General features: G+C 65.4%; 51 protein-coding genes and 1 tRNA gene (2 of these 52 running past the window's edge). 27 read left to right on the top strand and 25 right to left on the bottom strand.

Translation table 11 applies throughout. The features are described 5' to 3' along the window. From ACQR1E_RS04655 to ACQR1E_RS04640, 4 genes are all read right to left on the bottom strand, one after another. Nucleotides 1-979: the 5' portion of a beta-ketoacyl-ACP synthase gene (locus ACQR1E_RS04655; protein WP_315827375.1), read on the bottom strand. Its footprint begins 227 nt before the window's first position; the window shows 979 of its 1,206 coding nt (coding positions 1-979); the start codon lies at nt 977-979; the stop codon falls past the left edge of the window. Beyond that, nucleotides 976-1,446 carry a 3-hydroxyacyl-ACP dehydratase FabZ family protein gene (locus ACQR1E_RS04650; RefSeq protein ID WP_315714490.1) on the bottom strand — a complete coding sequence of 157 codons (471 nt, stop codon included), beginning with the start codon at nt 1,444-1,446 and terminating at the stop codon, nt 976-978. Before ACQR1E_RS04650 ends, ACQR1E_RS04655 begins: the two co-directional genes overlap by 4 nt. A gap of 9 nt (nt 1,447-1,455) precedes the next feature. Next, a complete protein-coding gene (locus ACQR1E_RS04645) occupies nt 1,456-1,737 on the bottom strand; it encodes an acyl carrier protein (protein WP_006609130.1) in 282 nt (93 codons plus the stop codon). Between the two features lie 217 nt (nt 1,738-1,954). Next, nucleotides 1,955-2,305, bottom strand: a complete 351-nt coding sequence (locus ACQR1E_RS04640) for a hypothetical protein (protein ID WP_315714489.1) — start codon at nt 2,303-2,305, stop codon at nt 1,955-1,957. A gap of 237 nt (nt 2,306-2,542) precedes the next feature. Here ACQR1E_RS04640 and ACQR1E_RS04635 point away from each other — a divergent pair, with 237 nt between their 5' ends. Then, a complete protein-coding gene (locus tag ACQR1E_RS04635; protein WP_315827376.1) occupies nt 2,543-3,169 on the top strand; it encodes a ParB-like protein in 627 nt (208 codons plus the stop codon). 5 nt (nt 3,170-3,174) lie between these two features. Here the strand turns inward: ACQR1E_RS04635 and ACQR1E_RS04630 are convergent, their stop codons facing one another. After that, nucleotides 3,175-3,759, bottom strand: a complete 585-nt coding sequence (locus ACQR1E_RS04630; protein WP_316173957.1) for a peroxidase-related enzyme — start codon at nt 3,757-3,759, stop codon at nt 3,175-3,177. A gap of 159 nt (nt 3,760-3,918) precedes the next feature. Further along, a complete protein-coding gene (locus ACQR1E_RS04625; RefSeq protein WP_316164589.1) occupies nt 3,919-5,673 on the bottom strand; it encodes an ATP-binding protein in 1,755 nt (584 codons plus the stop codon). Nucleotides 5,674-6,154: 481 nt separating this feature from the next. On the opposite strand from ACQR1E_RS04625, the gene ACQR1E_RS04620 reads away from it, so the two are divergent. The 3 genes from ACQR1E_RS04620 (at nt 6,155) to ACQR1E_RS04610 (ending at nt 8,450) form a co-directional block, all read left to right on the top strand. Continuing rightward, the gene (locus ACQR1E_RS04620) at nt 6,155-6,676 is read left to right on the top strand and encodes an Hsp20/alpha crystallin family protein (RefSeq protein WP_315714485.1); all 522 of its coding nucleotides are present in this window, start codon (nt 6,155-6,157) and stop codon (nt 6,674-6,676) included. A gap of 169 nt (nt 6,677-6,845) precedes the next feature. Further along, nucleotides 6,846-7,763, top strand: a complete 918-nt coding sequence (hpaD, locus tag ACQR1E_RS04615) for a 3,4-dihydroxyphenylacetate 2,3-dioxygenase (RefSeq protein WP_315827378.1) — start codon at nt 6,846-6,848, stop codon at nt 7,761-7,763. A 168-nt stretch (nt 7,764-7,931) separates the two neighbouring features. Beyond that, entirely contained in the window at nt 7,932-8,450 is a 519-nt protein-coding gene (locus ACQR1E_RS04610) for a hypothetical protein (RefSeq protein WP_316203788.1), read from the top strand. 72 nt (nt 8,451-8,522) lie between these two features. On the opposite strand, the gene ACQR1E_RS04605 is transcribed toward ACQR1E_RS04610, so the two are convergent. From ACQR1E_RS04605 to ACQR1E_RS04590, 4 genes are all read right to left on the bottom strand, one after another. Beyond that, nucleotides 8,523-8,681 (bottom strand): hypothetical protein, encoded by a 159-nt coding sequence (locus tag ACQR1E_RS04605; RefSeq protein WP_315714481.1) that lies wholly within the window; start codon nt 8,679-8,681, stop codon nt 8,523-8,525. A 227-nt stretch (nt 8,682-8,908) separates the two neighbouring features. Continuing rightward, nucleotides 8,909-11,137: a tetratricopeptide repeat protein gene (locus ACQR1E_RS04600; protein ID WP_316203789.1), complete on the bottom strand. Its 2,229-nt coding sequence runs from the start codon at nt 11,135-11,137 to the stop codon at nt 8,909-8,911. Between the two features lie 230 nt (nt 11,138-11,367). Then, nucleotides 11,368-11,441, bottom strand: a tRNA-Gln gene (locus ACQR1E_RS04595). Nucleotides 11,442-11,621: 180 nt separating this feature from the next. Beyond that, nucleotides 11,622-12,329: a TetR/AcrR family transcriptional regulator gene (locus ACQR1E_RS04590; RefSeq protein ID WP_434896731.1), complete on the bottom strand. Its 708-nt coding sequence runs from the start codon at nt 12,327-12,329 to the stop codon at nt 11,622-11,624. A 167-nt stretch (nt 12,330-12,496) separates the two neighbouring features. On the opposite strand from ACQR1E_RS04590, the gene ACQR1E_RS04585 reads away from it, so the two are divergent. Beyond that, a complete protein-coding gene (locus ACQR1E_RS04585) occupies nt 12,497-14,776 on the top strand; it encodes a sulfatase-like hydrolase/transferase (RefSeq protein WP_434896730.1) in 2,280 nt (759 codons plus the stop codon). A gap of 18 nt (nt 14,777-14,794) precedes the next feature. On the opposite strand, the gene ACQR1E_RS04580 is transcribed toward ACQR1E_RS04585, so the two are convergent. Next, entirely contained in the window at nt 14,795-17,935 is a 3,141-nt protein-coding gene (locus ACQR1E_RS04580; protein ID WP_316191186.1) for a multidrug efflux RND transporter permease subunit, read from the bottom strand. Next, on the bottom strand, nt 17,932-19,101 hold the full coding sequence (locus ACQR1E_RS04575) for an efflux RND transporter periplasmic adaptor subunit (protein ID WP_315714473.1): 1,170 nt from the start codon (nt 19,099-19,101) through the stop codon (nt 17,932-17,934). Before ACQR1E_RS04575 ends, ACQR1E_RS04580 begins: the two co-directional genes overlap by 4 nt. A gap of 158 nt (nt 19,102-19,259) precedes the next feature. Between ACQR1E_RS04575 and ACQR1E_RS04570 the strand changes: the two genes are divergently transcribed. The 7 genes from ACQR1E_RS04570 (at nt 19,260) to ACQR1E_RS04540 (ending at nt 25,960) form a co-directional block, all read left to right on the top strand. After that, nucleotides 19,260-19,721 (top strand): MarR family winged helix-turn-helix transcriptional regulator, encoded by a 462-nt coding sequence (locus ACQR1E_RS04570; protein ID WP_315749714.1) that lies wholly within the window; start codon nt 19,260-19,262, stop codon nt 19,719-19,721. Between the two features lie 377 nt (nt 19,722-20,098). After that, the gene (locus ACQR1E_RS04565; protein ID WP_315749715.1) at nt 20,099-20,359 is read left to right on the top strand and encodes a hypothetical protein; all 261 of its coding nucleotides are present in this window, start codon (nt 20,099-20,101) and stop codon (nt 20,357-20,359) included. Nucleotides 20,360-20,618: 259 nt separating this feature from the next. Beyond that, entirely contained in the window at nt 20,619-23,039 is a 2,421-nt protein-coding gene (locus ACQR1E_RS04560) for a TonB-dependent receptor (protein ID WP_434896729.1), read from the top strand. A gap of 2 nt (nt 23,040-23,041) precedes the next feature. Then, the gene (locus ACQR1E_RS04555; protein ID WP_434896728.1) at nt 23,042-23,731 is read left to right on the top strand and encodes a Fe2+-dependent dioxygenase; all 690 of its coding nucleotides are present in this window, start codon (nt 23,042-23,044) and stop codon (nt 23,729-23,731) included. An 11-nt stretch (nt 23,732-23,742) separates the two neighbouring features. Further along, nucleotides 23,743-24,681 carry a tonB-system energizer ExbB gene (gene exbB, locus ACQR1E_RS04550; RefSeq protein ID WP_315749722.1) on the top strand — a complete coding sequence of 313 codons (939 nt, stop codon included), beginning with the start codon at nt 23,743-23,745 and terminating at the stop codon, nt 24,679-24,681. A 6-nt stretch (nt 24,682-24,687) separates the two neighbouring features. Next, nucleotides 24,688-25,155, top strand: a complete 468-nt coding sequence (gene exbD / locus ACQR1E_RS04545; protein ID WP_315714467.1) for a TonB system transport protein ExbD — start codon at nt 24,688-24,690, stop codon at nt 25,153-25,155. Nucleotides 25,156-25,171: 16 nt separating this feature from the next. Then, the gene (locus ACQR1E_RS04540; RefSeq protein WP_315714466.1) at nt 25,172-25,960 is read left to right on the top strand and encodes a cell envelope integrity protein TolA; all 789 of its coding nucleotides are present in this window, start codon (nt 25,172-25,174) and stop codon (nt 25,958-25,960) included. Between the two features lie 21 nt (nt 25,961-25,981). Here ACQR1E_RS04540 and ACQR1E_RS04535 read toward each other — a convergent pair whose 3' ends face one another. From ACQR1E_RS04535 to ACQR1E_RS04505, 7 genes are all read right to left on the bottom strand, one after another. Then, nucleotides 25,982-26,383, bottom strand: coding sequence for a hypothetical protein (locus ACQR1E_RS04535; RefSeq protein ID WP_315714962.1), 402 nt, complete (start codon nt 26,381-26,383; stop codon nt 25,982-25,984). A 61-nt stretch (nt 26,384-26,444) separates the two neighbouring features. Beyond that, nucleotides 26,445-27,125, bottom strand: a complete 681-nt coding sequence (locus tag ACQR1E_RS04530) for a site-2 protease family protein (RefSeq protein ID WP_315714465.1) — start codon at nt 27,123-27,125, stop codon at nt 26,445-26,447. Between the two features lie 55 nt (nt 27,126-27,180). Further along, complete coding sequence (locus tag ACQR1E_RS04525) at nt 27,181-27,570, bottom strand: GFA family protein (protein WP_315714464.1); 390 nt, start codon at nt 27,568-27,570, stop codon at nt 27,181-27,183. A 201-nt stretch (nt 27,571-27,771) separates the two neighbouring features. Beyond that, the gene (locus ACQR1E_RS04520; RefSeq protein ID WP_315714463.1) at nt 27,772-28,518 is read right to left on the bottom strand and encodes an SDR family NAD(P)-dependent oxidoreductase; all 747 of its coding nucleotides are present in this window, start codon (nt 28,516-28,518) and stop codon (nt 27,772-27,774) included. Nucleotides 28,519-28,633: 115 nt separating this feature from the next. Beyond that, nucleotides 28,634-29,368: an SDR family oxidoreductase gene (locus ACQR1E_RS04515; RefSeq protein ID WP_315749728.1), complete on the bottom strand. Its 735-nt coding sequence runs from the start codon at nt 29,366-29,368 to the stop codon at nt 28,634-28,636. A 142-nt stretch (nt 29,369-29,510) separates the two neighbouring features. Beyond that, nucleotides 29,511-31,334: an IlvD/Edd family dehydratase gene (locus tag ACQR1E_RS04510; protein WP_315714460.1), complete on the bottom strand. Its 1,824-nt coding sequence runs from the start codon at nt 31,332-31,334 to the stop codon at nt 29,511-29,513. Nucleotides 31,335-31,472: 138 nt separating this feature from the next. Next, complete coding sequence (locus ACQR1E_RS04505; RefSeq protein ID WP_315749730.1) at nt 31,473-32,552, bottom strand: LacI family DNA-binding transcriptional regulator; 1,080 nt, start codon at nt 32,550-32,552, stop codon at nt 31,473-31,475. 300 nt (nt 32,553-32,852) lie between these two features. Between ACQR1E_RS04505 and ACQR1E_RS04500 the strand changes: the two genes are divergently transcribed. The 7 genes from ACQR1E_RS04500 to ACQR1E_RS04470 all read left to right on the top strand — a co-directional run bounded on the left by ACQR1E_RS04500 (nt 32,853) and on the right by ACQR1E_RS04470 (nt 40,631). Continuing rightward, nucleotides 32,853-33,914 carry an ABC transporter ATP-binding protein gene (locus ACQR1E_RS04500; protein ID WP_315714458.1) on the top strand — a complete coding sequence of 354 codons (1,062 nt, stop codon included), beginning with the start codon at nt 32,853-32,855 and terminating at the stop codon, nt 33,912-33,914. 67 nt (nt 33,915-33,981) lie between these two features. After that, entirely contained in the window at nt 33,982-35,304 is a 1,323-nt protein-coding gene (locus ACQR1E_RS04495; RefSeq protein WP_434843376.1) for an ABC transporter substrate-binding protein, read from the top strand. 264 nt (nt 35,305-35,568) lie between these two features. Then, the gene (locus ACQR1E_RS04490) at nt 35,569-36,522 is read left to right on the top strand and encodes a carbohydrate ABC transporter permease (RefSeq protein ID WP_315749734.1); all 954 of its coding nucleotides are present in this window, start codon (nt 35,569-35,571) and stop codon (nt 36,520-36,522) included. After that, nucleotides 36,519-37,427 (top strand): carbohydrate ABC transporter permease, encoded by a 909-nt coding sequence (locus tag ACQR1E_RS04485; RefSeq protein WP_316164601.1) that lies wholly within the window; start codon nt 36,519-36,521, stop codon nt 37,425-37,427. The genes ACQR1E_RS04490 and ACQR1E_RS04485 overlap by 4 nt, the downstream gene beginning before the upstream one ends. 220 nt (nt 37,428-37,647) lie before the next feature. Next, complete coding sequence (denD, locus tag ACQR1E_RS04480; RefSeq protein ID WP_315749735.1) at nt 37,648-38,631, top strand: D-erythronate dehydrogenase; 984 nt, start codon at nt 37,648-37,650, stop codon at nt 38,629-38,631. A gap of 75 nt (nt 38,632-38,706) precedes the next feature. Next, nucleotides 38,707-39,876 (top strand): acetyl-CoA acetyltransferase, encoded by a 1,170-nt coding sequence (locus tag ACQR1E_RS04475; protein ID WP_316173942.1) that lies wholly within the window; start codon nt 38,707-38,709, stop codon nt 39,874-39,876. Nucleotides 39,877-40,076: 200 nt separating this feature from the next. Further along, nucleotides 40,077-40,631, top strand: a complete 555-nt coding sequence (locus ACQR1E_RS04470; protein WP_316173940.1) for a GNAT family N-acetyltransferase — start codon at nt 40,077-40,079, stop codon at nt 40,629-40,631. A gap of 214 nt (nt 40,632-40,845) precedes the next feature. Here ACQR1E_RS04470 and ACQR1E_RS04465 read toward each other — a convergent pair whose 3' ends face one another. Then, entirely contained in the window at nt 40,846-41,409 is a 564-nt protein-coding gene (locus tag ACQR1E_RS04465) for a DinB family protein (RefSeq protein ID WP_315827391.1), read from the bottom strand. Between the two features lie 678 nt (nt 41,410-42,087). Beyond that, nucleotides 42,088-42,513 (bottom strand): GFA family protein, encoded by a 426-nt coding sequence (locus ACQR1E_RS04460; RefSeq protein WP_315749742.1) that lies wholly within the window; start codon nt 42,511-42,513, stop codon nt 42,088-42,090. Between the two features lie 256 nt (nt 42,514-42,769). On the opposite strand from ACQR1E_RS04460, the gene ACQR1E_RS04455 reads away from it, so the two are divergent. The 4 genes from ACQR1E_RS04455 (at nt 42,770) to ACQR1E_RS04440 (ending at nt 46,820) form a co-directional block, all read left to right on the top strand. After that, entirely contained in the window at nt 42,770-43,975 is a 1,206-nt protein-coding gene (locus ACQR1E_RS04455; RefSeq protein WP_434843372.1) for a CaiB/BaiF CoA transferase family protein, read from the top strand. Nucleotides 43,976-43,979: 4 nt separating this feature from the next. Next, nucleotides 43,980-45,146 (top strand): acyl-CoA dehydrogenase family protein, encoded by a 1,167-nt coding sequence (locus ACQR1E_RS04450; protein WP_315749745.1) that lies wholly within the window; start codon nt 43,980-43,982, stop codon nt 45,144-45,146. A gap of 184 nt (nt 45,147-45,330) precedes the next feature. Next, nucleotides 45,331-46,467: a thiolase family protein gene (locus ACQR1E_RS04445; protein WP_315749747.1), complete on the top strand. Its 1,137-nt coding sequence runs from the start codon at nt 45,331-45,333 to the stop codon at nt 46,465-46,467. Further along, nucleotides 46,464-46,820 (top strand): Zn-ribbon domain-containing OB-fold protein, encoded by a 357-nt coding sequence (locus ACQR1E_RS04440; RefSeq protein ID WP_316164608.1) that lies wholly within the window; start codon nt 46,464-46,466, stop codon nt 46,818-46,820. Before ACQR1E_RS04445 ends, ACQR1E_RS04440 begins: the two co-directional genes overlap by 4 nt. Before the next feature lie 675 nt (nt 46,821-47,495). On the opposite strand, the gene glsA is transcribed toward ACQR1E_RS04440, so the two are convergent. Further along, nucleotides 47,496-49,355, bottom strand: a complete 1,860-nt coding sequence (gene glsA, locus ACQR1E_RS04435) for a glutaminase A (protein ID WP_316164609.1) — start codon at nt 49,353-49,355, stop codon at nt 47,496-47,498. A gap of 384 nt (nt 49,356-49,739) precedes the next feature. Between glsA and ACQR1E_RS04430 the strand changes: the two genes are divergently transcribed. Both ACQR1E_RS04430 and ACQR1E_RS04425 read left to right on the top strand, forming a co-directional pair. Further along, on the top strand, nt 49,740-50,726 hold the full coding sequence (locus tag ACQR1E_RS04430; protein ID WP_316164610.1) for an IclR family transcriptional regulator: 987 nt from the start codon (nt 49,740-49,742) through the stop codon (nt 50,724-50,726). Further along, a complete protein-coding gene (locus tag ACQR1E_RS04425; protein ID WP_315749753.1) occupies nt 50,656-52,215 on the top strand; it encodes an acyl-CoA carboxylase subunit beta in 1,560 nt (519 codons plus the stop codon). The genes ACQR1E_RS04430 and ACQR1E_RS04425 overlap by 71 nt, the downstream gene beginning before the upstream one ends. Before the next feature lie 2 nt (nt 52,216-52,217). On the opposite strand, the gene ACQR1E_RS04420 is transcribed toward ACQR1E_RS04425, so the two are convergent. The 3 genes from ACQR1E_RS04420 to ACQR1E_RS04410 all read right to left on the bottom strand — a co-directional run bounded on the left by ACQR1E_RS04420 (nt 52,218) and on the right by ACQR1E_RS04410 (nt 55,672). Further along, a complete protein-coding gene (locus ACQR1E_RS04420) occupies nt 52,218-53,501 on the bottom strand; it encodes an MFS transporter (RefSeq protein ID WP_434896727.1) in 1,284 nt (427 codons plus the stop codon). Nucleotides 53,502-53,587: 86 nt separating this feature from the next. Continuing rightward, on the bottom strand, nt 53,588-54,763 hold the full coding sequence (locus ACQR1E_RS04415; protein WP_434896726.1) for a thiolase family protein: 1,176 nt from the start codon (nt 54,761-54,763) through the stop codon (nt 53,588-53,590). A gap of 138 nt (nt 54,764-54,901) precedes the next feature. Next, nucleotides 54,902-55,672 carry an enoyl-CoA hydratase gene (locus ACQR1E_RS04410; RefSeq protein WP_315714441.1) on the bottom strand — a complete coding sequence of 257 codons (771 nt, stop codon included), beginning with the start codon at nt 55,670-55,672 and terminating at the stop codon, nt 54,902-54,904. A 154-nt stretch (nt 55,673-55,826) separates the two neighbouring features. Here ACQR1E_RS04410 and ACQR1E_RS04405 point away from each other — a divergent pair, with 154 nt between their 5' ends. Next, the gene (locus ACQR1E_RS04405) at nt 55,827-56,483 is read left to right on the top strand and encodes a TetR/AcrR family transcriptional regulator (RefSeq protein ID WP_316192704.1); all 657 of its coding nucleotides are present in this window, start codon (nt 55,827-55,829) and stop codon (nt 56,481-56,483) included. A 186-nt stretch (nt 56,484-56,669) separates the two neighbouring features. Then, nucleotides 56,670-56,809, top strand: partial view of a CoA-acylating methylmalonate-semialdehyde dehydrogenase gene (locus ACQR1E_RS04400; RefSeq protein WP_434896725.1) — the beginning only. Its footprint extends 1,357 nt past the window's final position; only the first 140 of its 1,497 coding nucleotides appear in the window; its start codon is at nt 56,670-56,672; its stop codon lies beyond the right edge, outside the window.

Raw genomic sequence — 56,809 nt, 5'->3', positions numbered from 1 at the left:
CCTTGTGATGGTCGAGGAATGCGCGCTCCTCCGACGTCACCGGCTCGGCGCCGGTCGCGCCGGTGATGATGGCGCCGGGGGCCCCGTGGACATCGAGCGCCGACCACAGACGGTCCAGCGTTCCCGTCACCGCGCCTGCCTCCTTGCGGCGGGCGCGGTCGGCGACGACCTTGCTGAGCCGGGCCAGCGGCTTGGCGCCGCGGGCCTCGGCATGCGGCCTGGATTCCAGCACCAGGAACGCGCCGGCCGATCCGAGCGCGAAGCCCGGATGGTCCTTGCGGGACCAGACCGGCTTGAATTCGTTCTTCAGATTGTAGTCGCCGAACTCGTACAGCACGAGCAGATCCTTGCGCTCGCCATTGTGCGAGCCGCCGACCAGCGCGATGTCGCTCTGGCCGCCGGCGATGCGGGCCAAAGCGATCTTGAACGCGTCGACGCCCGCAACCTCCTCGCCCATGAAGGTGCGCGAGGTGCCGCAGACGCCGTGCGAGATCGCGATGTTGCCGGCGAGCAGGTTGGACAACTGCGCCAGGAACAGGGTCGGGCGCAGGTCGCTCATCAGCCGATCGTTCAGGAAGCCGGGCGTGCAATTGCCCTGGGCTTCCGCGTTGAGGATCGCGGTGTCGACGGAGATGTCGCGCTCACCGCCGCCCGCGGCGACGATCATGTCCATCCGCGACAGGATGTCCTTGTTGCCCTTGAGGCCGGCGGAATCCAGCGCAAGCCCGGCGGCATAGGTGCCGATGCGCTGCCACGCCTCCATCTGGCGCTGCTCCTTCTTCGGGATCTGCGCTTCCAGATTCACCTTGGCCCAGGGATGCACGATGTAGGGCGCGAAACCCTGCTCATCGACGTTGATCCGGCCGGAGTTGAGGGCGTCCCAGTTCGCATCGAGTCCCTCGCCAAGCGAGGTCGCAAGACCGATACCGGTGATCCAGACTTCGACGGGTTCGGAGGTCACGGCTGTCGTCTCACTCATCGCTGCAGGACCTGTTGCGGAAAGCCGACGCGCTCGGCGACGGCGTCCATGTGCCCGCGCAGCTCCGGATTGGGGAAGGGGACGTGACTGAAAGTGATGGTCGCATTCGAACGCAGTTTGCCACCGACCTTCACGCGCGCTTCGGTCATGGCGTAACCGGAGCCCTCGTGCAGCACGTTGGCCTCGACGGTCAGCACCTCGCCCGGCGACACGAAGCCGCGCATCTTGGCCTCCTTGACTGCGGCAAGGAACGGCATCCGCTCGAACTTCATCAGCGCGAGCAGCAGCCAGCCCGATGTCTGCGCCATCGATTCGATCAGGAGAACGCCGGGCATGATCGGATAGCCCGGGAAATGTCCTTCGAAGATCGTGCTTTCGGTGGGGACCTTGGCTTCGACGGTGATGGTCTTCTCGTCCAGCCGAAGATCGAGAATGCGGTCGATGAGCAGGAAGTATTCGATCTGCATGGCGGGCGCTCACGCGCCCTTGGCGGCGACCAGCTCGTCGATGCGGGCGCACAGGTTCTTCAGCACGAAATACTGCTCGGTGCTGGCTTTGCCGTCGTTGACTTCCTGCGTCCACTTCTCGAGCGGCAGCTTGATCCCGAAGGCCTTGTCGATCGCAAATGCGATGTCGAGGAAATCGAGGCTGTCGATGCCCAGATCGTCGATGGCATGGCTATCCGGCGTGATCGTGTCGCGCGGGATGTCGCAGGTTTCAGCGATGATCGTGGCGACCTGATCGAATGTTGAGGACATCACTAAGCCTTTGATATTTTGGAGCTAATCCGGTAGGTGGCGACGGGAGGACACCGCGCCCCCGGGGCCGTCTGATGCGAGCCCTTCTACCCCCGTCGCCCGGGAGTCGTGTGCCCGTATATCGGAGCGACGCGGTGAGTTCAATGGAGCCGGACACGGCGGTTGTGGCGGGATTGTGATGCCCCGTCGGCCGCGGCAGCCGCGTCCAGCAGGGGGATCAGGGCGTGTAGGTCTCGGTGATGATGCGGGCGCAGTCGCGCCGTCCGGTCAGCAGGCAGTCCTGGGTCTTGCGCAGGTCGGCAATGCTCATCGCCAGCCAGATGCCGATCGCGGTCAACGCGACCGTGAAGGCGATGGCGGCGATGTTGGCCAGGATGCGGTGACGGAAGTCATCGGGCTCCTCGCGGGGCTGCTCATACCGGGAGAGATCGAGTGTCGGCCGCTCGCCCCGATGCAGCTGAATCGGCGGACTGCCGCCCTCGGTGACGCGCCGCACCGGACTGCTGCGCGGCCGGAACGGCACCACGCGATGCTCTTCCTCCGCTGCAATGGGGCGCTGGGACTTCATGCCTCGACTCCGATGGTCCTTTCTAGCACGCAGGCCCGACCTCTCACAAAGAAACTTTGCCATAATTGAGCTGCATCAGCAAAGCATCTCGCTCCTCGGATGCATCCAATCGGCGCCCGCTCCGCGGGTGATTGGAACCTGCCGCGGCCGGTCCGAACGGCGTCGCAGCTACGGGCAGATGCGCTGGAACGGCTCGGCAGGCGTGGCATAATGCTGATCATCCCCCGGAGCCCAGCCATGGCCAATACCCGCGAGCCGCTGCTTCATCCCGTGCCGATCCTGTCCCTGCGCCCGACGCAGATGACCGTGGGCATGCGCGAGGTGAAGGAGAAACGCGAGCGCTGGCGCGAGCACAAGTCGAAGAAGAAGCAGGCCGAGCTGCTCGGCAAGCACATGATCCCGGTGGTGCTTGGTCCCGATGAGCGGCACTACGTCGTCGACCACCATCACCTCGCCCGCGCGCTCCATGACGAGGGCGTCAAGGACGTGCTGGTCACGGTGATCGGCGACCTCTCGATGGTTGATCGCGAGGCGTTCTGGGGCGTGATGGACAACAAGCGCTGGGTCTATCCTTACGACGCCAAGGGCGTGCGGCGGCATTTCAAGGACCTGCCGAAGTCCGTCGCGAATCTGAAGGACGATCCGTTCCGCAGCCTGGCCGGCGAACTGCGCCGCGCCGGCGGCTTTGCCAAGGACACGACGCCGTTCAGCGAGTTCCTATGGGCCGACTTCCTGCGCCGCAAGGTCAAGCGCAAGACGGTCGAGACCCATTTCGCCGCCGCCATGGAGCACGCGCTGGCGGCCGCAAAGAGCCACGACGCGGTCTATCTGCCGGGCTGGTGCGGGCCGGCGTCGGACGACTGATCGTCTCACTTGGTCTTCGGCAGCCGCCCCATCAGGTAGAACTCGTCGTTGGGCCGCATGCCCGTGACATTCGCGATCCGGTTCGACAGCGCGAAGAACGCCGCGATCGCGGCGATGTCCCAGATATCGTCGTCGCCGAAGCCGTGGCCGGCCAGCGCCTTGAAATCGGCATCCCCGACCGTTTGCGCCTCGAGCGCCACCTTCATCGCGAAATCGAGCATCGCCCGCTGCCGTGGCGTGATGTCGGCCTTGCGGTAGTTGATCGCGATCTGGTCGGCGATCAGGGGATTCTTGGCGCGGATGCGCAGGATCGCGCCGTGCGCGATCACGCAATATTGGCACTGGTTGGCGCTCGAGGTCGCGACCACGATCATCTCGCGCTCGGCCTTGGTCAGCCCGCCGTCCTTCTCCATCAGCGCGTCGTGATACGCAAAGAACGCGCGGAACTCGTCCGGCCGGTGCGCAAGTGTCAGGAACACGTTGGGCACGAAGCCGCTCTTCTCCTGCACGCCGAGCAGCCGGCTGCGGATGTCGTCCGGCAGCGCATCGATTGCGGGGACGGGGAAGCGGCTGATGGCGGGCTGGGTCATGGCAACGGGTCCGGCATGCGTGGCAGGGGGCGAACCTTAGTCGATCGCGGCGCAGGCGCAACGGGCCAGCTCGGTCCATCACCCGCCAGTGGTGGAGCGCCCGCAACGCCTCCTCGGCAGCCGTCGTCGGTCGGGATTAAAGAGGGGCCGCCGCCGGCTTTAGCGCAGCGGCTTCTTCAGCAGGGAGAAGCGGTCCGGGTCGAGACCCATCGACGGCTGCAGCATTGGCGCGTCCAGCGAGGCGGACAGGCTGCCGCGATCTCCGAGGTTGCCGGCGCCGCTGTCGCCGCTCGACGCGTCCCGGCTCGAGGTCGCTCCGCGCCAGCGCTCCAGCACGGCACTGACGAAATGCATGTCATGTCCGGCATTCACCGAGCGGACGGTGGCGATCGTCGCCTCGCTGCGCGGCAATTGATGCAGCGGCACCTCCTTGAAGCGCAGCCGGGTCGGCAGCGCGACGCCTTCGCCGAACGCCAGCACCTCGCGGGTGCCGAGCGAGGGAACGAAGGAGAGCAGGTTGGCGGCGGCATCCGACACCGCCGAACGCAGCAGCGACTGGTCGCGCTCGTTGGCGAGCCGCATCGTGAACAGCGTGTTGCACTGGGAGATGATGGTGGCGTCGAGCTCGGCCGGCCGCTGGGTGATCAGGCCGAGATAGACGCCGTATTTCCGGCCTTCCTTGGCGATGCGCGAGATCGCCTTGCGGGTCGGGCCGAAGCCGATCGAGCGGTCGGCCGAGGCGTAGCGGTGCGCTTCCTCGCAGACGAACAGCAGCGGCGAGACGCCGTCGCTCCACAGGCCGAAATCGAACGCCATGCGGCACACGACCGAGACCACGGAATCGACCACCTCGGCCGGGAAGCCGGCGAGCTGCATGACCGTCATCGGCCGGCCGTTGGCCGGCAGGCGGAACAGGTGGCTGATGACCTCGGCCATGGTGTCGCCGCCGACATTGGCGTTGTCGAACATGAAGGCGTAGCGCGGGTCGTTGCGTACCGTCTCGATCCGCGAGATCAGCTTGTGATAGATGATGCGCGAGGAGCGGTTCTCGAGCTTGCCCATGCGCTCGTCGATCAGGTTGATCAGGTCGACGAGGCGGTAGGGCACCGGCGTATCGACGGTGTAGCCGACGGTCTTCGGGTCGATGCGCTTGAGCCCGATGCGGTCCGTGTTCTGGTATTGGGTGTAGATGCCCTTCGCCAGCGGGATCACTTCTGCCAGGATGTCGAGCTCTTCCGGCACGCCCGGTCGGCCGCCGAACAGGACGTCGACGATCTCCTCGAAATTGAACAGCCAGAACGGCAGCTTCAGGTTGCGCGGGTTCAGCACCAGCGCCTTTTCACCAAAGCAGCGGCCATATTCGTTGTGGACGTCGAGCAGGAAGATACGCAGGTTCGGCCGCGCCTTCAGGATCTCGTTGAGCAGCAGCGACACGCCGGTCGATTTGCCGACGCCGGTCGAACCGAGCACAGCGAAGTGCTTCGACAGCATTTCCTCGACATTGACACAGGCGCGTACGGAGGTGTCCTGCTGCAGCGCGCCGATGTCGATGTGGTCGCCGGCGGTCGGCGTGTAGATCGTGCGCAGCTCCTCGCTGGTGATCATGTCGACGGCGTCGCCGATGGTCGGGTAGTGGGTGACGCCGCGCTGGAACTTGGGCCGTTCGGCCGGCCCGAGAATCTCGCCGAGCAGGTCTACCGAAGCCGTCGCGACGTATTCGCTGGCACGCGAGAGGTCCTCGCTGGTCACCTCGGTGATGATCGCAATGATCGTGGCGCTCGGGCAGCGAATGCTGATGAAACGGCCGACTGTCGCGCGGATATCGGAGACGTTCATCTGCTGTGTCGACAGAATGCCGACGCGGGCCTGGGAGCCCCGCACCGAGATCACGCGTCCGAAGGATGTCACGGTCATGAAACCTGTGGTGAATTGTTGAGTTGACACCTTCTCTGCTGGGACTGGAAAATTTGTTAAGCGGGCAATGTTTGTGAACGCGCCGGCCGCCCAGCCCGGCGGTCGGAGGGTCCCGCGGGGCGTTGCGATCGCACCTCCTCAATCGGGCCTAAGACCTTGCACCGTAAGGCTTTCTGCATCCTTTCCTCAGGCGTCGCGCGAACCGTCCGGGTTAACGTCCGGTTCACCATCTCCAAGGCTCTTCCTGTACGGCTCTTCGGCTGTGGAGGCCGCGGCACCGAAAGAGATCTGGAGGGGCTGCCGCGCCGATCCGAACCCGTCCAGCCGCTCAGCGATTTGATCGCAATCAATCTGGAACCCGGGCGTGCCGGCTATATTTTTCTCGTCAAGCGCGAGGGAGCGGATGCCGGCCGATCAACGAAATCGGTCGCGCCCATGCCGTTGCGGACCCGATCCTCGCGTGAAGCAGGAGGATGATGTTATGGCTGAACCTACCAAGCTGCCCGTCAACACCGAGAAGGCAGGTGCGCCATCCATGCAGGGGTGGCGGCCGTTCGAGAACCTGCGCCGCGAGATCGATCGCGTGTTCGAGGACTTCCATGGCGGGATCTGGCGCACGCCGTCGTTGTTCGACCAACTGCCGGGCCTGGCCCGCGCACGGTCCTTTGCCGTGGCGCCGGCGGTCGACGTCGCCGAGCACGACAATGCCTATGAGGTCACCGCTGAGCTGCCCGGCCTCGACGAGAAGAACGTCGAGGTGAAGGTTGCGAGCGGCGTGCTCTCGATCAAGGGCGAGAAGCAGGAGGACAAGGAGGAGAAGAAGAAGGACTATTACGTCCGTGAGCGCAGCTTCGGCTCGTTCGAACGCTCCTTCCAGATCCCCGACGGCGTCGACACCGACAAGATCGAGGCCGTGTTCAAGCAGGGCGTGCTCAAGGTCACCCTGCCGAAGAAGCCCGAGGTACAGAAGGCCGCCAAGACCATCGACATCAAGGCGGCGTGACCGCATCTCGTGGCTTTCCGTCCCATGATCATGGGACAGACGATGGATCGGACGCCAAGGAAGGGCCGCGCGTGCGGCCCTTTTTTTCGCGGAGCTGCAGGGGTAATCTGCCTTTCAAGCAAAGGTCGGCGATGCCGGCCGGGGGAGCGACCGGAAGGGAGACGAGAGGATGGGCAAGCTCGCACTGGCGGCCAAGATCACGCACGTGCCGTCGATGTATCTCAGCGAGCTGGATGGTCCGGCCAAGGGCAAGCGACAGTCGGCGATCGACGGTCATATCGAGATCGGCCGGCGCTGCCGCGAGGCCGGCGTCGACACCATCGTCGTGTTCGACACCCATTGGCTGGTCAATGCCGGCTACCACATCAATTGCGCGCCGCATTTCGAGGGGCTCTACACCTCGAACGAGCTGCCGCACTTCATCGCCAACATGACCTATGAATACGACGGCAACCCGGAGCTGGGCCACATCCTCGCCGAGGGCGCCAACGCCCATGGCGTCGCCACCATGGCCCACGATGCGACGTCGCTGGCGCTGGAATACGGCACCTTGGTGCCGATGCGCTACATGAACCCCGACCGCCACTTCAAGGTCGTCTCCGTCTCGGCGCTGTGCACCTCGCACTATCTGGCCGACAGCGCCAAGCTCGGCTGGGCGTTCCGCCGCGCGGTCGAGGATCATTACGACGGCACGGTGGCCTTCTTCGCCTCGGGCTCGCTGAGCCATCGCTTTGCCCAGAACGGCACCGCCGACGAGTATCGCGACCGGATGTTCAGCCCGTTCCTGGAGCGGCTCGACCACGAGGTGATCCAGATGTGGGAGCACGGCGAGTGGCCGGATTTCTGCGACATGCTGCCGGAATATGCCAGCAAGGGACATGGCGAGGGCTTCATGCACGATACCGCCATGCTGCTGGGCGCGCTCGGCTGGAACCACTACGACCGCGGCGTCGAGGTGGTGACGCCGTTCTTCCCCTCATCGGGGACGGGCCAGATCAACGCGGTGTTTCCGGTCTCGCCGATGCCGCAGGCGCTGGACGACGTCGGCCGGCCGCGCGCCGCCGCACTCGCGGGCGGTCGGCTGTAGCGCCTCTCACCAGACCTCCGCATGCCCGAGCATCTCGATGATGTCCTCGGGATAGACTTGATCGGCGGTCGCCGTGAGCTCGGCTGGTCGCCGCCATTTGCTCGGTGTTGAACCGCGGCGTCGGCCGCGCGACCAATGCGGGACGGATCGGAGGCCGGTGACCGTTCAATGCTGACGAGAATTCTGCTGCTGACCGCAATGCTCATCGCGCCGGGCATTGCCACTGCGCAGGCGCCGCATCGCGAAGCCTGCAACGTCGAGGCCGACGTCACCGACCGCGATCCGAATGGTGCCAATGTCCGTGCCGAGCCTGGCGGCAGCATCGTCAAGGTCCTGAAAAATCCGACCGGCGATGGCTGGATCGTCGTGCATCTCGTCGCGCAGCAAGGCGACTGGTTCGAGATCGACCGGGCCATGCTGAACGACGTCGATCAGGGCAAGGAGACCGTGATCTTTCAGGGCAGGGGCTTCCTGCATCGGAGCATCGTCGGCGCCAGCGGCCTGCAGAACGGCGCGGCGATCTACCGCGATCACGCCACGTCGAGCGCGAAGCTTGACCCGCATGCGAGCGGTGACCAGGCGGTCGAGCTGCTCGGCTGCTTCGGCGACTTCGCCAAGATCCGCGTCAAGAAGGGCATCGGCTGGACCCGGCAGCTCTGCACCAACATGGTGACGACCTGCTCGTGACAGCGTGCGCTCGCCGAGCTCCGTCGCGGGCAGCCCGTTGACCACGGCTGCGTTGCAGGTCGTCGCGCCTGCTCAGGCCGCGCGCTGCTGGTGCTGCGACAGCCGCTCGCGCTCGCGCCGGCACCCGGCCGCGAATTGGCGCAGCCGCTCGATCGTCAGCGCGTCGGTGATGCTCCGCTCGAGCCGCTCGGCCCGCTCGATCTGATCGTCGAGGTCCATCAGCTTGGTCATGTCCCGTCTCCCTGGCCAGACAATTTGAAGCAAATTGCATCGTTCCGGCCGGATGAGGATCGTGGTGAATGACGGGTTAATTCCGTGATCGGGCGCACGCTGGCAGGATCGTGCCGGCGAGCCGACGATGGACCGGCGGGACTGCGTCGTCGATGCATCGCAAGCGTCGGCATGGGTCGAATGGCGCACGGGCGCGACGCTGTGCCGGCCGGACGCTGATTCAAGCGCTAGCCGGTCGTCGCTCGTGCGCAATAGTCACGCCAGAACGTCCGGTATCCCTGTTCCACATGCTGCGTGTAGAGCGCGCCGTTTCCGGCGGCTGAATTCAACACCCTGGCGGGCAGCTCGGCACGGAGCGCGGCAAGCTCGCCGGGCCGCGAGCAGAATTTCAGCGCTGTCGCGAGATAGCCTTCGTCGTCATCGGCGACCCACGCGTCGAGGCCGACTGCCTTGACGATCGCGCCGCCCGCCCGTGCCGAGGGGGTGCTGCCGAGCTTGGTGACGACAGGCACGCCCATCTGCAGTGCCTCCCACGTCGAGATGCCGCCGTTTTGCGGGAACGGATCGAGTGCGATGTCGATATCGGCGAACGTCGCAAGATGCTCCTCGCGCGACGTCTTTCCGACGCAACGGACGCGTTCCGCGGCGATGCCGTGGGCGACGAAGCGGGCGATCAAGCCGTCGCGCAGCAGGGGATCGTTCATCGCATGGTTCTTGACGACGATCATCGAGCCCGGCGTCGCAGCCATCAGCTTCGACCATAGAGCCAGAGTCGGCTCCGAAAACTTGTCGGCGCGATTGAACGAGCCGAAGGTGACGTGGCCGTTGCGAAGCATCGGCAGCGGCGACGGCGGAATTGGAGGCGGCGGTTCGATCGTGATCAGCGACGGCAGATCGTAGATCTTTTCGGCAAACAGATGCCGGACCGCGGCCGGAATCGTCACCGCATCGGCCAGCAGATAATCCATCACGGGCAATCCGGTGCCAGTGACGCTGCCGACGGCCGAGACCTGGATCGGGGCAGGCTTGCGCGCAAACAGCGTGAGCCGGTGGCCGGCGGAATGTCCCGAGAGGTCGACGAGGATGTCGATCTTGTCGGCCCGGATCTGCTCGGCGAGCTTGTCGTCGATCAACTGCCAGGCCTCGACCCAGCGATCGACCAGCGAACGGCACAGCTCGGTCTTGGCGTCCCTCGTCGGTGAACACGAATAGGCAACGATTTCGAACCTGGCCCGATCGTGATGGCGAAGGATCGGCAGGAAGCCGAGCGCCGCCGAATGCTCGCGGAAATCGGACGACACGTAGCCGACGACAAGGCGCCGGTCCGGGTCCAGATTCCGCTCGCCGAGCGGCAGACGTGGCAACCGCGCGCCGATCGCCTCCCACCAGTGTCTCCGTTCTGCCTGGAGACGTTCGACCCCGACGTCGGGCAGGAAATCCAGCGCGAAGATCTTCTTGGTGATCGCGTCCTCGTAGTCCGGGTTGATCGCGAGCGCGCGGTCGTAGTCCGCAATCGCCGTGGCGATGTCGCCTTGCATCGCGGAGCAGACCCCGAGCAGGGTCCAGGCGCTCTCCTGCTTCGGGTTCTGCGCCAGCATCTTGTCGATGAGCGAGGTCGCCAGGGCGATGTTGCCGCGGACGAGCGAAACCGTGGCCTTGCCGCGCAGGGCGTCTTCCAGCAGCGGTTCGAGGGCCAATGCCGCGTCAAAATCGGCTTCCGCCTCGTCGAACTTGCCCTGCTCCTGATAGGCTCGCCCGCGCTGGGCGAGGGCAGGGGCCGCAGTCGGATTGATCGCCAGCGCCGACGTCAGCGCGGCCACTGCAGTATCGAAGTTCCGCAGGTTCATGCTGACCAGGCCCTTGCCGAACAGGGCCGTCAGCAGCCGCGGCTGCAGCGCGAGCGCGCGATCGAAGCTCTGACCGGCGTCTTCGTACCGGCCCGTGAGCAGTAGCGCCATCCCGCGATTGGCGTGGGCGTCGGCATAGCCGGGCTTCAGCGCGATGGCGCGGTCGTGCGCTGATATCGCCTCGTCGAAACGCGACAGGCTCATCAGCGCATTGCCGAGATTGGTGAGCGCAGTCGGGAAGTTCGGCTGGAGTCCGATGGCGCGTTCGTAACGGGTGCGAGCCTCGTCGTAGCGGCCGAGCCGGAACAGCGACAGGCCGAGATCGGACTGGGCTTCGGCCGAGCGCGGGTCGACCTCGATCGCGCGTGCCAGGACGAGCACGGCTTGGTCGAAACGGCCGCAGTCCCGTTCGGACACGCCGAGCAGATGCAGAGCGCCGAAATGCTGCGGCAGGTCCTGCAGGATCTGCCGGCACAGGGCCTGAGCCTCCGGATGCCGGCCTTCGCGGTAGGCCTTGACCGCCGCCGGCAACAGCACGTCCGCCTGTTTCTTGGCCCGCTTTTGCAGCCTTGCGTTCTGGAAGGCACGGGAGCCGACGCTGCTTTGCAAGTGTTTTCCTCCACAGAACCGGTCCATTGCCCGCAATGGTTGTTCCGTTCTCGCCGATTCGCAATGAGCAGACGTTAACGCGAGGGACGCGTGCCGAAGGGGTGGTGGAGGCCGCAGCGTGTCCGCGCCTTGAAGATGGATCTCGTGCCCGAGGCAAAAACGACCCCGATGCTTCTCAGATCACGAGGATGAGGCTGTCGTGCTTCAGGCCGTCGCGGCAGTGATCAAGCTGGCTGGGGAACCTGGATTCGAACCAAGACAAACAGAGTCAGAGTCTGTTGTGCTACCGTTACACCATTCCCCAACGGAATGCCCTGCAGTTTCAAGCAATTGCCGGACTGTCTGGCACCGTTTTGCGCGCCGGCCGGCAAAGCAGGGCGGCGACGACGGGTCCTTCTACCCGCATGTCTCAGGCTTTGGCAAGCCGCTGGATGACGGATTTCCAACGTGCTCTGCCGCCCGCCGCGCCACGGGCCGGCAGGGTCTAGCGCTCGCCTCTTGCGGCCTGCGGCTTTCGCGGCGCGCCGTCCGGGCCGGCGCGCAGCAGCAGGACCAGGCAGGCGCCGAGCCGTTCCGCGATCTCGTCATCGTCGATCGACAGCGGGCCGGGATCGTTGAGAATGGCGTTCACCAGGGTGCCGAGCACGACCTGGACGCCGAACGCGACCGTCTTTCGCGCCTCCGCTGTTCGCGACCGCGTGCGCGAGGCCGCGCCGGCGCGCCGGCCCGCAGGCAGCAGGAGCAGCGCCGCGCGCTCCGACAGTGCCTGTGCCAGCTCCTTGAAGCCGCTCCAGTGGTTCGGTCCGCGCTCGCTGCGCACGAGCGCGGCGCGCAGCACGCCCTTGTGACGGCGCATCCACAGCACGGTGCCGCGCACCAGCAGGTGGCATTGCAGGTCGCCCGCGCGGACGGGATCGGACGGCGGGAGTCTCAAGAGCTGTTTCCGACCGTCCGCCAAAGTGAGCGCGAGCAGGGCGTTGAAGTAGGCCTCCTTGCTGTCGAACCGGCTGTAGAAGGCGCCGACCGTTGCCCCGATATGCGCACAGAGGTCGCTGATCGACAGCTCCGCGAGGCTGCGCGTGCGCAGCAGCTCCTCGCCGGCCATCAGCAGGGCAAGCGTCGTCTCGCGGCTGCGCTGCTGCCGCGACGGGGTCACGCCGGGCAGGTGGTCCGGCGCGATCCGCTGCGGCATGTCGCTGGCTCCATCTGGAATGATAATGATAATTATGATTATGATCCGAGGCAAGCCTGGCCGTGCCACCCAGCCCCGGGGCGTCGCGGATCCCAGAGCAATCACAACGATAAACTCGTACGGGCTGCGAGGCGCAGCCGGGACGCGAGCGAGAGGGAGGACGAGGCATGAGCGAGCCCGCATTCGGCGGTACGATCGGCAGGACCATCGCAGGCTCCAGACCCTGGTGGCCGGCGCCGCCGCAGCCGCCGAAGGGCGCGCCCAACATCCTGGTGGTGCTGTTCGACGATGTCGGCTTCTCCGATTTCGGCTGCTACGGCTCGCGGATCCGCACCCCCGCGATCGACGGGCTGGCCGCGCAGGGCCTGCGCTATTCGGGCTTCCACACCACAGCGATGTGCTCGACCACACGGGCGGCACTCCTGACCGGTCGCAACCATCATTCAGTCGGCGTCGGCTGCCTTGCCAATTTCGACTCGGGCTATCCCGGCTATCGCGGCAAGATCGCGCGCGAGGCGGGGACGCTGGCCGAGATGCTGCGCGCCCATGCCTATCGCAACTACATGGTCGGCAAATGGCACGTCACGCCCTTGACCGAGAGCGGCGCGACCGGGCCGTTCGACGGCTGGCCGCTGGGGCGCGGCTTCGACCGCTTCTATGGCTTCCTCGACGCCGAGACCGATCAATATGCGCCGGAGCTGGTGCTCGACAACACCCATGTCAGCCCGCCCGGCAGCTACGCCGACGGCTATCACCTGACTGCCGACCTGGTCGATCAGGCGATCCGCTTCATCGCCGACCACACGGCCGACCGGCCCGAGCTGCCATGGTTGACCTGGCTCGCGCTCGGCGCCTGCCACGCGCCGCATCAGGCGCCGCACGACATCATCGAGAGCTACGACGCGGTCTTCGCCCATGGCTGGGACGCCGAGCGCGCGCAGCGGCTGGCGCGGCAGAAGGCGATGGGGCTGGTGCCGGAGAGCACGGACCTGCCGCCGCGCAATGATGGCGTGAAGCCCTGGGAGGCCCATTCCGAGGATGAGCGGCGCGTCTTCACCCGGCTGCAATCGGCCTTCGCCGGTATGCTCGATCATGCCGACCTGCATCTGGCCCGGCTGCTCGCTTTTCTCGACAAGGCCGGCCAGCGCGACAATACGCTCATGATCGTCATGTCCGACAATGGCGCCAGCCAGGAGGGCGGGCCGCTCGGCTTCGTCAACGCGATGGGACCGTTCAACTTCAAACCGGAGCCGATCGCCGAGAAGCTCGCGCGGATCGACGACATCGGCGGGCCGGATACGCACTCGAACTTCCCGCATGGCTGGGCGATGGCGTCGAACACGCCGCTGCGCCGCTACAAGCAGAACACCCATGGCGGCGGCATCCGCGATCCCTTCATCGTCTCCTGGCCGCAGCGCATCGCGGCGCGCGGCGAAGTCCGCCACCAGTTCGTCCATGCCTGCGACCTCGTGCCGACCCTGCTCGACCTGATCGGCATCGATGCGCCGGCCACGATCGCGGGTGTGCCGCAGATGCCGCTCGAGGGCGTGAGCTTCGCCGCCTCGATCACCGATCCGGCGGCACCGTCGAAGCAGGTCGCGCAATATTTCGAGATGTTCGGCCATCGCGGCCTCTGGCACGACGGCTGGAAGGCGGTGGCCTTTCACCCGTCGGGCACGCCGTTCGACAACGATAGATGGGAGCTGTTTCATCTCACGCAGGATTTCTCCGAGACGCATGATCTCGCCGCCGCCGAGCCGGAGCGGCTCGCGGCACTGGTGAAGCGGTGGTGGGAGCAGGCGGAGGCGCACCAGGTGCTGCCGCTCGATGATCGCTTCGGCCCGCGCTTTGCCGAGAACGCGGCGCGTTTCCACGGCGCGCGCACGCGCTTTACGTTCCACGCCGGCATGGGCCATGTGCCGACCGACGTCGCGCCCGACGTGCGCAGTCGCGACTATCTGATCGAGGCCCACGTCGAGATCGATGCAGAGGGCGCATCCGGCGTGCTCATCGCCCATGGCGATGCGACGTCGGGCTACAGCCTCTACGTCAAGGATGGTCATCTCGTGCACGATCTCAACATCGGCGGCCGGCACGAGATCATCAGCTCGACCCGCCCGGTGCCGGCGGGATCGCATCGCCTGGGTGTCCGCGTCGAACGTCTCAGGCGGCAGACCGAGCCCGCCAAGGGCGCGCGCACCGGCATGAGCCGGTACACGTTGCTGATCGACGGCGAGGAGGCCGGCGCGCTGACGACGCAGCTCGCCTTCCACACGCTGATCTCCTGGTCTGGGCTCGACATCGGCCATGACCGCGGCAGCCCGGTGTCGGACTATGCGGCGCCGTTTGCGTTCACCGGACGGCTCTCCCACGTGACCGTGACAATGCAGGACGAACAGAGTCTGGACGGCGAGGGCGTCGCCAACGCCGAGCTGGCGCGGCAGTAGGCGACAACAAGCGGCGGACTATTCCGCCGCTTCCTTGACCGGACCTGCGGCCGCGGTCTCGGGCTCGTGGTCGATATGCGTGCGGCCCCAGCGCGCGAAGGCGTTGTTGACCTTGTCGAGATAGAGATAGACGACCGGCGTGGTGAACAGCGTCAGCATCTGGCTGACGATCAGGCCGCCGACCATCGCATAGCCGAGCGGCTGGCGGATCTCCGAGCCGGTGCCGTTGCCGAGCATCAGGGGCACGCCGCCGAGCAGGGCGGCCATCGTCGTCATCATGATCGGACGGAAGCGGAGCAGGGCGGCCTGGCGGATCGACTGCTCGGGCGGCAGATGCTGGTCACGTTCGGCGGCGATGGCGAAGTCGACCATCATGATGCCGTTCTTCTTCACGATGCCGATCAGCAGAATGACGCCGATCAGCGCAATCAGGCTGAAATCGTAGCCGAACGCCATCAGGATCGCGAGCGCGCCGACGCCGGCCGAGGGCAGCGTCGAGAGAATCGTGATCGGGTGAATGTAGCTCTCGTAGAGGATGCCGAGGATCAGATAGACCACGACGAGGGCGGCGAGGATCAAGAGCGGCACGGTCGACAGCGACTGCTGGAACGCCTGCGCAGTGCCCTGAAAGCTCGAGTTCAAGGTTGCCGGCGCGCCGAGCTCGACCATCGCGCGCTGCACCGCATCGGTGGCCTGGCCGAGCGCAACGCCCTGGGCGAGGTTGAAGCTGATCGTGATCGACGGAAACTGACCCTGGTGGCTGATCGACAGCGGCCGCACCGGCACGTTGGTCCAACTGGCGAAGGTCGAGAGCGGCACCTGGTCGCCGGTGGTCGGCGATTTCACGTAGAGCTTGTTGAGCGTGTCGATATTGCCCTGCAGCTCAGGCAGGATCTCCAGGATCACGCGGTAGGAATTGAGCTGGGTGAAGTACTGCGCGACCTGGCGCTGGCCGAACGCGTCATACAGCGTGTCGTCGATCAGCTGCGGCGAGATGCCGTACCGCGAGGCGGTGTCGCGGTTGATCGTGAGCTGCACGGTGGTGCCGTCGGCCTGCTGGTCGGTGGCGACGTCGCGCAGCTGCGGCAGCGAGCGCATCTTCTCCAGGATCTTCGGCGCCCACTCGTTGAGCTCGGCGAGATTGGAGTCCTGCAGCGTGAACTCGAACTGGGTTCGGGACGGTCGGCCGCCGAGGCGGACGTCCTGCGCGGCCTGCATGTAGAGCCGGGCTCCCTCGACCTTCTCGAGCTGCGGCCTCAGGCGTGCGATGATCTGCTGCGCCGATGCATCACGCTCGTCACGCGGCTTCAAAGTGATGAACAGATTGCCGGTATTGCCGGCGCGGCCGGAACCGCCGATCGCCATTGCGACGCTGGCTACGCCCGGATCATCCTGCACGATCTTGGCCAGCGCCTCCTGGCGCGACTGCATCGCCTTGAAGGAGATGTCCTGCGACGCCTCCGACGCGGCGGTGATCAGGCCGTTGTCCTGCTGCGGGAAGAAACCCTTGGGGATCAGCACGAACAGGTAGATCGACAGGCCGAGCGAGGCGAAGAACACCATCAGCGTGGCGAAGCGCCAGCGCAGTGCGATGTCCAATCCCTTCTCGTAGGCCCTGAGCAGCGCCTCGAAGCCGCGCTCGCTCCATTGGTAGAATTTGCCATGAGCCTGGTGGCCGCCGCGCAGGAAACGCGAGGCCATCATCGGCGTCAACGTCAGCGAGACGAACATCGAGACGAAGATCGTCATCGCCAGCACGACCGCGAATTCGCGGAACAGGCGCCCGATGATGCCGCCCATCAGCAGGAGCGGGATCAGCACGGCGACCAGCGAGATCGAGATCGAGACAATGGTGAAGCCGATCTCCTTGGCCCCCTTGTAGGCGGCTGCCATCGGGGACTCGCCTTCCTCGACATAGCGAGAGATGTTCTCGAGCATGACGATGGCGTCGTCGACGACGAAGCCGACCGCGATCGTCAGCGCCATCAGCGAGAGGTTGTCCAGCGAATAGCCGACCCCCCACATCATCGCGCAGGCGCCGAGCAGCGCGAGCGGCACGGTGATCGTCGGGATCACCGTGGCCCAGAAGCTGCGCAGGAAGATGAAGATGACCATGACCACGAGAAGGATGGTCAGGAGCAGCGTGAACTGGACGTCCTCGACCGCGGCACGGATGGTCGTCGTGCGATCCGACATCAGCTCGACCTTGATGGCCGGCGGGATCGCCGCAACAAGGCGCGGCAGCGTCGCCTTGATCTTGTCGACGGTTTCGATGACGTTGGCGCCAGGCTGCTTGAAGACCACCAGGAACACGCCGCGCTTGCCGTTGGCCCAGGCGGCCTGCTTGGCATCCTCCGGCCCGGTCACCGCCCGGCCAATGTCACGGACGCGCAACGGACCGCCATTGCGGTAGGCGATGATGACGTCGTTCCAGTCCTTCGACTCGGTGAGCTGGTCATTGGCGTAGATGGTGTAGGCCCGACGCTCGCCGTCGATGTTGCCCTTCGGGCTGTCGACCGTGGTGATCGCGATCTGGCTGCGCACGTCCTCCATCGAGAGGCCCTTGGCGACCAGCTTGGCCGGGTCAATCTGGATACGGATCGACGGCTTCTGCTGGCCGCCGATGATCACCTGGGCAACACCCGAGATCTGGCTGATCTGCTGCGCGAGCTGCGCATCGACGGAGTCGGAGACCGTCGTCAGCGGCAGCGTCTCGGACGTGGCGGACAAGATCAGGATCGGCGCGTCCGCCGGGTTGACCTTGCGGTAGGTCGGCGGCGACGGCAGGGTCTTGGGCAACTGGCCCGAGGCAGCGTTGATGGCGCCCTGGACGTCGTTGGCGGCGCCGTCGATGTTGCGGTTCAGGTCGAACTGGATCGTGACCGATGCGGTGCCCAGGTAACTGGTCGATGTCATCTGGGCGATGCCGGGGATCTGTGCGAATTGCCGCTCCAGCGGCTGGGCGACCGAGGTCGCCATGGTCTCAGGGCTGGCGCCCGGCAGATTGGCGGTCACCTGGATGGTCGGGAAGTCGACCTGCGGCAGCGGTGCGACCGGCAGCAGGGGGTAGGCGACCAGGCCGATGAACAGGATACCTGCCATCAGCAGCGAGGTGCCGATGGGGTATTTGATGAAGGGTGCCGAGATGCCGCCGTTCATTCCTGCCGGACCTTAGCTGGCGCCGGCTCCGAGCTGGCCACCGCGGTGGTCACGACCGAGCCTGGCTGAACTTTGAATTGACCGCCGGTGATCACCTGCTGGCCGGGGGTCAACCCCTCTTCGACGACGGTACGGCCATCGAGCGAAACGCCGACCTTCACCTTGCGCAGCTCGGCCTTGCTGTCCGGGCTCACCGTGTAGGAATACAGCCCGTTGGTCGAATGCTGGACGGCGTCGTCGGGAACCACCGTGGCATCCTTCAGCGTCCGCACCAGGAGCCGCGTCGAGACCGACTGTCCGGGCCACAGCACGTGGTCCTTGTTGTCGAACACCGCCTTCAGCCGGATCGTTCCACTCGACGTGTCGACCTGGTTGTTCACGACCATCAGCTTGCCCTCGGCGAGCTGCTTCCTGCCGTCGGTGGTGAACGCGATCACCTTCAAGGGAGCGGTCTTCTGCGCCTCGTTGATGTAGGGCAACTGCTCCTCCGGCGCGGTGAAGATCACCGCGATCGGCTCGATCTGCGCGATCGAGACCATGCCGGTCTGGCTCGAGGCGTTGACGATATTGCCGATGTCGACCTGGCGGAGGCCGGCGACCCCGGAGATCGGCGCCTTGACCTGGGTGTAGCTGAGCTGGGTCTGGGCATTGGCGATCGCGGCGTCGTCGGCGGCGATCTGTGCCGTGAGCTGTGCGACGGTGGCGCGCTGGGTGTCCTGCTGCTGCCGGGTCGCGAACTCGCCGAGCTTGGTGGTGCGCTGCAAATCGAGATTGGCGTTGTTGAGATTGGCCTCGTCCTGCGCCCGCTTGGCCTTGGCCTGGTCGAGCGCGGCCTGGAACGGCCTCGGGTCGATCTCGACCAGCAGGTCGCCCTCTTTCACAAGCTGGCCTTCGGTGAAGGCGATCTTGTCGATCTGGCCGTCGACGCGGGTGCGGACCTGGACGGTGTTGAAGCCTTGCACGGTCCCCAGGCCGGTGAGGAAGACCGGGAAGTCCGTCTTCTCGACCGGCACGGTCGAGACCCGAACCGCCTGCGGTCGGGCCGATGTCTGCTCAGCGGTCTTCTTCGCTGCCTCGGCGCCCTGATGACGCTGCCAGCCGTAATAGCCGGCGCCGCCGAGAGCCGCGACAAGCAGGATCCAACCGAGGGTTCGTGATGTCTTCATGCTGGCCCATATGCTGAGACGAACAGGATAACCGGTCTTTAAAACCATTCCCAGCATGCCAGATATAGTACGCACGCAATTAATGTGTAAACACACGAGCGCGTGGACAAACCTAAACAATCGGCAAGCTTCGAGGAAGCGCAAGGGAGTTCACAGCCATGTCGCTGGATATGAGACGTCAGCTCGTTGCGCAGCTTGTCGAAAGCTCGCGCATCCTGCGCAACTATATTGATCATCGTGCCAAACAGCGCGGCACCACCCGCGCCCAATGGGTGGTGCTGTTTCGGCTGCGCGCGCATGAGGGGATGTCACAGGTCGATCTCGCAGAAGTGCTGGAACTGCAGCCGATTTCGCTGGTGCGTCTGCTCGACAGGCTGGTCGAGCAGGGGCTGCTGGAGCGCCGGCACGATCCGAGGGATCGCCGCGCGAACCGTCTCCATCTCACCGCCGCGGGACGAGAGCTCGTCGATGATCTCGACGAGCTGCGCGATGCGATCGCCGGCGACGTTCTGCACGACATTCCGGACGAGGCCGTAGCCACCAGCCTGTCCACGCTCAGGGACCTGAAGGATCGGATCAAGACGCTATCCGATCCGAAAGCCGAGGTGGCGCTCAAATAGCCGAGCCGCGGCGCAGACCGTTCTGATCCCATCTTGAGTTGCGTCGTATAATAAAACATCTTGAGTGCGAAAAATGGCGGGGAAGCTTGCCGTTGCCGCGGCGTGGCCTGCGCGAGAGCAGGGCGGTCTGCGGCGATCCTCTGCCGCCATCGTCGGCTGGCGCGCCGCGCCGGACCATTCGCCGGCCGCGCGGGTCTCTCGTGCGAATGCCGCACTCCGACCTATTCTCGCCGTCTTGTCGCGCCCGATGGGAGCTGATTAGAAGCCGATGGGTCCCGCCGCCGTCATGGCGCCGTCGGGCCGCGGCAGGATTCAACCGGAGCGAGGCTGTGTCGCCGACGATGCGCCGTGCGACGATAGCGAATGGGGAGCTCACGATGGAAGAACTGAATGGAAAGATGCTCGCGTGCCAGATCCTGGTCACCGGCCTGATCGCGCGCGTCGCCAACGAGCAGCGCGATCCGTTGCGTTTCCTGACCGATTTTCGCGATGAGATCAGGGCCGTCGTCAAGGGCGTGCGGATCGCGGGGATCGATGATTCCGATCGCGTGCGCCAGATCGCGGTGCAGACCGTGGACGAGCTGTTCTCGCTGATGAAGCCGCCGAGCCCCGACGAGCCGGCTGGCTCGTCGAACTGACCTGCGCCGGGGTTACGCCCGACGCGGTGCTGATTCGACGGCAGCGCGAGTCAAATCGCGCTGTTTAGAACGATTTCAAGTTCCGCATGTTGTTAGTTGAGCGTTTTTAGAATTGTTTTGATCTGGAACTATTCAAGGCCAAATTAGGGCTCCTCAAATTGACCCCCTGAAACGCGCCCGATACCAACGACACATCGTCGCACTGCGAATGATCCGCGTAAGCGATGTGGAATGAAGATCTGGGGCGCGTGAAAATAAAATGGGACAGGTGATAGCACCGCGTTCGCTGCGTGGGGTCGCAGCGATGAGGTTCAATGACGGACGCGGAGAGGGGCCCTCCGTCACCAAGGTGTCGGCGGTGGCCGGGCTGATGGCGGTGGCATCGATGTCGTCGGCCGAGGCGCAACCGGCGTCCGACCTGCCGCCCGTCAACGTCGATGCGCCGATCGCGCGGGCCAAGCCGACGTCCTCCAAGCCGACCGCCGAGCAGGTCCGCGCGCGCAATGCCCTGCGCCGCGCGGCGGCCCGTCAGCAGTCGGCGCAGCAGGCCGCGGTGGCGTTCCCGAACGCAGGCGGACTGTCCGCGCCGGACGCCAACCCCTACGCGGACGCAGCCGAGCCCTACAAGGTCAACCGCGTGCAGGCGTCGGGCAAGTTTCCCGAGCCGCTCCTGAACACGCCGAAGACGATCACCGTGATGAGCAAGGAAGTGCTTGCCGACAAGCACGTCACCGCGCTCAAGGAGATCGGCCGTTCGACCGCCGGCGTCACGCTCGGCTCGGGCGAGGGCGGCAATGCGTTCGGCGACCGCTTCTTCATTCGCGGCTTCGATGCCCGCAACGACGTCTTCATCGACGGCATCCGCGATCCCGCGGTGTCGATCCGCGAGAACTTCTTCACCGAGCAGATCGAGATCCTGCGCGGTCCGGCCTCGTCCTATGCCGGCCGCGGCACCGCCGGCGGTGCCATCAACATCGTCACCAAGCAGGCTGGCGATACGAACTTCAAGCGGATGGATACCGAGTTCGGCACCGACCAGCAGAAGCGCGTCACGCTCGACGTGAACCAGGTGATCTCGCCGACCTTCTCGGTGCGCACCGGCGGCCTGTTCCAGGACTCCAATGTGGCGGGGCGCAACTTCGTCACCGATGACCGCTGGGGCGCCTTCCTCTCGACCAAGTGGACGCCGATCGACGATCTCAAGATCACGACGAACTATGTCCATACCGATCTGTCGGGTTATCCGGATTTCGGCGTGCCCTACTACAAGCAGGGCAACGTCCCCGTGACCTCGGCAGGCATTCCGCGCGGCACTTGGTATGGCTTCCTCAATCGCGACTTCCAGACCGCGCGGCAGGATTTCGGCACTGCCGCAGCCGAGTACAAGGTCAACGAGGCGATCACCCTCAGCAGCAAGTTCCGCGGCGAGCACTCGCTTCTCAACTATATCGGCACGTTGCCGCAGGGCCCCAACACGACCAGCCCGAATCCGCTGCTCTGGACCACGACGGCGAGCGCACAGAGCCGCTACCAGACGGTGGACGTGTGGGCCAACCAGAACGATGCGACGTTCAAGCTCGATACCGGCGGCGTCAAGCACACCGCGGTGCTCGGCACCGAGTTCTCGAACGAGAACATCTCGATCGATCGCTACACCGGACTCTCGTCCGAATTGTTCGGCGGCGGCTCGACCAGCTCGGGCGCGGTTACCGGCGTCAACGTGTACTCGCCGCAATACACCTACATCCCATTCAGCAATACGCCGTCGCTGATCGGCAACCCGACGCGCTACGGCGTCAACACCAACAGCGTCTACGTCATGGACACGGCCAACTGGCAGGACACGGTCATCCTGAACGGTGGGGTGCGCTATGACGGCTACAACATGAGCTCGTCGACCAATTCGCCGAAATACCTCAAGATGAACGCCGACCTGGTCAACTACAATGTCGGCCTGGTCTACAAGCCGATGCCGATCGGCAGCATCTACGCGGCCTATGCGACCTCGGCCAATCCGTTCGGCTCCGAACTCGACGCCACCGGCACCGATTACGGCGGCGTGCCCGCCAACACCGCGGTCCTGCTCGGACCGGAGCGCAACAAGGCGGCCGAGCTCGGCACCAAATGGGAGCTGGTCGACCGCCATCTGCTGGTCTCAGCCGCGCTGTTCCAGACCACCAAGGACAATGCCCGCGAGACCGTCGGCGGCCTGCTCACCTCGGGCGCGGCCTACCGCATCCAGGGCATCGACATCGAGGCGGAAGGCAAGCTCACCGATCGCTGGAGCATCTTCGGCGGCCTGGTGCTGATGCAGTCGAAGGTCACGCAGAGCGGCGTCGCCTCCAACATCGGCCTGCAGCTAGCCAACATCGCGCATCAGTCGTTCAGCATGCTGTCGAAGTACAAGCTCGACAATGGCTGGGAGATCGGCGGGCAGGCGGTCTACCGCTCCAAGGTCTATGGCGGCACCTTCGCGGCCAACACCGGCAACGAGCTGCCGAGCTACTGGCGCTTCGACGCCTTCGTCGAGAAGAAGCTCGACGCGAACTGGACCATGAAGCTCTATGCCCAGAACCTGACCAACAAGCTGTACTACGACACGCTGTATCGGAGCGCGGTGCCGTTCGTCGCCGTGGCCCCGGGGCGCGCCTTTTACATCGTCACCACTGCGAAGTTCTGATCATGCTGATCTGCATCCCGGACGTTCTGTCGAAAGACGAGGTCGCCGACTTCCGCCGCGTCATGGATGAGGCGGATTGGGAGGACGGCCGCTCGACGGCCGGGGCGCAGTCGGCCATGGTCAAGCGCAACGAGCAGTTGCCGCCCGACGGCGAGGCGACGCGGGTGCTGGGCAAGCGCATCATCACGGCACTGACGAAGAATCCGCGCTTCCTGTCGGCGGCGATCCCGCTGCAGATCTTTCCGCCTCTGTTCAACCGCTACACCGCCTCGCGCGGCGACCATTTCGGCATCCATGTCGACAATGCCGTGCGCGGCGATCCGCTGACCGGCCTGCGCATCCGCACCGATCTGTCGATGACCTTGTTCCTGGCCGAGCCCGACAGCTATGACGGTGGCGAGCTTGTGATCGAGGACACCTACGGCTCGCACGAAGTCAAGTTGCCCGCGGGGCACGCGGTGCTGTATCCGTCATCGAGCCTTCACATGGTCACGCCGGTCACGCGCGGCGCCCGGGTCGCCTCTTTTTTCTGGATGCAGAGCATGATACGGGATGCCCACGTCCGGAGCATGATCTTCGATCTGGACGCGGCGATCCAGAGCTTGGCTGACCGCCTCGGGAGGGACGATCCCGATGCTGTCAAGCTGACCGGCATCTATCACAATCTGATCCGGCAATGGGCCGAGGTCTAATGGGCCGAGATATGATGACATCGTTCCTCGTTAGGTTTGCAATCGTCCTGTCATGTCTGTCTGTTGCTGCGGGGCTACCTGCACATGCGCAGCAGGAGCCGGCCAGGTCCGCCCCGGCGGTCTCGACCGATCTGTCCGCGCCGGCGCCGGGCACAGCCCTGACGATGGCCCCTCCCGCGTCGGGACAGGTCGCCCCAACGGCTGCCGCCCCGGTGGGCATCGAGACCGGCGCCCGCAATGGCAAGTCGGTGACCACCGGGCTGGACGAGCTGTCGCCGTTCGGCATGTTTCTCAAGGCCGACATCGTCGTCAAAGCGGTCATGATCATGCTGGCGCTGGCCTCGATCGCAAGCTGGACGATCCTGATCGCCAAGAGCCTCGAATTCTCCGTCCTGCGCCGCCGGCTGGTCGTCGCGCTGCGCAAGCTGACCGGGGCGAAGTCGCTGGCCGAGGCCCATCTTGCGCTTGGTCAAGGCAAGACCGTCGCGGCATTGCTGCTGCAGGCTGCGATATCAGAGGCACGGCTGTCGGCCGGGCTCGGCAGTGACGAGGGCATCAAGGAGCGCGCAGCCTCGAGCTTCACCGAGATCGTTCGAGCCGAAGCGCGCAGGGTCCGCACCGGCATGGGCCTGCTCGCCACCGTCGGCGCGATCTCGCCCTTCGTCGGACTGTTCGGTACCGTCTGGGGCATCATGAACAGCTTCATCGGCATTTCCAGATCGCAGACCACCAACCTCGCGGTGGTCGCGCCGGGCATCGCGGAAGCGCTGCTGGCGACCGCGATCGGTCTGGCCGCGGCGATTCCGGCCGTGATCATCTACAATCACTTCTCGCGGGTCACGAAGGGCTATCTCGAGCTCGTCAACCGCGCCTCCGGCACCACCGGACGATTGCTGTCGCGCGATCTCGATCGCAGCCATACCGGCCTTCACGTCCGGGCGGCGGAGTAGCCGAGGATGGCCGTCTCGCTCTCCGAAGGCGATCTCGACGACGATTTCGACGAGACCCACGACATCAACGTGACGCCGTTCATCGACGTCATCCTGGTGCTGCTGATCATCTTCATGGTGGCCGCGCCGCTCTCGACCGTCGACCTGCCGATCGACCTGCCGTCCTCGAGCGCCACGCCGCAGAAGAAGCCGGACAAGCCGACCTATGTCTCGATCAAGCCGGACCTGTCGCTGGCGATCGGGGAAAATCTGGTCAAGCGCGTCGATCTCGTGCGCGAGCTCGATGCCATGACCGATCAGCCGAAGGACCGGCCGATCTTCCTGCGCGCTGACAAGCTGGTGCCCTATGGCGAGCTGATGGGCGTCCTGGAACTGCTGCGCGCCGGCGGTTACACCAAGATCAAGCTGGTGGCGCTGGAAGCGCCGCCTGCCGCGGCCGTGCAGGTGCCGCCGGCCCAGCCCGCGCAGCCGTGAGGAGCGCCGGCTTGTGATGAGCGACCTCGACATCGGGCACTCCCCCTCGCGCCGTCTCTGGTTTCTGGCGATCATGGGCGCGCTGATCCTGCATGTCGGCGGGGCCGCGCTGGCGCTGACGCATCTGAACGACGACGAGGACGCCGGCGGCCTCGGCGCGGCGGGCGCCGAGGTCATCGACATCGATATGGGCTCGCCGAAGGTCGAGGACGACGAGGTTCCGGTCGGACAGGACTCGGTAGCGCAGACCGCCGCTCCGCAGATGCAGGAGCAGAAGGCCGAGGTCGAGCAGACCGATCTGCAGAAGGATGTGCCGACCACGACCGAGGAGGCCGACCGCGAGGTCACGACCTCTGACGTGAAGAAGCCGACCGAGGAGCAGAAGGTCGCGACGGTCCAGACACAGGCGTCGGAGGCGCAGGAAGCCTCCGAAGACAGCGCGCGCAAGGCCCTGGACGAGAAGGTTCCTGAAGCCGAGAAGACCAAAGCGCCGAATGCCGGTATCGGCAAGGACGTGCAAAGGCTGACGGCCAATTGGGGCCGCAAGATCAGCGCCTATTTCGAACTCCACAAGAAGTATCCATCCGGAAAGAAGGCCGCTGCCCAGCTCAAGCTGGCGCTCGTGCTCAATCGGCTCGGCCGTGTCGTCTCGGTGGACGTCAAGGAAACGTCCGGCGATCCGGAGTTCGATCAGGCCGCCCTCAGCATGGTCCGCCGTTCGGATCCCGTGCCAAAGCCTCCCGCGGGCCTCACCGACGACGAGTTCTCCTTCATCCTGCCGGTCAAGTTCAACCCGCCGAAATGAGCGGGTGGGGTTCGGCTGACCTCACTGCCAATACAGCCTGACTCCGACGTAGACCACGCAGAGCGCGGCGAAGATCAGCGCAACCGGCAGCTTGCGCGGAGCGGTCGTCCCGCTTTGCGCCGCCTTCTTCGGCGGCAGCTTGCGGAAGGCGGTGACATTGCCGGTCACCGGCTCGGCGGCGACCGGCTTGACCTCGGGCGGGGCGCCGCCGCCGCCCATCTCGGCATAATAGGCCTTGTACATCTCGCGGATGGTGGCCTCGGTCGCCTCGTCCTCCGGCATGTCGCCGAGGCGGGCCTTGTAGCTTGCCAGGAAGTCCTGCGCCGCCGGCGGCAGGCCGGAGGCGCCGTTCAGCTTGGCGATCATCTTCCAGGTCGCGAAATCGGCACGGGCGCGGGTGTCGGCGCGGCGTGCGATCATCATGTCAGCGGCTTTGACCAAGAGTGCCTCGGGGCTCGTTCGTTACCATCCCTGACGGGTAGATCTAGACATTACCCGTCAATAGCAGAAGCAGCTGCTTCAGAGAATCGGTCGTGGCGCGGAGCAGCCCCGACACGAGATCAAGATTGAGACCAAATTGGGAACCCGCCAGCGGCAGGAGGATCAGACATCCGATCAGAATCAGCATGCCATACGGCTCGAGCCGGGCAAGCGGCCGCGCCAGCGCCGCCGGCAGCACGCCCACCGCGACCCGGCCGCCATCGAGCGGCGGTATCGGGAGCATGTTGAACACGGCGAGCAGGATGTTGAACGAGAAAATATTCCACAGATTGCTGGCCACCCACCGCGCCGCCTCCGGTGGAACCAGCGGCAGGGCGTGGAACGCCAGTCCGGCCGCCAGCGCCAGCGCGATGTTGGTGGCCGGTCCGGCCAGCGCCACCATCACCATGCCGGCGCGCAGCGGCTTCAGATTGCGAAAATCGACCGGCACCGGCTTGGCGTAGCCGAACAGGAACGGCGAGCCGGACAGCAGCAGCATGCCCGGCAGCAGGACGGTGCCGAACGGATCGATGTGCTTGAGCGGGTTGAAGCTGACGCGACCGAGTCGCAACGCGGTGTCGTCGCCGAACCGCCAGGCGACGAAGGCGTGAGCAGCCTCATGAAAGGTGATGGCGATGATGATCGGCAGGATCCAGACGGAGATGCCGTAGAGCGAGATGTTCAAGGATCGGGGTTCCGGACGCGTTACCGCCTTACATAGGCACGATGGTTCCCCGATGCTACGCGGGATTCTCCGGAAATTGCGGCAGGCCGTCGCTGAGCTGCACCCAATCCATCTTTTCCGAGACCCAGATGTGCTCGGTCGGGGCAAAGGCGTTGCGGTCGTCGAAGCAGGCCAGGGCCACGCCGACAACCGGGCGCGTCCTGCGCCATGAGAACAGCCTGACGCCGCAGCGCGGGCAGAACATGCGATCGAGCGCGTCGGAGGAGGGGAAGCGCGCGGTTTCGCCGGTGATCGTCAGCGCGTCGTGCGCGAACAGCGCGCGGGCGAAGAACGGCGCGCCCGTCGCCCGCTGGCAGTTGCGGCAGTGGCAGACGCGTACGTTGATCGGCTCGCCGGTGCATTGGAAGCGCACCGCGCCGCAGAAGCAGCCGCCGTGGTGGGTCATGGTGGGACCTCCAACTGGTCATGATCTCTCGCGATCGTCAGCAGTACCGGAACGGTTCTGCCTATCGCCGTCATTGCGAGCGCAGCGGCGCCGCGGAGCAATCCAGGGCCGCGCGAGGAGCTCTGGAGTGCTTCGTCGGCTTTCGCCTCCTCGCAATGACGATTTCTCGGTGAGGACGGGCTCTATCGATCGGCACGCCGACTAATAAGTTGCGCGGCCACCGGAAATGTCGAATACGGCGCCGGTCGAGAACGAGCACTCTTCCGAGGCGAGCCACGACACCAGCGCGGCGAGCTCTTCCACCAGCACGAAGCGGCCTTTCGGGATCTTCGACAGCATGAAGTTGATGTGCGCTTCCGTCATCTGGTCGAAGATGGCAGTCTTCGCCGCGGCGGGCGTCACCGCATTGACCGTGATGTTGTGCTGCGCCAGCTCCTTGCCGAGCGACTTTGTCAGCGCGATCAGGCCGGCTTTGGACGCGGAGTAGTGCGCAGCGTTCGGGTTGCCCTCCTTGCCGGCGATCGAGGCGATGTTGACGATGCGGCCATAGCCCTGCTTCAGCATCACCGGCACGATCGCCTTGGCGCAGATGAAGGGACCGTCGAGATTGATGCGCAGCACCTTGCGCCACTCCTCGAGATCGGTCTCCCACACCGTCTTGTTGATGCCGGCGATGCCGGCATTGTTGACCAGGATGTCGATGCTGCCGAACGCGGCCAGCGTCGCGTCACGGGCGCCTTCGACCGCTTTGGTGTCGGTGACGTCGACCTGCAGCGCCAGCACCTCCGGACCGATCGCCTGCGCGGTCTTCTCCGCCAGCGCGATGTCGTGATCCCAGATCGCAACCTTCGCGCCCGACGACTTGAAGCGCTCGGTGATGGCGCGGCCAAAACCTTGCGCGCCGCCGGTGACCACGGCGCAGCGGTTGGTAAGGTCGATGTGGTTCATGATGTTTCCCCGGTCGATCTTTGTTGTCGTCATTCCGGAGCGCGCGCAGCGCGAACCCGGAATCTCGAGATTCCGGGTTCAGCCCTGCGGGCTGCCCCGGAATGACGAAGCAGAACTACAGCGTCCAGCCGCCGTCGATGGTATGCGCGACGCCGGTCGTGAACGCGCTCTCGTCGCTGGCAAGATAGACCGCGAGATGGGCGATCTCCTCCGCCGTGCCGAGCCGGCCCATCGGCTGGCGCGAGATGAACATCTCCAGCCCGTTCGGGCCGGCCGAGGCCGCGCGTCCCAGCATCGAGGGCGTTTCGATCGTGCCCGGGCAGATGCAGTTGCAGCGGATCTTCTTGCCGACGAAATCGGCTGCGACCGAGCGCGTCAGCGCCGCCACGGCTGCCTTGGTCGCACCGTAGACGTAGCGGTTCGGCGCCGCCTTGAACACGCCCGCGGCGGAGGCGATGTTGACGATGGCGCCGCCGCCCTGATCGAGCATCTTCGGCAGGAAGGCGCGGATGGTGCGATGCATCGACTTGACGTTCAGATCGAACGAGAAATCCCAGTCGTCGTCGGAGCAGTCGAGGATGGTGCCGTTGTGCACGAAGCCGGCAGCGTTGAGCAGGATCTCGACCTTGCCGACCCGCTCGGCCATCGCGTTCACGGCCGCGGTGTTGCGCACGTCGAGCGTCGCGACCTCGGCAATGCCTTCGCTCTTCAGCGTGCTCAGGCCGTTCTCATCGATGTCGGTGGCGAATACGGTGGCGCCTTGACGCGCGAAGGCAATGGCACAGGCGCGGCCGATGCCGGCAGCGGCGGCAGTGACGAAGGCGCGCTTGCCCTTGAGACGGTCGGACATGGAGTCTCCCTTGGGAATTGACTTCTTAGTTATCGTCATTCCGGGACATCGCGAAGCGATGGGCCCGGAATCCATAACCACGATCGGGAGTATGGATTCCGGGCTCGCGCTTCGCGCGCCCCCGGAATGACGGCAGTTGGGTCTAGTGATTATGCCTTGCCACACCCACGGTGCCGGCGATGTTGTGATAGCGCGTGGCAAGCTCCATGCAGGCGCCGGTGGCCTGCTGGCCGACGGTGTTGCGATAGAGCTCCTGCCATGGCGTCTGGTTGGCGGGGTGCGGGAAGCCGCCCTTGGCCTTCAGCTCGGCGCGCCGCTTCGCAAGCTCCTCGTCCGAGATCAGGATATTGGCCGAGCCCTTGTTGAGGTCGATGCGCACGCGATCGCCGGTCTTGAGGATTGCGAGCCCGCCATCGGCGGCGGCCTCCGGCGACGCATTGAGAATCGACGGTGAGCCCGAGGTGCCGGACTGCCGGCCGTCGCCAATGCAGGGCAGGGACAGGATGCCGCGCTTGATCAGCGCCGCCGGCGGCTGCATGTTCACGACCTCGGCGCCGCCGGGATAGCCGATCGGACCGGCGCCGCGGATGAACAGCACGCAGTGCTCGTCGATCGCAAGCTGCTCATCATCGATGCGGTCGTGATAGTCCTCAGGCCCCTCGAACACGATGGCGCGGCCCTCGAAGGCGTTCGGGTCCTTCGGATTGCTGAGATAGCGGTCGCGGAACTCCTTGGAGATCACGCTGGTCTTCATGATCGCGGAATCGAACAGGTTGCCGCGCAGCACCAGGAAGCCGGCATCCTTCACCAGCGGCTTGTCGTAGGACCAGATCACGTCGCCGTCGGGCTTCGCTGCCTCGCGGCAATTCTCACCCATGCTGCGGCCGTTGACGGTGATGACGTCCTCGTGGATGCGCTTGTGCCGCATCAACTCGCCGATCACGGCCGGCACGCCGCCGGCGCGATGGAATTCCTCGCCGAGATAGAAGCCGGCCGGCTGCATGTTGACGAGCAGCGGCACGTCGTGGCCGACCTTCTGCCAGTCGTCGATGTCGAGCTCGACGCCGACATGGCGCGCCAGCGCGTTGATGTGGATCGGCGCGTTGGTCGAGCCGCCGATCGCGGAGTTGGCGACGATGCAGTTCTCGAACGCCTTGCGTGTCAGGATGTCGGACGGCTTCAGGTCTTCCCACACCATGTCGACGATGCGCGTTCCGGTCTCGTAGGCGATCTGGCCGCGCTCGCGATAGGGCGCGGGGATCGCGGCGCAGCCGGGCAGGGACATGCCGAGCGCCTCGGCCAGCGCATTCATCGTCGACGCCGTGCCCATGGTGTTGCAATGGCCAACCGACGGCGCCGAGGAGGCGACGATCTCCATGAACTCCTCATAGCCGATCTCGCCGGCGGCGAGCCGCTCGCGCGACTTCCACACCACGGTGCCGGAGCCGGTGCGCTGCCCCTCGTGCCAGCCGTTCAGCATCGGGCCGCCCGACAGCACGATGGCGGGGATGTTCACGGTTGCCGCGGCCATCAGGCAGGCCGGCGTCGTCTTGTCGCAGCCGGTCGTCAGCACCACGCCGTCGAGCGGATAGCCGAACAGGATTTCGACCAGGCCGAGATAAGCGAGGTTGCGGTCGAGCGCGGCCGTCGGGCGCTTGCCGGTCTCCTGGATCGGATGGGTCGGAAATTCCATCGCGATGCCGCCGGCGGCGCGGATGCCCTCGCGGACGCGGTGCGCCAGCTCGATGTGGTGGCGGTTGCAGGGCGAGAGATCGTTGCCGGTCTGGGCAATGCCGATGATCGGCTTGCCCGACTGCAGCTCAGCCCGGGTCAGGCCGTAATTCAGATAGCGCTCGAGATAGAGCGCGGTCATGCCCGGATTGTGCGGATCGTTGAACCACGCCTGCGAGCGCAGCTTGCGGCTTTTGTCAGCGCCGTTGCCGGCATGCCCGTTCGAGTTCGTCATGTGTTTTCTCCCGCAGTGCAAACGTGGCGAGGCCGGTCCGTCGTCTGCGCGCTATCGGCCCGCTGTCGAAGATCGCCTACGTCTTTCGTTCAAGTCGTCGTTGGTTCGAGTGGTTCTAGTTCATGGCTTTTGGTTGCGCTACCATTTTGTTCCGGAAGCGCGCCCCGACGCGGGCTGCGGACTTGCGGCGGCGCGCTGCAAGGTCGAGCTCTGCCGTTCGATCACCTCGAAGCCGAGATCGACGACGCGCTGCGCCACGGGACGGCCTTCGACGGCGTCCATGATCATCGTCGCCGCACGCCGACCCATCTCGTAGCGATTGGTACGCACGCTGGTGAGCGTCGGAACCGCCGCGGCCATGAATTCCATGTCGTTGAAGCCGACGATCGCGATCTGCTCGGGTACCGCAATGTGCCGGCGCTGGCATTCGAACAGCACGCCGAGCGCGAGATCGTCGTTGGCGCAGAACACGGCGTCGAGATCCGGCGCCTTCATCAGCAGATCGGAGAACAGGCTGCCGCCCATTGTGGTCGAGGTCGGAACAGGCGCCGTGACGATGAGACGCGGGTCGAACAAGCCGGCCTCCTTCATCGCGTTCTGATAGCCCTGCAGCCTGCGCTGCACCCTTGGGTCCATGCGGGCGCCGATGAAGCCGATGCGGCGGCAGCCCTGCGCGAGAAGGTGTGAAATGGCTGCAAAACAGGCATCGACGTGCGAAAATCCGATCATCATGTCAATCGGGGCGGCGCCGAGCTCCATGATCTGCACGACGGGACAGTCCGCTGCCTGGATGATCGACCGGCTCTCCGCCGTCTGGTCGAGACCGGTCACGATCAGGCCGGCCGGCTTCTGCATCAGGAACAACCGCAGCAGGCGCTCCTCCTGCAACACGCTGTAGCGGGTGTTGGCGAGCTGGATGCTGTAACGGCTGCCTTCGAACGCATCATAGATGCCCCGCAGCACGTCGGAGAACACGTTGTTGGTGAGGGACGGTATCAGCACGCCGATCACTTCGGTGCGCTGCGATGCGAGCGCGCGCGCGGCGAGGTTCGGCACATAGCCGAGCTCCTTGGCGGCACTCTCGATCCTCGTGCGGCGGCCGGCCGAGACCGTGTCGGGATTACGGAAGAAGCGTGACACCGTGATCGGGCTGACGCCCGCCAGTGCCGCAACTTCGGTCAGCCGGACTTTGCCCGGCTCGATGCGTTTCCGTCCCATGCCTCGCTCATAGCATAGGCGGTCTGGTACACAAGCGATATTGACAGCGCTATCACGCGGTTGCTAAGCGAGGCATTGCGGAAGCGAACTGAACTGCGGACAATGTCGGCCGTACTGGCCCTGTTTCGGAGCCGGTCGGAACGACCAGAGCCAACAAGACCATCAAAAACAAGACCACCAAGAACAAGACTGCACGACCAGGACTACAAAACGACAAGCGGCCTGATCAAACGGCCGAGAACAACGGTCAGAATGCCGCCGGCAAGCAGCCAATGCTGTCGGTCTTTGAGGAGGAAATTGATGTCGTCGGTGCAAATTCGCGACGTGCGCAAATCATTCGGCGGATTCGAAGTGCTGCACGGCGTGACGATTCCGATCGAGGATGGCGAGTTCGTCGTGCTGGTCGGGCCGTCCGGCTGCGGCAAGTCGACGCTGCTGCGCATGCTCGCAGGGCTCGAGAACATCACCGCCGGAACCATCTCGATCGGCGAGCGCGTCGTCAACAACGTGCAGCCGAAAGAGCGCGACATCGCGATGGTGTTCCAGAACTACGCGCTCTATCCGCATATGACGGTCGCCGACAACATGGGCTTCTCGCTGAAGCTGCGCGGCGCACGGCCGGAGGACATCAAGAAGGGCGTCGCGCGCGCCGCCGAGATCCTGGCGCTGACGCCGCTGCTCGACCGCTATCCGCGCCAGCTCTCCGGTGGCCAGCGCCAGCGCGTCGCGATGGGCCGCGCCATCGTGCGCGATCCGCAGGTGTTCCTGTTCGACGAGCCGTTGTCGAACCTCGACGCCAAGCTGCGCGTCGCGATGCGCACCGAGATCAAGGAGCTGCATCAGCGTCTCAAGACCACCACCGTCTACGTCACCCACGACCAGATCGAGGCCATGACGATGGCCGACAAGATCGTCGTGATGCATGACGGCATCGTCGAGCAGATGGGCTCGCCGCTCGATCTGTACGACAAGCCGGACAACCAGTTCGTGGCCGGATTCATCGGCTCGCCGGCGATGAACTTCCTCAACGGCCACCTCAAGTCCAACGGCTCGGTCTATGTCGAGACCGAGAACGGCGCCCGGCTGCCGATCCTCACCGCGCCGGCTGCCTCCGACGGCCGCCCCGTCGTCTACGGCGTGCGGCCCGAGCATCTCGAGCTCGCCAGCGACGGCATCGAAGCCGAGGTCGTCGTGGTCGAGCCGACCGGTTCGGAGACGCAGATCGTCGCCCGCATCGGCACCCAGGACATCATCGCGGTGTTCCGCGATCGCCACGAGGTCAATCCCGGCGAGAAGATCCATTTGCGCCCGCGCGCGTCGGCGGCGCATCTGTTCGACAAGGATAGCGGCCGGAGGATTTGAGCCGGCCGCTCGACGCAACGACACAACAAACAAAACAAGCAAAATACTCAACGGGAGAAAACTTCAGATGGCTCATTTCCCCACGGACCGACGGTCTCTGCTTAAGGGCGGCGCGACGCTGCTGGCGGCTGCGGCGACGATGTCGGCGGAGGATCTGCTCGGCTACGCCAAGGCCTGGGCGCAGACCTCGCCCTTCAAGCCCGAGCCGGGCGCCAAGATCAACATGATGCGCTGGAAGCGCTTCGTCGAGGCCGAGGACGTGGCCTTCATGAAGATCGTCGACGCCTTCCAGAAGGCCAACAACGTCACCATCAACGTCTCCAACGAATCCTATGACGACGTCCAGCCCAAGGCCTCGGTCGCGGCCAATACGGGGCAGGGGCTCGACATGGTGTGGGGCCTCTACACGCTGCCCTTCCTGTTCTCCAACAAGTGCGTCGACATGACCGACGTCGCCGATTACCTCGGCAAGAAGTGCGGCGGCTGGACCGACTCGGGCAAGGCCTATGGCATGCTCGACGGCAAGTGGATCGGCATTCCCGTGGCGGCCACCGGCGGCCTCGTCAACTACCGCATCTCGGCGGCCGAGAAGGCCGGCTTCAAGGAGTTCCCGAAGGATCTCGCGGGAATGTCCGAGTTCTTCAAGGCCATGAACAAGAACGGCACCCCGGGCGGCATGGCGCTCGGCCACGCCTCGGGTGACGCCAATGGCTGGGTGCACTGGGCGCTGTGGGCGCACGGCGGCAATTTGATCGACAAGGACAACAAGGTCGTCATCAACTCGCCGGAGACCGCCAAGGCGCTCGAATACGTCAAGGGCCTGTACGACAATTTCGTGCCGGGCACCGCGTCGTGGAACGATAGCTCCAACAACAAGGCGTTCCTGGCCGGCCAGCTCTACGCGACGGTCAACGGCATCTCGATCTACGTGACCGCCAAGAAGGAGGCGCCGCAGATCGCCGAGGACATGAACCACGCGCATCTGCCGCCCGGCCTCGACGGCAAGACCCGCGAGATGCATCTGGGCTTCCCGATCCTGGTGTTCAACTTCTCGAAGTATCCGCAGACCTGCAAGGCGTTCACCGCCTTCATGCTGGAGCCGGAGCAGTTCAATCCGTGGATCGAGGCGGCGCAGGGCTACCTGTCGCACTTCCTCAAGGCCTATGACGCCAACCCGATCTGGACCGTCGATCCGAAGAACACGCCGTATCGCGACGTCGCGGCGACCGCGACCACGCCGGCCGGCGTCGGCAAGCTCGGCGAGGCCGCTGCGGCCGCGATCGCCGACTTCGTCCTGGTCGACATGTTCGCGAACTACTGCACGGGCCGCGAGGACGTGAAGACGGCGATGGCGAGCGCCGAGCGCTCCGCCAAGCGCATCTTCCGCTGAGCGAGGCCGACCGGCGCGCGAGAGCGCCGGTCGCCATCGTCGGAGGGTGGGCAAGGCGCAACGCGCCGTGCCCACCGTCATTGCGAGCGCAGCGACATGTCCGCCATAGCCGACGGGCGACGGCGGAAGCAATCCCGGGAGGAACGTCGGACTCTGGATTGCTTCGTCGCTTCGCTCCTCGCAATGACGGAGTAACTCTATCCGTCCCGAACGCCGGTGGGCGCGCGTCGCTCACCCCACGGTTCGAAGGGAGCTGCTGGATAAATGAGTACCATTCAGACCTCGTTGCCACGAGGCGCCGCCGTCGGCGAGCCCTCGGCATGGGTGCGCATCAAGACCAACCGCAACGTGATCGCGCTGTGGTTCATGCTGCCCGCGGCGGCTTTCCTGATCCTGTTCCTGGCCTATCCGCTGGGGCTCGGCGTCTGGATGAGCTTCACCGACGAGAAGATCGGCCGCAGCGGCGTCTTCGTCGGTCTGGAGAACTACGAATGGCTGTGGGACGACTCGATCTTCTGGCTGTCGGTGTTCAACACGCTGCTCTACACGATCGTGGCGAGCGCCATCAAATTCGCCATCGGGCTCTATCTCGCGCTGCTGTTGAACCGGCACATGCCGTTCAAGGCGATGATCCGCGCCATCGTGCTGATCCCCTTCATCGTGCCCACGGTGCTGTCGGCGATCGCGTTCTGGTGGATCTACGATTCCCAATTCTCGATCATCTCCTGGTCGCTGATCAAGCTCGGAATCATCACCCAGAACATCAACTTCCTCGGCGACACCTCCTGGGCGCGCGCCTCCGTCATCATCGCCAACATCTGGCGCGGCGTGCCGTTCGTCGCGATCACCTTGCTCGCCGGCCTGCAGACCGTGTCGCCCTCGCTGTACGAGGCGGCCACGCTCGACGGCGCCACCAGCTGGCAGCGCTTCCGCTTCATCACCTATCCCTTGCTGACGCCGATCATCGCGGTCGTCATGACCTTCTCGGTGCTGTTCACCTTCACCGACTTCCAGCTGATCTGGGCGCTGACCCGCGGCGGCCCGGTCAATGCCACGCATCTGATGGCGACCTTGAGCTATCAGCGCGGCATCATCTCGGGCCGGCTCGGCGAGGGCGCCGCGATCGCCACCGCCATGATCCCGTTCCTGATGGCGGCGATCGCGATTTCCTGGTTCGGCATGCAACGGCGCAAATGGCAGCAAGGATCCGACCAATGACCGACACCACGCTGCACGCCAAGGCGCCCACCACCGCCGGCACCGACGAATCCGAGGGCATGAGCTATCTGGAGTCGCTGCCGCGGCGGCTGGTGACGCTCTATCTGCCGCTGTTCATCATCCTCGTGGTGCTGCTGTTCCCGTTCTACTGGATGGGGCTGACGTCGATCAAACCCGACGAGCAGCTGATCGACATGGAGAAGTACAATCCGTTCTGGGTGGTGCATCCGACCTTCAAGCACATCTCCAAGCTGCTGTTCGAGACGCAGTATCCGCGCTGGCTGTGGAACACGATGTATGTCGCGGTCGGCGCCACCACGCTGTCGATCTTCGCTTCCGTGCTCGCGGCCTATGCGATCGTGCGGTTGCGCTTCAAGGGCGCCGACACCGTCGGCGTGCTGATCTTCTTCGCCTATCTGGTGCCGCCGTCGATCCTGTTCATCCCGCTGGCCTCGGTGATCCAGGCCTATGGGCTGTTCGACTCGCCGTTGTCCTTGATCCTGGTCTATCCGACGCTGCTCATCCCGTTCTCGACCTGGCTGCTGATGGGCTACTTCAAGACCATCCCGTTCGAGCTCGAGGAATGCGCTTTGATCGACGGCGCCAGCCGCTGGCAGATCCTGGTCAAGATCGTGGTGCCATTGGCGGTGCCCGGCCTGATCTCCGCCTTCATCTTCTCGTTCACGCTGTGCTGGAACGAGTTCATCTACGCGCTGACGTTCCTGCAGTCGACCCCGAACAAGACCGTGCCGGTCGCCATCGTCAACGAGTTCGTCGACGGCGACATCTACAAATGGGGATCGCTGATGGCCGGCGCCTTGGTCGGCTCGCTGCCCCTCGTGATCCTTTACGCCTTCTTCGTCGAGCATTATGTGTCGGCCATGACCGGCGCGGTGAAGGAGTAGGCGGCTTTGTCCGTGAGCCGGGTCAAGGCGTCGCTTGCTGCTCACGCGGATCTCAACTCCCGTCATTGCGAGGAGCGAAGCGACGAAGCAATCCAGAGCCATTCCGATGACTCTGGATTGCTTCCGCCGTCGCCTTTCGGGCTATGGCGGACAAGTCGCTTCGCTCGCAATGACGAACGTTGAGACCATGCCCAATCGTTGCATTTGAAGGAGCATACCCTTGCATATTCTCGTTCTCGGCGCCGCCGGCATGGTCGGGCGCAAGCTGGTCGAGCGTCTCGTCCGCGACGGCCGCCTCGGCGACAAGGCCATCACTCGCATGACGCTGCAGGACATCGTCGCGCCGTCTAAGCCCGACACGTCCATCGCCGTCGACACCATCGCCGGGGACTTCGCCGTCCCAGGCTTTGCGGAGAAGCTCGTCGCCGGCCGTCCCGACGTGATCTTCCACCTCGCCGCGATCGTCTCCGGCGAGGCCGAGCTCGATTTCGACAAGGGCTACCGCATCAATCTCGACGGCACGCGGATGCTGTTCGACGCCGTCAGGCTGATCGGCGACGGCTACAAGCCGCGGCTGGTCTTTACCTCCTCGATCGCGGTGTTCGGCGCGCCGTTCCCCGAGGCCATCGGCGACGAGTTCGTCAATGCGCCGCTGCTCAGCTACGGCACCCAGAAGGCGATCGGTGAGCTCCTGCTGGCCGATTACAGCCGCCGCGGCTTCTTCGACGGCGTCGGCATCCGCCTGCCGACCATCTGCATCCGCCCCGGCGCGCCCAACAAGGCCGCCTCCGGCTTCTTCTCCAACATCCTGCGCGAGCCCTTGGCCGGCAAGGAGGCCGTGCTGCCGGTGTCCGAGGACGTCCGCCACTGGCACGCCACGCCGCGCTCGGCGGTCGGCTTCCTCCTGCATGCCGCAACCATGGACACGGCCAAGATCGGCCCACGCCGGAACCTGACCATGCCCGGCCTGTCGGCGACGGTTGGCGAGCAGATCGCAGCCCTGCGTCGCGTGGCAGGCGACAAGGTGGCGGATCGCATCAAGCGGGAGCCGGATCCCTTCATTGTGGGCATCGTCGCCGGCTGGCCGCGGAATTTCGAGGCCAAGCGGGCTCGCGAACTCGGCTTCACCACCGAGGAAAAGACCTTCGACGACATCATCCGGATTCACATTGAGGATGAGCTCGGTGGCAAGTTCGTGGCCTGAGACGGCCGCCAGCCTCTGGACTCACATGGCGCAAAGCGCCATTTGAGGGGCAGGGAGACATTCGGGAGAGAGAGCATGACCGCCAGCATCGTCGGATGGGCGCATACGCCATTCGGGAAGTTCGACGCCGAGACCGTCGAGAGCCTCGTCGTCAAGGTCGCCAACGAGGCGATCGCCGACGCCGGCATCTCGGCCGGTGACGTCGACGAGATCGTGCTCGGCCATTTCAACGCGGGCTTCTCGCCCCAGGATTTCACCGCCTCGCTGGTGCTGCAGGCCGATCCGGCGCTGCGCTTCAAGCCGGCGACCCGGGTCGAGAACGCCTGCGCGACGGGCTCGGCCGCCGTGCACCAGGGCATCCGCGCCATCGCCGCCGGCGCCGCGAAAATCGTGCTGGTCGTGGGCGTCGAGCAGATGACGCGCACACCGGGCCCGGAGATCGGCAAGAACCTGCTCAAGGCGTCCTACCTGCCGGAGGACGGCGACACCGTCGGCGGCTTCGCCGGCGTGTTCGGCAAGATCGCGCAGGGCTATTTCCAGAAATACGGCGACCAGTCCGACGCGCTGGCGCTGATCGCCGCCAAGAACCACAAGAACGGCGTCGCCAATCCCTACGCGCAGATGCGCAAGGATTTCGGCTTCGAGTTCTGCCGCTCCGAGAGCGAGAAGAACCCTTACGTCGCCGGCCCCCTGAAGCGCACCGACTGCTCGCTGGTGTCCGACGGCGCCGCCGCTCTGGTGCTGACCGACAGCGAGACCGCGAAGTCCTTCGCGAAAGCAGTGAACGTGCGCGCGACCGCGCATGCGCAGGATTTCCTGCCGATGTCCAAGCGCGACATCCTCGCCTTCGAGGGCTGCACCGTGGCCTGGCAGCGCGCGCTGGAGAAAGCCGGCGTCACGCTGTCCGATCTCTCCTTCGTCGAGACCCATGACTGCTTCACGGTCGCCGAACTGATCGAGTACGAGGCGATGGGCCTGACGCCGCGGGGGCAGGGTGCCCGCGCCATCAAGGAGGGCTGGACGCTCAAGGACGGCAAGCTGCCGGTCAATCCGTCCGGCGGCCTCAAGGCCAAGGGCCACCCGATCGGCGCCACCGGCGTCTCCATGCACGTCATGACCGCCATGCAGCTCACCGGCTCCGCGCCGGAAGGCATGCAGCTCCCCAATGCCAAGCTTGGCGGCATCTTCAACATGGGCGGTGCGGCCGTGGCCAACTACGTCTCGATCCTGGAGCCGGCGAAGTAAGGCTCAACGACCGTCTATCGTTTGTCATTGCGAGCGAAGCGACTTGTCCGCCATCGCCCGAAAGGCGGCGGCGGAAGCAATCCGGGGCCGCGCGTGCCGCTCTGGATTGCTTCGTCGCTGCGTTCCTCGCAATGACGGTGATACAGGAGAGCTTCCGCGATGCGGAAGCTCTTTGTCATTGACTGGTCCGATTGCCCATCATGATCATCTCCACCGAACGCCTGACCTTGCGCGAGTGGCGCGACGACGATCGCGCGCCGTTCGCGGCGATGTCCGCCGATCCGGCCGTGATGCAATTCCTCCGCGCGCTGCCAACGCGGCAGGACTCGGACCGGTGGATCGATTTCCAGATCGCCCATCAGGCCGCGCACGGCTTCGGCTTCTGGGTGGTCGAAGATCGCGCCACCGGCACTTTCCTCGGCGCCACCGGCCTGTTCCGCGTCGCCTTCGATGCGCCGTTCACGCCGGCGGTCGAGATCGGCTGGCGGCTGTCGCGCGCGGCCTGGGGGCGGGGGATTGCGACCGAGGCGGCGAGGGCGTCGCTCACGTTCGGCTTCGATGAGCTCGGCCTCCACGAGATCATCGCCTATGCCGCGCCGGCCAATCAGGCGTCACAGAACGTCATGCGCAAGCTCGGCATGATCAGGAACGAGGCGTCGGATTTCGATCATCCGCGAGTCGAGGCGGACAGCCCGTTGCGCCGGCAGGTGATGTACCGGCTTCCGCGCGAGGTGTGGGCCAATGCCTCGTGCTGATCTCTCCTCCCAGTCATTCCGGGGCATTCGCGCGCAAGATGGCGAAGCCATTTTGAAGCAGCGCGAATGAGCCCGGAATCCATAACCACAGGACGAGGTGTGTCGAAGGCAGGCGCCACGAGCATCTCGCGCCCCACGGCCGGTTGTGGCTATGGATTCCGGGCTCGCGCTGCGCGCGCCCCGGAATGACGGAGGGAGGGAAGCCACGCGTGCATCAGCTCCGCCACACCTTTTCCTCGCTGAACCCCAGCTCGGCGAAATCCTTCGCCCGCAAGCTTGAATCATCCGCAGGGAAAAACTCGTCGAGCTGCGGCGGCTTCACTGACGTGCTCGACAGCATGGCATGCGCCTGGCCGCGGTGATGGATGTCGTGCTGGAACAGGTGCAGCAGCAGCCGGTCGCAGCGCTCGTTCTGTACCCGGCTCTCGCGGTTGATGCGGACGGTGTCGTCGAGCCGCGCCGGCGTCAGCGCCTCGCAGAATGCAATCAGCCGGCGGTCCATCGCGCCCTGCGCCTTCGCAAGATCTGCGAGGCGCGGGAACGGCACCTCGTTCTGCCACGCCATCGGGCCGAGCCAGCCGCCTTCCAGCGCGTCGATGTAGAATAGGTCGATGATGTAGATGTGGTTCAGCGTCCGCTGCAGGCTCGGGAAAAAGCCCGTGCGCTCGGCAGCGAAATCCTCGGCGCTGAGCTGGCCGCAGGCGGTCAGCAGCCGGTGATTGGCCCAGGCATTGTTGTAGGCGAACGCGCGGAAGGTCTGGACGAGATCGGCGGGCATTGATCAGGGCACCCCGTGATGGCTCGCCGCAGATCATACGGAACTCCGTGCTCCCTTCACCATCCATTTCCGCGGGCCGGAGCGCATCATCCCCATGCGCTTTTGCGGAACTCTGCCGGGATCGGCCAAGCGGCGAATTTCGCCAGGGCCTTCAAGCTGATTTGGCCTGTCCAGTCCCCTGGTCAAAAATATTCATGTTTCGCTTTTCCAGAAAATATGCTTCACTCTCCCCATCCTGCTTCGCCACGAGGGGCGCTTCGCGATCGTCACGAACGTTGAGGCAGGGAGGCGGTGGCCGCGACGTGTCGCAGCGTAGCTTGTCTGCGCGGACGAACGGCATGGCGCGGACGTGAAGTCGCGTGGTCCCGGCATCCCGACGCTGATGCCAAGTTCGCGGGGCATGATGATCCCCAAGGACGACGGTGGCCAAAAGCCGGCGCACCGAGGAGAGCGCGAAATAAGCGTGAAAACCATCGCGCAGGGAAGGCCGGGTCGGTCCGGCTGAACCTGTGGTTCTCTCCCCGTGCTTTCTTTCGCACGGGGGCCACGGGTGCCAGTCGGCACCCGGCCTTCCCTGCGCCCTCTGTTTCGAAGGGGGCGGCTTCGATCAGCACAGCTCGGACAGATCCTGTCGCGAGGCCATCGATGCTTGGGTGCTTGCGAAAAGCAGACCTTGTCTCACTCCGGCATCATCTCGCCGGAGCCGCCGAACTCCGCCGGGAAATCCTTCAGCTTCGGCAGGCCATCCCTGATGGGCAGCACCGTCTCCGCGTAGTTGACGTGCACACCGGGCGTGAACTTCAGCGTCGGAATCGTCGCGGCATAGACGTCGATCATGCCGAGCGGCGGGTGGTCGGTCATCAGATGCCCGCCACACTTGGTGCAGTATTTGCGGTGGCTCATGTCGGTCTTGTGATAGCTGCCGATCGCGTCAGCCCCCTTGGTCACCCGCACGTTCGCAGGCTTCCACAGGGTGAAGGCGTTGACCGGACCGGCCGACCAGGAGCGGCACGACGAACAGTGGCAATAGCCCATCGCCTCCGGCTCGCCATCGGCCTCGATCTCGACCGCGCCGCAGAAGCATTTGCCCTGATAGAGCGTCATGAGTGTTCTCCCTCGTGTTTGTTTTGGATGTTGGACCGGCATGCTGACACACCTGAACGCTGAAATGGAATCCTAGAATGCAGCTCGCGGCGGGGAACATCTGGTGCAGCGCGGCGGTCGTCGTCCGTGATCCGCGACACGGAATGTTGCGGCGGGGGATCTGACGCATGGCCCCATACCCGCGCGGCGGCTTGCTAGGGAACATCAGGTGCCGTTAGCTCTGGCGACAACAAGGATCGAGGGAGCCGACGCCACGATGGGACCGCTTGCGGGCATCAAGGTCATCGACATGACCACCGTGCTGATGGGGCCGTATGCCGCCCAGACGCTCGGCGACTACGGCGCCGATGTCATCAAGGTGGAATCGCCGGAAGGAGACGTCACCCGCAAGATCGGCCCGTGGCATCATCCGGGCATGGGGCCGGTCTATCTCAATACCAACCGCAGCAAGCGCGTGATCTGCCTCGACCTCAAGAAGCCCAGGGGACGCGAGGCCGCGCTGCGGCTCATCAAGGACGCCGACGTCCTGCTCTACAACATCCGGCCGCAGGCGATGGCGCGGCTGAACCTCGGCTATGACGTGGTCTCCGCGCTCAATCCGCGGCTGGTCTATGCCGGTGTGTTCGGCTTCGGCCAGGATGGTCCCTATGCGGCCAAACCGGCCTATGACGACCTGATCCAGGGCGGGGCGGCGCTGTCGCATCTGATGGCGGTCGCCGGTGACGGCACGCCGCGTTATGTGCCCAATGCGCTGGTCGACCGCATCGTCGGCCTGACGGCGGTCGGTGCCATCTGCGCCAGCCTCGTGCACCGTGACCGCACCGGGCGCGGCCAGCGCCTGGACGTGCCGATGTTCGAGACCATGGCGGCCTTCATCATGGGCGACCATATGGGCGGGCTGACCTACGAGCCGCCGCTCGACAAGGGCGGCTATGCGCGGCATTTGTCGCCCGACCGCAGGCCCTACAAGACCGCCGACGGCCATATCTGCGTGATCGTCTACAACGACAAGCAATGGGACGCGTTCTTCACCGCGTCCGGCCGCACCGACCTGCGCGCGGATGACAGGTTCAACAGCTTTGCCCGGCGTGCCGCCAACATCGATTTCGTCTATGCCGAGCTCGCGCGCATCTTCCAGACGCGCACCACGGCCGAATGGACCGATCTGCTGGATGCCGCCGATGTGCCGGTCATGCCGATGCACGACCTCGAAAGCCTGCTGAACGATCCGCACCTCGTGGCGACCGATTTCTTTCCCGTGGTCGAACATCCGACCGAAGGTCCGATCCGCAGCACCCGCGTGTCCGCGACCTGGTCCGAGACCAAGGCCGAGCCGCTGCGTCTGGCGGCACGGCCGAACGAGCATGGCGCGGTTATCCTGCACGAGCTTGGTTTCTCGGACGAGGAGATCGCCGCGATGATCCGCGACGGCGTGACGACGCCGGCGCCTGCCAGGGAGTGAGACGATGGATTTCGCGCTCTCCGCCAACCAGGAATCGATCCGCGATGCGGTGGCCAAAATCTGTGCTCGCTTCGACGATGCCTACTGGCTGAAGAAGGACAAGGAGGGCGGTTTTCCCGCCGACTTCCACAGGGCCTTGGCCGAGGCTGGCTGGCTCGGCATCTGCATCCCGGAGGCGTATGGCGGCTCCGGGCTCGGCATTCTCGATGCTGCGATCATGATGCGCACCATCGCCGAATCCGGCGCCGGCATGTCCGGTGCCTCGGCGATCCACATGAACGTGTTCGGGCTCAATCCGGTCGTCGTGTTCGGGACCAAAGAGCAGTGTGCGCGGATGCTGCCGGGCATCGTCGATGGCAGCGAGAAGGCCTGCTTCGCCGTGACCGAGCCGAACACCGGCCTCAACACCACCCAGCTCAAGACGCGTGCCGTGCGCAAGGGCGACCGCTACATCGTCAACGGCCAGAAGGTGTGGATCTCGACCGCGCAGGTCGCCGAGAAGATTCTGCTGCTGGCGCGCACGACGCCGCTGGAGGAGGTGAAGCGCCCGACCCATGGGCTCAGCCTGTTCTACACCGATTTCGACCGCAGCCGGATCAAGGTGCACGAGATCGAGAAGATGGGCCGCAAGCCGGTCGACTCCAATGAGCTGTTCTTCGAGGATGTCGAGATTCCGGTCGAGGATCGCCTGGGCGAGGAGGGGCGCGGCTTCGACTACATCCTGCACGGCATGAATCCGGAGCGTATCCTGATTGCCGCCGAAGCCGTCGGGCTCGGTCATCTCGCACTGTCGCGCGCGTCGGCCTATGCGAAGGTGCGCAACGTGTTCAATCGCCCAATCGGCCAGAACCAGGGCATCCAGCATCCCCTGGCGAAGAACTGGATGGAGCTGGAGGCCGCGTGGCTGATGGTGCTGCAGGCCGGCTGGCAGTACGACCAGGGCCGGCCTTGCGGCCCGGCGGCGAACGCCGCGAAATATCTCGCCGCCGAAGCCGGCTTCCACGCCTGCGAGCAGGCGGTGATGACCCATGGCGGCTTCGGCTATGCGCGCGAGTATCACGTCGAGCGCTATTTGCGGGAATCCCTGATCCCCCGCATCGCCCCGATCAGCCCGCAACTGATCCTCAGCTTCATCGCTGAGAAGGTCCTCGGTTTGCCGAAGTCGTATTGAGATGGGTTCTGACTGAGATGATGAACGCAATCGTGATGGACGCACAATGCCTGCATTCCCGCCCCCCTTGTGGGGGAGGGGCAGGGAGGGGGGTACCCCACGAAGGCTCGTCGTGCGGCCATCCCCACCCCCGACCCCGCCCCACAAGGGGGAGGGGAGCGCAGCGGCGCTCGTGGTGGGGACCATGACCTACATCACCGGCACCGGGCTTACCTCGTTCGGCAGGCATGACGGCCGCTCGTCGCTCGACCTGATGAGCATGGCGGCGCAGCTTGCGCTGGATGATGCCGGGCTGACGCGGCGCGACATCGACGGCATCCTGTGCGGCTATTCCACGGTGTCGCCGCACATCATGCTCGCAACCGTGTTCGCCGAGCACTTCGGCATCACACCCTCTTACGCCCATGCGGTGCAGGTCGGCGGCGCCACCGGGCTCGCGATGGTGATGCTCGCGCATCACCTGGTCGAAGCCGGCGTCGTCAGGCACATGCTCGTGGTCGCCGGAGAGAACCGGCTGACCGGGCAGAGCCGCGATGCGTCGATCCAGGCGCTGGCCCAGGTCGGCCATCCCGATTATGAGCTGCCGCTCGGGCCGACCATCCCTGCCTATTACGGCCTCGTCGCCTCGCGCTACATGCACGAATACGGCGTCACCGAGCATGACCTCGCCGAGTTCGCCGTGCTGATGCGGGCGCATGCGCTCGATCATCCCGGCGCGCAATTCCATGAGCCGATCACCATCGCGGACGTCATGGCATCGAAGCCGGTGGCGCGGCCGCTCAAGCTGCTCGACTGCTGTCCGGTGTCCGACGGCGGCGCCGCCATCGTCGTCAGCCGCGAGCCGACCGGAGCGATTGCGGTGCACGTGCGCGGCTGTGCCCAGGCGCATACGCATCAGCACGTCACGGCGGCGCCGGCCTTGAGCGAGCTTGGTGCCGAAATCGCGATCGCGAAGGCGAAGGCCGCAGCGGGTGTAGACATCAAAGACGTCGACTACGCCGCCGTCTATGACAGTTTCACCATCACGCTCTGCATGCTGCTCGAGGATCTCGGCCTCGCCGGCCGCGGCGAGGCGGCGGCGCGGGTCAGGGCCGGTCATTTCAGCCGCGACGGCGCCGTGCCGCTCAACACCCATGGCGGGCTGCTCAGCTACGGTCATTGCGGCGTCGGCGGCGCCATGGCGCATCTGAGCGAAGCGCATCTGCAGATGACGGGGCGCGCCGGACCTCGCCAAGTCCGCGAAGCAGCGCTGGCGCTGCTGCACGGCGATGGCGGCGTGCTGTCGTCGCATGTCAGCATGTTCTGGGAGCGTGTGCGATGAGCGAATCGTCCGACTGGACCAGGGGGGTTGCAGCGATTCGCTTTCAGCGCTGTGCGTGCTGTGCCCACCTGCAGTATTTCCGCCGCGGCTTCTGCGCGGCCTGCGGCTCGCTTGCGCTCACCGATCACGCGGCGACGGGCGAAGGTACCATCTATGCGGCATCATTGGTCTGTCGTGCCGCGACGCCGGAGACGCGCGCGCATGTGCCCTACAACATCGTGCTGGTGGATATGCGCGAGGGCTTTCGCATCATGGCCCATGGCGACCACGAACTTGCGATCGGCGATCTCGTCATGGCCCGCTTCGTCACCTTCGCAGGCGGCATCGTGCCGTACTTCGGGAAAGTCAAATGAAGATGGGGAACAGAACGACGTCTGAAAAGGTCGACCGCGGGCGGCCGAGGCGGGACGATACGCATGAAAAATTCGTCCCGACCCGGATCGCCGCGCGATTGACACAATACTGTTACGCTACGCCTACTAACTCAAACGCAACTCAACTCGGTCGTTCGCGTGAGCAATCAAGCTCACATTCCTACCTACGGGCGATGAAGAAACTGCGACGCAGAACCTCCAGACAGCCCTTCATCGCCCGTAGAACAGGACGCTGGCGATGACGATCATGGACGTCACCGCCAGCATATGCGCGAGTGCCTCCGACGTTGCCCTCTTAGTGGCTTCCTTCATGCCGTTTCCTCCCTGGACACTGGACACGACTCTCCGTGGCGCAAATACACACGCTACGTCGGCTGGAATTTTACTCGGAACACCCCACTTCGACGTTCGCTTCGCGAGTCCCCACTCGGCGTTCATCGACGGTTCAGAACATCGTCGGGTAATGCGGCGTGAATTGGGCTCGCTTATGGTTGTCCTGCGACCGAGTCCCGGTAACGTTTAGGCGAGCCCGTACAAATACGAGTGATGCGAATTATCGACCAGAAGCCGTTAGTTACTGTGAATTACAACCTTGAGTATTTGTTTGCTTCGACCGCGTGCGACGCTTCGATGACTGACTTCGACGCACTGAAATCAGTCTGCCGCGAGCAGGTTGAGCCGCGCATTGGCGACCGTCAGACGCTCGGCCAGCAGTTGCGCCAGATTGCGCATGATGCGCTCGCCGGCTTTCGGATGGCGCACGCGGAAACGCTCGAAATCCACCAGCGAGATCTCGAAAGCGGTGGCGGAGAAATCCGCGACGACGTCGGCGGAGCGCACGGGCTCCAGCAGCGCCATCTCGCCGAAGCATTGCCCCGCCGTCAGCGTCGCCAGCCGGATGCCGTCGGGCAGGGTGACGTGGACGACGCCGGAGCGCAGGAAGAAAAGCGAGGCCGCAGCATCGCCGGCCGCCAGGATGCGTTCGCCCTGTTGATAGTGCCGGATGGTCGCGAGCGCCGCGAGCTCGTGGCGCTCGTCCGCGGAGAGCCCGGCGAGCAGCGGCTGCTCGGCGAGCTCGGTGGTTTCGAGGAAGTCGATCGCCCCGCCATAGCGATAGACGATCTGGTCCTCGGCCCATTCGATCGCGGCGTCGAGCAGGTAGAAGTCGCGGACGTTCCTGATGTCGCCGGTGCGGGCCGCGATCTCCTGCCATTCCGGCGAGCTGCGGCGGATGCCCGACAGCACGACGGTCACGTCGAAGTCGGCGAGCTCGTGAAACAGCTCGGAAAGCAGGCGCACGCCTGCTTGTGTCATCGCGGTGACGCGATGGAGGTCGACGATGACGAATTGCGGTCGCGTGCTCGCCGCAAGCTGGCGCGAGACGTAGTCGACGTTGGAGAGCGACAGCGTGCCGACCAGCTCGAGCACGCGCACCGCGTCCGGATGTGCGGCGAGGATGTTGCGCTCCTGCGCGCGGCGGCTGCGTCGCGACGGGCTGGCGCCGATGTCGTAGTCGGCGATGATCGTGGTGCGCGCATCGTCGGAACGGTTGAGCATGTGCAGGCCGTAATGCGCCGACAGCGCCTCGCAGACCTTGATGCCGCGCACGCTGTTGCCGTGACCGTCGAGCCTGGGCGAATAGCTGCCGAGCCCGAGCCGCGCGGGCAGGCTCGCCAGGATGCCGCCGCCGACGCCGCTCTTGGCGGGAATGCCGACGCGGTAGATCCATTCGCCGGCGAAGTCATACATGCCCGACGAGGTCATCACCGACAGCGTGCGCGACACCGCATAGGGCGTCACCACCTGCTCTCCGGTGACGGGATTGACGCCACGATTGGCGAGCGTGGCCGCCATGATCGCGCAGTCGCGCGCGGTGACGAGCACGGCGCATTGCTGGAAGTAGACCGCGAGCACGTCGTCGACAGGCTCCCTGATGACCTCCGACGTCCGCAGCAGATAGGCGATCGCGCGGTTGCGATCGCCGGTGGCGGCTTCCGACGCGAACACCGCGTCGTCGACATCGAGCTTGCGGCCGGCGAAGCGGCCGAGCGCGTCGCGAATGGTCTCGAAGGCGTCATTCTGACGTGCCTTGCGGATCAGGCCGCTGCACGCGATCGCGCCGGCATTGACCATCGGATTGAACGGGTGGTTCTCCGCATTGAGCCGGATCGAATTGAAGGGATCGCCGGACGGCTCGACGCCGATCACGCGCTCGACCTCGTCGGAGCCGAGCGTATCGAGCGCGAGCGCGAACACGAACGGCTTCGACATCGATTGGATCGTGAACGGCACGCGGCTGTCGCCGACCTCGTAGACGTGGCCGTCCAATGTGGCGAGGCCGATGCCGAAATGCGCCGGGTCGGCCTTGCCGAGCTCGGGGATGTAGTTCGCAACGGTGCCGTCATGATCGGGCCAGAAGTCGGCATGGCAGGCCGACAGGAAGCGCTGCAGCGGCGGCATCGCGGCCGTCGCCCAATGCTGCGGATGTCGGATCGGCCTCGGGTGGGTGGTCATGGCAAGCTCGGCGGGAACAAGGTCTCGCGCCGGTTATGTCGCAGCCGCGACGGCGCAGCCAGCCCACACTTGTCGCAACGCTGGTCAAATGTTGCCGCTGCTCACCGATTGAGCGGGTTTGCGGGCGCGATGACCGTCCCGTGTTGCCATGCGCGAGAGGCGATGCCCATCGAAAGCCGCCGCTGCGGTACCGCGCGTTGGAACCGGCGACGATCGTCCCTCCCGCATCCTGCAGCCGATTGCCTGAGGATGCCGAGTCTTGTGCCAACACGCTGAAGAATGGCGGGTTTTGGAGACGGTCTGCTGTTGTGACGGCAAAACGGCTGGGCTAGCTTGTTCAACAAGCGGAATATCATTCCGCATGACGGAATTGGTGGGAAACGCATGGGACGACGGTCTGAGCGATTGAGCAGGGGCAGCATGCTGCCCGGAGATCTCGCCGGCGAGGGCGAGGTCATTCAGGTGGTGTCGCGGGCGTTCGACGTGCTTCGCTGTTTCGAGGGGCACGAGGCGCGGCTCGGCAATCTCGAAATCTCCAACCGCTGCGGCCTGCCGCGGTCGACGGTGTCGCGGCTGACGCACACGCTGACGCGCATGGGCCAGCTGGTCTACCTGCCGCGCGATCAGAAATACCGCATCGGCCCGAGTGCCGTGGCGATGAGCACGTCGATGACCAGAGGCTTGCAGCTGCGAAATCTGATCCGGCAGCGGCTGCAGGACGTCGCGGAGCAGTTGCCCGGCACCGTCGGCTTCGTGATTCCCGATCGCTTCCACCTCGTCTATCTGGAGTTCGGCCGCGCCGCGAATGCGCTCGGACTGCATGAGACCACCGGCAGCCGCATCTCGATGGCCTCGACCGCGGCCGGTCATGCCTATGTCGCCGCGCTCGAGCCGGAGGTCGGCGACGCCTTGCTGGCCGAGATGGAGCGCGAGATGCCTGACGCGGCCAAGCTGCTGCGGCCACGCCTCGAGCACAACAGACAGTTTCTCAAGGAGCATGGCTACGTCGTGGCCTGCGGCCTGTGGAGTCCGCACATCAATGGCGTCGCGCTGCCGCTGTGGTCGCCGCAATACCAGACCTATGTCGTGCTCACGATCGGGCTGTTGTCGGCGATGTACGACGAGCAGCGGCTGCATGACGAGGTCGCCCAGCCGATGCGCGAGCTCGGCCGCAGCATCGCCGCGCTGCTGCAGGGCGCGGAAGCCGACGTCTTCAACAACCGGATGGACAGAAAACCGCTCCAGGTGAACGCGAAGACTAACCACAAGAACAAGACCATCACCGGGGCAGGGGGAACGAATGAGTTGGCAGCCGGAGCTCGAGGAACTGGCCCGGCGCGAGGCCTTCGCGCGGGAGATGGGCGGGCCTGACAAGGTCAAGCGTCAGCACGACCAGGGCCGTCTCACCGTTCGCGAGCGCATCGACGGCGTCGTCGATCCCGGCAGCTTTCACGAGATCGGCGCGGTCGCCGGCCTCGGCGAGTATGACGAGCAGGGCGAGCTCAAGCACGTCACGCCCGCCAATTGCGTGTTCGGGCGCGCCCGCGTCGACGGCCGCACCGTGGTCGTGGTCGGCGACGATTTCACCGTGCGTGGCGGCTCGGCCGATGCCTCAATCGCCGCCAAGCCGTTGATGGCGGAGGAGATGGCGCACGACTTCCGTCTGCCCATCATCCGTATCATCGAGGGCTCCGGCGGCGGCGGTTCGGTCAAGACGATCGAGACCAAAGGCGCGGCCAATCTGCCCGGCGGCATCGGCGGCAATCGCTGGTACCGCTACACGACCGAGAACATGTCGCTGGTCCCGGTGGTCGCGCTCGGCCTCGGCTCGGTCGCGGGGCTTGGCGCAGCGCGGCTCGCGGCGAGCCACTACTCGGTGATGACCAAGCAGTCGGCGATGTTCGTCGCCGGGCCGCCGGTCGTGAAGCGCCTGGGCCAGGACCTCGGCAAGATGGAGCTCGGTGGCGCCGACATCCAGACCAAGGCCGGCGGCGTCGATCATGCTGTGGACACCGAGGCGGAGGCGTTCGCCTGCGCGCGGCGCTTCCTGTCCTATCTGCCGTCGTCGGTCTACGAGCTGCCGCCGACCTTGCCTTGCACCGACGATCCGCAGCGCGTCGACGAGCAGCTCATCAGCGCGGTGCCGCGGGATCGCCGGCGCGTCTACAAGATGCGGCCGATCATCGAGTCCGTCGTCGACAACGGCTCGTTCTTCGAGGTGGCGCAGAACTATGGCCGTCCGATCATCATCGGCCTCGCGCGGCTCGAGGGCCGCGCGGTGATGGTTCTGGCGAGCGATCCCTATCACTTCGGAGGCTCATGGACGGCGGACGCCTGCCAGAAGGTGATCCGCTGGGTCGACTTCGCCGAGACCTTCCATCTGCCGATCGTCTACCTGATGGATTGCCCCGGCTTCATGGTCGGCCTCGAGGCGGAGAAGGCCGCGACCATCCGCCACGGCGTGCGCGCAATGGCGGCGGTCAATCAGTCGACGGTGCCGTGGTGCACGGTGATCGTGCGCAATAATTTCGGCGTCGCTGGCGTCGTTCATCAGCCGGCCGATCGATTCTCCATCCGCTATGCCTGGCCGTCGGCCCATTGGGGCTCGCTGCCGCTCGAGGGCGGCATCGAGGCGGCGTATCGCGCCGAGATCGACGCCGCGCCGGATCCGAAGGCCAAGCTCAAGGAGATCGAGGAGCGGCTGACCAAGTTGCGCTCGCCGTTCCGCTCGGCCGAGAAGTTCTGGGTCGAGGAGATCATCGATCCCCGCAAGACGCGCGCGCTGCTGTGCGAGTTCGCCCGCCTCGCCGAGCCGCTGCGCACGCCCGGGCCGCCCACGGCGATGACGACGCGGCCGTGAGCTTACGCCGCGGCGGGCTTCGCCTGCCGCGCGATCGCCAGCGCCAGAAGCGCCGCGACGATGCAGAGCGCGCCGGCGGTGAAGAACGCCGGCAGGTAGCTCTGGAGCAGCGTGCGCGACAGGCCGGCGCCGAACGCGGCGGTGCCGGCGCCGAGCTGATGTCCGGCGAACACCCAGCCGAACACCAGGTTGGCCCGCTCGGCCCCAAACCGCTGCGCCGTCAGCCGCACCGTCGGGGGCACGGTGGCGATCCAGTCGAGACCGTAGAACATCGCGAACAGCGACAGGCCATAGAACGAGAAGTCGGTGAACGGAAGGAACAGCAGCGAGAGACCACGCAGGCCGTAGTACCAGAACAACAGCCAGCGATTGTCGTACCGGTCCGACAGCCAGCCCGAGACGATCGTGCCGACGAAATCGAACATGCCCATCGCGGCGAGCAGGCTCGCCGCCTGCACCTGAGGAATTCCGAAGTCGAGGCACATCGGGATGAGATGCACCTGGACAAGGCCGTTGGTCGAGGCGCCGCAAATGAAGAACGTCGCAAACAGCATCCAGAACACTGGCGCCCGCGAGGCGTCGCGGAGGGTGCCGAGGGCGGCGGCGAGGATCGGCGTGGTGACGGGCGAGGGGGCGGCGATCGGGTCGGTGTCGTTGTCGCCATAGGGTCGGAGGCCGAGATCACTCGGGCGATCGCGCATCAGCAGCAGCACGGCGGTGGCGGAAACGCCGAGCATGATGCAGATCAGCCCGAGCGCGACGCGCCAGCCGAGCCGCTCGGTGAGGCTGGCGAGCAGCGGCAGGAACACCAGCTGTCCGGTGGCGACGCTGGCCGTGAGAATGCCGACGACGAGGCCGCGCCGCGCGACGAACCAGCGCGTGGCGATGGTCGCGCCGAGCACCAGCGCGGTCATGCCGGTGCCGATGCCGATCACGACGCCCCACAGCAGCACGAGGTGCCACACCTGTGTCATCGCGAGCGACGCCAGCAGCGCCGACACCACGATCAACTGGGCCAGCAGCGTGATGTTGCGCAGGCCGTAGCGGTTGAGCAGGGCGGCGGCGAACGGCGCCATCAGCCCGAACAGCACGAAGCGGATGGAGAGCGCCGAGGAGATCTCCGCGGTGCTCCAGCCGAATTCCTGCTGGAGGGGCACGATGAACACGCCGGGTGCGCCCACCGTGCCGGCGGACACCAGGGCCGTGAAGAACGTCACGGCGACCATCACCCAGCCGTAATGGATGTTGCGCCGTCCAAGGATCGCTGCAAGTTGGTTCGAGATCATGAGGCTCTCAGTACAATGGGGTTGCGCGCCCATTCTGCCAGGGCGCCCAAATGACATAAATGGCTAAGTTCCCTCGTTTCAGGACATCAGGGTCGCTCCACGGCGATCGCAGTCGCCTCGCCGCCGCCGATGCACAGTGCGGCCACGCCGCGCTTCAGCCCGCGCGCTTTCATCGCATGCAGCAGCGTCACGATCAGCCGCGCGCCGGTGGCGCCGATCGGGTGGCCGAGCGCACAGGCGCCGCCGTTGACGTTCAGCCGGTCACGCGGGATGCCAAGGTCGCGCTGCGCGGCCATGGCAACGACGGCGAAGGCCTCGTTGATCTCGAACAGGTCGACATCCTCGACGCGCCAGCCGACCTTGTCGAGCAGTTTCCTGATCGCCGGAATCGGCGCCGTCGTGAACCATTGCGGCTCCTGGCTGTGGGTGGCGTGGCCCTTGATCTCCGCGATGACAGGCAGCCCGTCGCGATCGGCACGCGACCGCGCGGCGAGCACGAGCGCCGCGGCACCATCCGCGTTCGCGGAGGACGCTGCGGGCGTGATCGTGCCGTCCTTGCGGAACGCCGGGATCTTCACCGGATCGACCTTGAGCGGATGCTCGTCGTTGGCGACCAGGCGCGGGCCGGATTTCTCGACGATCGTGATCGGGGCGATCTCGGCCTTGAACGCCCCGCCTTCGACCGCCTTGCGCGCACGCGTCAGCGTCTCGATGGCGTAGGCATCCTGGTCGGCGCGGGTGAACTGATAGGCCTCGGCCGTGGCCTCGCCGAAATCGCCCATCGAGCGTCCGGTCTCATAGGCGTCCTCCAGGCCATCCAGCATCATGTGATCGAGGATCCGATCGTGGCCAGCACGATAGCCGCCGCGCGCCTTGGTCAGCAGATATGGCGCATTGCTCATGCTCTCCATGCCACCCGACACGACGATCTCGGCGGAGCCCGCCCGAATGACGTCGTGCGCCAGCATCGCGGCCTTCATTCCGGAGCCGCAGACCTTGTTGATGGTGGTGGCGCCGGTGGCGTCGGGCAGGCCGGAACCGCGCGCGGCCTGCCGTGCCGGAGCCTGGCCCTGGCCGGCCGACAGCACGTTGCCCATGAACACCTCCTGGACCGCATCGGGCGAAACGGTGGCGCGTTCGAGCGCGGATCCGATCACGTGCGCGCCGAGCTTGTTCGCACTCAGCGGCGAGAATTCGCCCATGAAACGGCCCAACGGCGTGCGGGCGGCGGACAGGATCACGACGGAATCGGACGAGGCCATGACAAGGCTTTCTGATGAAATATGATAATCATCATATAATAATCTCTCGCAAGAGGAAACCCCGGCGGTCCCTGCTGAACCGTCGTGAAGCTGGCGCGAGGCTGCCGGGATCTGCGAGGCGAGACTTGGAGAAACTTGCTATCGCTTGCGGTCGATGAAATGTTGCATCAGCCGTTTCGGCTCGTCGGTGAGGAACGACCGTCCGAAGGCGCCGATCGATATCTCGATGGACTCCTTCAGCGGCAGCTCCTCCCATTGCCGCAGCAGAGCCTTCTGCGTCCGCAGCGCTTCGGGACCGCAGGCGAGCAGGGATGCCACGGCCTTCTCGACCGCGATGTCGAGTTCTCCCTCGGCGGCGACGGCATCGACGAGGCCCCAGGCGAGAGCGGTCGGCGCGTCGATCGTCTCGGCGGTCATCAGCAGCCAGCGCGTGCGGCCCCAGCCGATGAGACGTGGCAGCAGCGCGGCATGAATGACCGAGGGAATGCCGACACGCACCTCGGGCATGCCGAACTTGGCGTCGTGTCCCGCGACACGGATATCGCAGGCCGCTGCGACCTCCAATCCGCCACCCAGACACCACCCCGGCATCCGCGCAATCACGGGGGCAGGAAAATGTCGCACCGCTTCGCAGAGCCCGGCAAGTCGCGAGATGAAGGTTTCCGCTGAAGCCTGGTCCAGCGTTGCCATCTCCTTGATGTCGGCGCCGCCGATCATGCTCTTCCCGCTTTCGCCGGCCAAAACGAGAACGCGAATGGCGGCGTCGGAGGCGAGCGATCGCAGCCCGGCTTCCACGTCGAGAATCGCCGCCGAACCGAGAATGTTGAGCGCGCCTGCATTGCAGATCGTCAGCCGAACGACGCCTTGGCCGTCACGACTCACGCCGCAGTGGGAATTGAGCATGTCCATGGTCGTCCTCGTCGGGTTCCTAGGCAACAGGGGTGTGCCGGGAATAAATCAGGCCAGCGAAGTTGATTTAGATCAACTCGAATTCATCAAATAGCTGCAGCGAGCAGGACGCAGAGCTGTTATAGTATGACCGCAGACATTCAATGGGACGGCAATGCGTTACTCTCCGGAACACAAGGCGGAAACCCACGCGCGGATCGTGCGCAAGGCATCGGTGCGGCTGCGCGAGCGTGGCGCTCATGGTGTCGGGGTTGCAGACCTGATGAAGGAGGCCGGACTGACTCACGGCGGCTTCTACGCGCATTTCGATTCGCGCGAGGCGTTGGTCGTGGAGGCGTTCGGTTATGCGATCGATCGTTCGATGGAGCATTGGCGCAAGCTGCTGGACCAGTTGCCGCCGCAGAAGCGGCTCTCGGCCATCGTCGACGGCTATCTGTCCGCCGGCCATCGCGACGATGTCGGTCACGGCTGCGCGGTTCCTGCGCTCGGAGCGGAAATCGCCCGCGAGAGCGCCAAGACCCGCAAGGCCTTTGCTGCGAAGCTGGAAGAGTTGATCGACCTGTTCGCCGAGTACATCGTCGACGTACCGGCCAAGACTGCGCGAAAGCGGGCTTCGGCGATGCTCGCGACTCTGGCGGGGACGCTCGTGATGGCGCGACTCATGGGCAGCGGCGAATTGTCAGACGATATCCTGAACTCCGGGCGCGAGGTGGCGCTGGCCGTCGCCAGCGGAGGTGGGCCGGCGGGCAGGGCACCTGTGCGGGCACCCGCAAAAAGGCCCGTGAAGAAGGCGGTAGCCGCGAAGCGCTGATCCGTCGCGCGGCTCGGATGCGGGACGCGGCACGCTGCACGCCGCGGGGTCTGCAGTGATCGTGCCGACCGAGCGAAGGGGCGGCATTTTCGCAGCGCCGATCAGCGCTTAGACCCTTCCCAAACGCCGCAAAGACTGCAAGATGCCGGCCAATTCGGCACTGCTTACCCCTGCGGAGGATACCCCATGCGTTCGATCGGTCATTTTATTGGCGGCAAAGAGGTCAAGGGCACGTCTGGACGGACGGCCGATGTCTTCGAGCCCATGACCGGCGACGTTCAGGCCAAGGTCGCGCTGGCGTCCCGCGCCGAGCTCCGGGCCGCGGT

The organism is Bradyrhizobium sp. HKCCYLRH1030, assembly GCF_051168395.1.
In the GTDB taxonomy this organism is placed as follows: domain Bacteria; phylum Pseudomonadota; class Alphaproteobacteria; order Rhizobiales; family Xanthobacteraceae; genus Bradyrhizobium.
Note: the sequence above shows the minus strand (reverse complement) of the source record. Positions and strands in the feature narration are given on the sequence as shown.

Bases quoted from the DNA above. Each gene is read 5' to 3' on its own strand.
- ACQR1E_RS04420 (WP_434896727.1), bottom strand. From the start codon at position 53,501: ATGATCTCGAACCAACTTGCAGCGATCCTTGGACGGCGCAACATCCAT.
- ACQR1E_RS04500 (WP_315714458.1), top strand. From the start codon at position 32,853: ATGTCGTCGGTGCAAATTCGCGACGTGCGCAAATCATTCGGCGGATTC.
- ACQR1E_RS04625 (WP_316164589.1), bottom strand. From the start codon at position 5,673: ATGACCGTGACATCCTTCGGACGCGTGATCTCGGTGCGGGGCTCCCAG.
- ACQR1E_RS04485 (WP_316164601.1), top strand. From the start codon at position 36,519: ATGACCGACACCACGCTGCACGCCAAGGCGCCCACCACCGCCGGCACC.
- ACQR1E_RS04630 (WP_316173957.1), bottom strand. From the start codon at position 3,759: ATGACCCAGCCCGCCATCAGCCGCTTCCCCGTCCCCGCAATCGATGCG.
- ACQR1E_RS04465 (WP_315827391.1), bottom strand. From the start codon at position 41,409: ATGCCCGCCGATCTCGTCCAGACCTTCCGCGCGTTCGCCTACAACAAT.
- ACQR1E_RS04525 (WP_315714464.1), bottom strand. From the start codon at position 27,570: ATGACCCACCACGGCGGCTGCTTCTGCGGCGCGGTGCGCTTCCAATGC.
- ACQR1E_RS04425 (WP_315749753.1), top strand. From the start codon at position 50,656: ATGAGTTGGCAGCCGGAGCTCGAGGAACTGGCCCGGCGCGAGGCCTTC.
- ACQR1E_RS04520 (WP_315714463.1), bottom strand. From the start codon at position 28,518: ATGAACCACATCGACCTTACCAACCGCTGCGCCGTGGTCACCGGCGGC.
- ACQR1E_RS04605 (WP_315714481.1), bottom strand. From the start codon at position 8,681: ATGACCAAGCTGATGGACCTCGACGATCAGATCGAGCGGGCCGAGCGG.
- ACQR1E_RS04585 (WP_434896730.1), top strand. From the start codon at position 12,497: ATGAGCGAGCCCGCATTCGGCGGTACGATCGGCAGGACCATCGCAGGC.
- ACQR1E_RS04535 (WP_315714962.1), bottom strand. From the start codon at position 26,383: ATGATGATCGCACGCCGCGCCGACACCCGCGCCCGTGCCGATTTCGCG.
- ACQR1E_RS04440 (WP_316164608.1), top strand. From the start codon at position 46,464: ATGAGCGAATCGTCCGACTGGACCAGGGGGGTTGCAGCGATTCGCTTT.
- ACQR1E_RS04490 (WP_315749734.1), top strand. From the start codon at position 35,569: ATGAGTACCATTCAGACCTCGTTGCCACGAGGCGCCGCCGTCGGCGAG.
- ACQR1E_RS04460 (WP_315749742.1), bottom strand. From the start codon at position 42,513: ATGACGCTCTATCAGGGCAAATGCTTCTGCGGCGCGGTCGAGATCGAG.
- ACQR1E_RS04510 (WP_315714460.1), bottom strand. From the start codon at position 31,334: ATGACGAACTCGAACGGGCATGCCGGCAACGGCGCTGACAAAAGCCGC.
- ACQR1E_RS04650 (WP_315714490.1), bottom strand. From the start codon at position 1,446: ATGCAGATCGAATACTTCCTGCTCATCGACCGCATTCTCGATCTTCGG.
- ACQR1E_RS04450 (WP_315749745.1), top strand. From the start codon at position 43,980: ATGGATTTCGCGCTCTCCGCCAACCAGGAATCGATCCGCGATGCGGTG.
- hpaD (WP_315827378.1), top strand. From the start codon at position 6,846: ATGGGCAAGCTCGCACTGGCGGCCAAGATCACGCACGTGCCGTCGATG.
- ACQR1E_RS04580 (WP_316191186.1), bottom strand. From the start codon at position 17,935: ATGAACGGCGGCATCTCGGCACCCTTCATCAAATACCCCATCGGCACC.
- exbD (WP_315714467.1), top strand. From the start codon at position 24,688: ATGGCCGTCTCGCTCTCCGAAGGCGATCTCGACGACGATTTCGACGAG.
- ACQR1E_RS04590 (WP_434896731.1), bottom strand. From the start codon at position 12,329: ATGCCGCAGCGGATCGCGCCGGACCACCTGCCCGGCGTGACCCCGTCG.
- ACQR1E_RS04445 (WP_315749747.1), top strand. From the start codon at position 45,331: ATGACCTACATCACCGGCACCGGGCTTACCTCGTTCGGCAGGCATGAC.
- ACQR1E_RS04645 (WP_006609130.1), bottom strand. From the start codon at position 1,737: ATGTCCTCAACATTCGATCAGGTCGCCACGATCATCGCTGAAACCTGC.
- ACQR1E_RS04405 (WP_316192704.1), top strand. From the start codon at position 55,827: ATGCGTTACTCTCCGGAACACAAGGCGGAAACCCACGCGCGGATCGTG.
- ACQR1E_RS04610 (WP_316203788.1), top strand. From the start codon at position 7,932: ATGCTGACGAGAATTCTGCTGCTGACCGCAATGCTCATCGCGCCGGGC.
- ACQR1E_RS04430 (WP_316164610.1), top strand. From the start codon at position 49,740: ATGGGACGACGGTCTGAGCGATTGAGCAGGGGCAGCATGCTGCCCGGA.
- ACQR1E_RS04495 (WP_434843376.1), top strand. From the start codon at position 33,982: ATGGCTCATTTCCCCACGGACCGACGGTCTCTGCTTAAGGGCGGCGCG.
- ACQR1E_RS04560 (WP_434896729.1), top strand. From the start codon at position 20,619: ATGGGACAGGTGATAGCACCGCGTTCGCTGCGTGGGGTCGCAGCGATG.
- ACQR1E_RS04455 (WP_434843372.1), top strand. From the start codon at position 42,770: ATGGGACCGCTTGCGGGCATCAAGGTCATCGACATGACCACCGTGCTG.
- ACQR1E_RS04570 (WP_315749714.1), top strand. From the start codon at position 19,260: ATGTCGCTGGATATGAGACGTCAGCTCGTTGCGCAGCTTGTCGAAAGC.
- ACQR1E_RS04555 (WP_434896728.1), top strand. From the start codon at position 23,042: ATGCTGATCTGCATCCCGGACGTTCTGTCGAAAGACGAGGTCGCCGAC.
- ACQR1E_RS04470 (WP_316173940.1), top strand. From the start codon at position 40,077: ATGATCATCTCCACCGAACGCCTGACCTTGCGCGAGTGGCGCGACGAC.
- ACQR1E_RS04515 (WP_315749728.1), bottom strand. From the start codon at position 29,368: ATGTCCGACCGTCTCAAGGGCAAGCGCGCCTTCGTCACTGCCGCCGCT.
- ACQR1E_RS04575 (WP_315714473.1), bottom strand. From the start codon at position 19,101: ATGAAGACATCACGAACCCTCGGTTGGATCCTGCTTGTCGCGGCTCTC.
- ACQR1E_RS04505 (WP_315749730.1), bottom strand. From the start codon at position 32,552: ATGGGACGGAAACGCATCGAGCCGGGCAAAGTCCGGCTGACCGAAGTT.
- ACQR1E_RS04475 (WP_316173942.1), top strand. From the start codon at position 38,707: ATGACCGCCAGCATCGTCGGATGGGCGCATACGCCATTCGGGAAGTTC.
- ACQR1E_RS04410 (WP_315714441.1), bottom strand. From the start codon at position 55,672: ATGGACATGCTCAATTCCCACTGCGGCGTGAGTCGTGACGGCCAAGGC.
- ACQR1E_RS04620 (WP_315714485.1), top strand. From the start codon at position 6,155: ATGGCTGAACCTACCAAGCTGCCCGTCAACACCGAGAAGGCAGGTGCG.
- ACQR1E_RS04565 (WP_315749715.1), top strand. From the start codon at position 20,099: ATGGAAGAACTGAATGGAAAGATGCTCGCGTGCCAGATCCTGGTCACC.
- ACQR1E_RS04540 (WP_315714466.1), top strand. From the start codon at position 25,172: ATGAGCGACCTCGACATCGGGCACTCCCCCTCGCGCCGTCTCTGGTTT.
- ACQR1E_RS04635 (WP_315827376.1), top strand. From the start codon at position 2,543: ATGGCCAATACCCGCGAGCCGCTGCTTCATCCCGTGCCGATCCTGTCC.
- exbB (WP_315749722.1), top strand. From the start codon at position 23,743: ATGATGACATCGTTCCTCGTTAGGTTTGCAATCGTCCTGTCATGTCTG.
- ACQR1E_RS04415 (WP_434896726.1), bottom strand. From the start codon at position 54,763: ATGGCCTCGTCCGATTCCGTCGTGATCCTGTCCGCCGCCCGCACGCCG.
- glsA (WP_316164609.1), bottom strand. From the start codon at position 49,355: ATGACCACCCACCCGAGGCCGATCCGACATCCGCAGCATTGGGCGACG.
- ACQR1E_RS04640 (WP_315714489.1), bottom strand. From the start codon at position 2,305: ATGAAGTCCCAGCGCCCCATTGCAGCGGAGGAAGAGCATCGCGTGGTG.